Below are 57671 nucleotides of genomic sequence, written 5' to 3'. Positions count from 1 at the left end.
AAACCTAAAGAAAAACTCCATGGAACTCGGTGGTAGTGATGCCTTTATCGTCTTAGCCGATGCAGATATTGACGAAGCCGTTAACCTAGCTTGGCGCGTTCGGTTATACAACGCCGGTCAGGTCTGCACTTCATCTAAGCGTTTCATCGTTGCAGATAGCCTTTACGATCAATTCGTAGCCGCACTAAAAGAAAAATTCCAAGCCATGGTTCCGGGCGATCCGATGGACGATCAAACAACGCTGGCACCGATGAACTCTAAGCGTGCCAAAGAAAAATTACAGGATCAAGTCGACCGAGCCATTGCGGGTGGTGCCACTGTTGCTTACGGTAATGAACCGATCGATTTACCTGGTCAATTTTTCCAACCCACCATTTTGACAGACATCCAACCAGACAATCCACTCTTCTATGAAGAAATGTTTGGCCCGGTGGCACAAGTCTATCGTGTTGCTGACGATCAGGCGGCCATTGATCTGGCAAATAATTCTGAACTGGGTCTGGGCGGCATCGTCTTCTCTGGTGACCCTGTCCACGGAAAACAGGTCGCACAGCAAATCGAAACGGGAATGGTCTTTGTGAATACCTTCCTGAGTTCACTACCAGAATTACCATTTGGCGGTGTAAAAGGGTCCGGCTACGGCCGTGAAATGAGTTCATTAGGTTTGATGGCATTTGTTAATGAAAAGCTTGTGGTGACAGCCCAAAAGCCTGATTACCAAAATGGTGCTGGTGGGTTAGTTATCTTATAGCGTGACATGAAAAGGGGCGTTGGCGTTTATGAAGATTTTTGTTACAGGTGCAACGGGCATCATTGGTCGGGCGGTTGTCCGTGAATTGCTACAGCAGGATCATCAAGTCCTGGGCTTAGCTCGAACCGAACAAAGTGCTCAGGAACTCAGAAATATCGGTGTTTTTCCTATTAGTGGTAGTCTCGGAACACCCGATGTTCTGCTTGCCATGGCCCAACAAGCTGACGCCGTCATTCATCTCGGTTACCCCCGTGATCCAGCGGACTTTCCTCACGCAGATAGCTTAGATGCTTTGGCAGTTTCAGCGTTAGCAAAAGGTATTGGCGATTCCGGCAAGCCGCTGTTACTAACGAGTGGCAATTCCATGTTTAATATGCCATTAACCCCGCACTCTGCCACAAAACAACCACAAGTCCCTGTCCACCTGCCTCATAAAAGTATTCAATTAGCTAATCGCTTAATCGCTCAAGATCAACCGGTCGCGCTGATTCATTTAGCTCCTGTAGTCCTATCTGCCGCGTCTTCACCCCTCCTCCAAAAATTGCGACACATCGCGCTACAAAAAGGAACGGCAGCCTATTTAGGAACCGGTCAAAACATCTGGCGCTCAATCCAAGCCGCCGATGCTGCTCATCTATATGTGTTGGTCCTAAATTATCTGCTACAAAATTCTGATTCTCCCCAGCATCACTTTTTAGCGGCAACCTCAGACGGTGGAAATTTACGGGCAATTACTACCGGTATTGGCCAACAGGTTGGCGTTCCTACCCACGCCCTCCCGGAAAAACAGTCGGATTGGTTTGGCTCCTTACACGATCTGCTCTTGCTGGATACCCCGCGCATCCAGCGCCCGCCCTTTAAATGGCAGCCAACGGTTCCAACCGTTCTGACCGATTTAATTACTGCGGGACGCCAACAAGAATTGGCCGGTTAACCTACACGTAACCATAAAAAAACGGCTATGAACCCGGGAATTTGCCCGATTCATAACCGTTTTTTACATATTTTCTAATTGAGCAAGCCTAGCCGTTTAAAAATCTCATCCACGCGACGCAAGTGATAATGATAATCAAACGCATCATCAATTTGAGCCGGTGTTAGACGGGCCGTAATCTCGGTATTGGCTTCCACCAGTGGCCGGAATTGCCGTTGTTCATCCCACGCTTGAGCTGTCAATGGCTGCACCAAATCATAAGCCGCTTCCCGACTCAATCCGCTTTCAATCAACTTCAATAACAGGCGTTGACTATAAATCAGGCCATAGGTCCGATTCATGTTAGCTTTCATCGTCTCAGGAAAGACATCTAGATTGGTCAAAATCCGATTAAAGCGACTGAGCATGTAATCCAGTAGCGTCGTACTTTCTGGTAAGATCATCCGTTCAGCCGATGAATGCGAAATGTCGCGTTCATGCCAAAGGCTGACATTTTCATACGCCGTCACGACCGTGCCCCGTAAGACCCGCGCCAACCCGGTAACATTTTCCGAGCCAATCGGATTACGTTTATGAGGCATCGCCGATGAGCCCTTTTGTCCGGGATTGAAATGCTCTTCAACTTCATGAATTTCAGAACGCTGAAGGCTACGAATCTCCGTCGCAAATTCTTCAATACTCGTTCCAATTAAGGCTAAGGTTGCCACGTAGTCCGCATGCAAGTCTCGTGGCAGCACTTGACTAGCAATGGGCTGGGCACTGATTCCCAGTTGCTCACAGACCGCCGCTTCAACTTCCGGTGGTACATTCGCAAACGTCCCCACGGCCCCACTGATTTTCCCGGTTTCCACACCAGCGGCTGCCCGATCAAATCGCTCTAAATTCCGTTGCATCTCGGCATACCACCGAGCAATTTTCAAACCAAAAGTCGTGGGTTCCGCTTGAACGCCATGGGTGCGACCAATCATGACCGTCTCTTTATAGGTTAGTGCCAGATTTTTAAGTGTCGCAATTAGCGTCACGATATCTGCTCGTAAAACGGCATTAGCCTGCTTTAAACGATACCCTTGTGCCGTATCAACGACATCCGTACTCGTCACGCCGAAGTGAATCCACTTTCGTTCAGCACCTAAAGATTCAGAAACATTCCGCGTAAAAGCTACCATATCATGGTGCGTTACGGCCTCAATCTCCGCAATCCGTTCAACATCAAACCGCGCATTTGCCCGAATCTTCTGGGCATCGGCAACTGGAACCTCTCCCAACTTTGCCCACGCCTCGTCAATAGCAATCTCAACTGCCAACCAGGACGCGTATTGATTTTCTAATGACCAAATCTGACCCATCTCTGGTCGCGTATACCGTTCCAACATCACGATTTCCTCCTAATTATGCATTAAAAAACGAACATTAATGGTTATTTATCATGATTATCCGGTAAATATCATAACATAGAACATCCCACAATTGCTATTAATATCGGTGTAAGTTTCCGGTTTTATTTGTTTCTATCCGCAATTATCAGAACTTTAAGACGCCTAATTCAAAAAATAGTTCGCTTTTAGGTTGATTTTTAATTCCGAACTTGGTACACTAATTCTTGCTGGGTGTTCGGCTCAGTAATAATAAACGATGAGGTGTTTGCAATGTCATCAACAGTAGTAGTTGGTAGTCAATGGGGCGATGAAGGAAAAGGAAAGATCACGGATTTTCTAAGTGAGAAGGCTGATGTCATTGCCCGCTACCAAGGCGGTGACAACGCGGGCCACACCATTGTCTTCAATGGTCAAACGTTCAAATTACGCTTAATTCCATCCGGTATCTTTTATGCCGACAAAACCAGTGTTATCGGTAACGGGGTCGTCTTGAATCCGCAATCGCTGATTGAAGAACTCACCTACCTCCACGATAATGGCGTTGCCACGGATAATTTACGGATTTCTGACCGTGCTCACGTTATCTTGCCATACCATATCTTATTGGACCAAGCGCAAGAAAAGGCTAAGGCCAGCAAGATTGGCACCACCAATAAAGGAATCGGCCCTGCTTACATGGATAAGGCCGAACGAATTGGCATTCGGGTAGCGGATCTCTTGGACCACGATATCTTTGCGGAAAAGCTACACCAAAACCTGATTGAAAAAAACAAGGTGCTCACCAAACTATATGATGAAGAACCACTAAACTATGACGATATTTTTGAAACTTACTACGCTTTAGGGCAACAGCTCAAGGGCTACGTGACTGATACATCCGTTGTCATCAATGACGCGTTAGATGCCGGCAAAAATGTTCTTTTCGAAGGGGCCCAAGGGGTCATGTTGGATATTGACCACGGAACGTATCCCTTCGTCACGTCCTCAAACCCCGTTGCTGGTGGCGTAACCATTGGTTCTGGCGTCGGACCAACTAAGATCGACCACGTTGTCGGTGTCTGCAAAGCCTATACTTCTCGGGTTGGCGATGGTCCATTCCCAACTGAACTCTTTGACGAAATTGGCGATACTATCCGCGAAACGGGTCACGAATACGGGACGGTTACTAAACGACCACGTCGGATCGGTTGGTTCGATAGCGTGGTTCTCCGGCATGCTAAGCGGGTATCTGGCTTGACGACCCTATCACTCAACTGTTTAGATGTCTTAACCGGCCTCAAAACAGTTAAGATCTGCAAGGCTTACCAGCTAAACGGTGAGACCATTTACCATTACCCTGCTAGCCTAGTGGACCTTGACGCATGTCAGCCCGTTTATGAGGAACTTCCGGGGTGGGACGAAGACATCACCCACTGCCGGTCAGTCGCCGAATTACCAGCTAATGCCCAAACCTACGTTAAGCGGCTGGCAGAATTGGTCGGTGTGGAAATTGCCACCCTATCTGTCGGACCCGACCGTGAACAAACGAATATTTTACAAGATGTCTGGAACGCCTAAACTTTAATGAAAGAGTGATTGCTCATGCACCCTGCTGAAGTATTTGATTATGAAGATATTCAACTCGTTCCCAACAAATGTATCATTGATAGCCGCAGTGAAGCCGATACCAGTATTGAATTCGGCCCCCGGCACTTTAAGATCCCCGTGGTTCCCGCTAACATGGAAACCGTCATCAATGAACCATTAGCGATCTGGTTAGCTGAACACGATTATTTCTACGTTATGCATCGTTTTCAGCCCAAGGATCGCCGGGGCTTCATTGAACGGATGCAAGCCAAGTCACTCTTTGCGTCCATTAGTGTGGGCGTCAAACCCGAAGAAGTTGCCTTCATCGATGAACTGGCTACGGCCGGCTTAACGCCTGAATACATCACGATTGACATTGCCCACGGTCACAGCGACGCCGTAATTCGGATGATTCACCATATTAAGCAGCAATTACCGAATAGCTTTGTAATTGCCGGCAATGTGGGCACACCGGAAGCCGTTCGTGAATTGGAAAATGCCGGCGCCGATGCCACTAAGGTCGGGATTGGCCCCGGTAAAGCTTGCATTACCAAGCTTAAAACTGGATTCGGTACCGGGGGGTGGCAGTTAGCGGCCGTGCGCTTGTGCGCCAAGGCTGCCCGGAAACCGATTGTCGCTGATGGCGGGATTCGCTACAACGGCGACATTGCCAAGTCCATTCGCTTCGGTGCCAACATGGTCATGATTGGCTCCATGTTAGCTGGTCACGAACAGTCACCCGGTAGTCTACTAACGATTGACGGTCGGACTTTCAAACAATACTGGGGGTCCGCTTCTGAAAAACAAAAGGGCGCCTACCGCAACGTTGAAGGTAAGCAAATGTTGGTACCTTACCGTGGGGACATCGACCAGACGCTCACCGCGATGGAAGAGGATTTACAATCTGCCATTTCCTATGCCGGTGGCCGCAATCTGCTGGACATTCGCACGGTGGATTACGTCATTGTTAAAAGCTCCATTCTAAATGGCGATAATTATTGATATCAAAAAGCACAGTCTAACGGAACTAGCCGTTTTGACTGTGCTTTTTGATACTATCAGATTATTCAACCGTGTTTTGTAGCGTCCACGTAACCTCGCCCGTATATTGGCCAGGAGTCGCATCACTTCTCGTTTGCAGTAAGAGTCCCTGATTAGCCGTCCAGTCGCTAGTCACATCTGTCTTGATATTACTTCCCGTATTGACATGGGTAAGAACGGCTTGCCCTGCACTACTCAACGTCAGTGTCTGATTATCACTCACGTAAATTAAGTTGCCTGCCAAATCCTTGCCTGTCTGATCGGTTAGGGGCGTGGTACTAACCAGCAACTGCCACTCCGCTCCCTTACGTCGGGTATCTGAAATCTGAATATCAAGATTACCGTTGCGCTGGTACGCCATTGTTTGTCCCGTGAGTTCGCCACTAAATATGGCATCCCCACTGACCTGAGTAAACTGTAGACTACCAACCGTTAAGATCACAGTTGCTTCATTCGACGTCACCCCATCCGCGTCAGACGCTGATAAGGCCAATGTATTCGCGCCGTTATTTAACTTAGCCGCAGGTACAGTTATGGTGAAGGCCCCATCACTACCATTTCCCGTCAACTTCGTATCCGCTAAGGCTGTACCGTTAAGCGTGGCGTGAACCGTTAACTCATTGTTCACCAACGTCTTATTAGCCGCACTAATGATCCCTGTCACCTTCGCATCCTGCCCACTACTAACACCTTGACTATCACTTGTTGGCGTTAATTTCAGGTCAGCCTGCTTAATCTCAAAGTTATTGGTCGTGGCCTGCACTACTGCTTGGGTGCCCCGAAATTGACTAGTTGCATTATCCACAGAAGTTGTTTCATTATTTGCCGTCCCCGTTAGTGTCAGCACCGCCTGATGGTTTCCTTCATTGAGTGCGTGTCCCAATTTATGAGACAGTTCCTGACCGGATAAACCGGATAGGTCGACCGTTTCACTCGCTCCGGTAGTGTAATCAATCTTCGCCGACTGGTAGGTTAGTCCCGTTGGCAAGTCAAGATCCGCGACAATATCTTCCCAATCGGTGCTACCGCTCTTATAGTCTAATTGATACGCCAATTTTACGTGATCATTACCATTAATGGTGTCTCCCGCATTAATTGGTTTATTTTTCGTTACATCGGTCATGGTCACTGTAGCATCAGCATTCACGAGGTCCGGAATCTTTTCAAAAGCGACCAAGTTAGGTTCCCAGTAATATCCCGTTGAGCTCGTAAATCCCCACCGCAGCTTACCCGTACTTGACTTAAATTTGGTCGGATCTAAGGTAACCGTTGCTGATTGGCCAGTCTGCGACACTCCGGTATCCGGATTTTTATCATTGAAAGTGTACGTCATGGCCTTGGTTGTGTGATTATAATGAATCGTCAAATGATGCCAATTACCATCAGCCAGATAACGGAAATCGGACCCCTGAAGTACCCCCTTATGATTTAACGTCGCATAATATCTAGTTTTCGGAAAAAAGATCGCCCCATTTGATTTCTTTTGCATCGTGTAACTACCAGCGTCCCCCGGATAATTAGAGGCAATATGGGGATTGGCTAACGTGCCACCACTGGTGTCTGCATCAAAAGAACTGGCCTGTCCCGTTCCATCAAAAGTCGTCGTATTATTCAAGTACGTATCAAACTCCAGCGCCCAACTGTTAGGAATTGCCTTGCCCGACACTGTTGCTGGTAGGTTATTGGTTCCAGCTGTATCGACACCCCAAACACCCAGCGTCTCACCGGCACTAACGGTCCCATAATCTGGCGTTACAGACGTACTCCCATTTTGTAAAACAAAGGCCATGCCATCGCCGGCACTATTGGCCGTCGCCGTTGTTCCGCCCTTGGTACCAAAGTATAACCACATTGACGCCGTTTGGTCTGCGTTCAAATTAAAGTCAAAATCATCATTCGACCAAATAGAGGCACTTTGATCACCGCCATCTGTTAGCTTCACGACCTCGGTATTGACGGCCGAACCACCCGTGGGCGCCATCACTTTTACTTGTTTAGCCGAATTAGTTCCTATAGTAAAATACTTGGATAGCGGTAACCCTTGGGGCACCTTAGCCAGTCCCTTAGCTAGACCACCATCTGTATCAACCGCATACGCTGGCTGTGGTTTCAACATCAGCCAACCACTGACCAAGATAACAGTTATCATCATTAACATGTATAAACGTCTTCTGTTTTTCTTAAAAGTCACGTTATTTCCCCTTTTCTAACGCGTAAGTCAATTTTGCTGTTCGGCTGTAGGCCGCGGTATTAAGCCAATCATACGGTGTTTGCTTTCCCCACAGAGTTTGGCTATTTTACTATCTCAACTTTATGCATTCAATATTATAGCAGGGTCGACTAAGACTGTCCATATTTTTAAATCAGTGCAATCATTTTTTAGGATTATTACTTAATCCACCAAATTACCGTCCATCGCTTTCTTACTTAACGACAAAAAGGACTGTCGCCAGCCGCGACAGTCCTTTTGCCTTAATCTTACCTATTTAATTAGTTTTTCCATCAGCTGCGACAGCTTGTGCTAGCCGCCGATTTCCCTTACGTAATTCATAGATCGTCCAGACTAGCAGCGCAATAATCGCTGCATTCAGAACCCAGGCAATCACGTCGGCGGTCATTGTTTCACTAGCCGTGATCCCATCGCCGTAAAAACCTTGAATCGAGGCTGGCATGTTATACAAGTTCAACCCGGTCAAAGTCAAGACGGAAAGCCACCCGAGCCACTTCACCCAAGCCGAATTCTTAAACCGCTCGCCCATTTCCAACTTGCTATCCGTCATCATCAATAACGGTAGCATCGAGAATGGCAACGCGAAGGCTAAGAAGACTTGCGAGTTATTCATCAAATCATTTAACGCGGTATGTTCATCAATCGCACTCTTACCACTGGTCATCATGACACAGATCAAGACGGGAATAACCGAGATTAATCGCGTAACCAACCGCCGTAACCAAAGTGGCATCCGCATGTGAACAAAACCTTCCATGATAACTTGACCCGTCAACGTTCCAGTAATCGTGGAATTTTGACCCGAAGCTAATAGAGCGACCGCAAACAAGGTTGATAAGGCTCCCGTCTTAGCAACGCCGGCCAACACCCCATTACTCATGGTATTGGTATCAGATAGGGCCTGGAATAAGCCGAAGAACGATGGATCTTTAACCGCACCACTCTTGAAGACGGCCACTCCCATGATTAATAGCAAGGCGTTAACAAAGAAGGCCAAAGTCAACTGAATGTTAGAATCCCAGCTGGAGAACCGAACCGTCCGGGCAACGTCTTCCTCATCATCATGATTGATTTGCCGCGTCTGCGAGATTGCCGAATGCAAATATAAATTATGTGGCATTACCGTGGCCCCGATAATCCCAAGTGCCCCAGTAATTGGCGTTTGACCACCGATTTGAGGAGTTGAGGCAATCGTCTTCGGGCTCGGAATCAAGCCGGCAAAAACACCACCCCAATCAGGATTAGACAAAGCAACTTGGTAAGCAAAGACGACCAAAATAACTAAAATCAAGCAGACCACAATGGCTTCAATCTTACGGAAACCAATCTTCGTTAGCAACAATAATAGCAAGACATCAAATACTGTAATGAAAACCGCAATCACTAACGGAATATGGAATAGCAGATACAGCGCAATCGCTGCCCCAATGACTTCGGCAATATCCGTCGCCATAATCGCAAACTCTGTCATAATCCATAACACAATCCCCAATGATTTACTGGTTCGGGCACGGATGGCCTGGGCCAAGTCCATTTGACTCACGATCCCAAGTTTAGCCGCCATGTATTGTAATAACATCGCGATCAAACTTGAAATCAAGATAATGGACATTAGTAAGTACTGGAAATTCTGGCCTCCAGTAATTGACGTGGACCAGTTACCTGGGTCCATATACCCCACCGCTACCAGGGCACCCGGACCGGAATACATAAACAACGCTTTCCAGAAGCTGATATTTTTGGGAACTGCCACACTACCGTTAATCTCCTCCAACGAACGCCCGTTGGCATAGGAGATTAATTTGTGTTTCTTTTGAACATTATCACTCAATTTTAAGACTCCCTTCCTTAAATCCATGACCCATTGTACATTAAAATTTATGATTTTAAAATACTTTTTAGGCATACAAAAGTTTATTTAGCCATTATTTAAGCAAAAAAATTGCTTCCAAAAATTTTTATCATCTGACTATAACTCAGTAATATCAAGGACTTAGGCAGCTAATGAAATTTAAATATTAAAGTTCTGTGTCCCTTAATATTTTTTGCAAAAAATCGAATTTATCCCACTATGGCCGAACAATTTTATTTAAGAAGACGGATTTTGCTTGACTTGTTTCGTTAGGAGTGAGAAATTAAAAAAGAAGACGGTTTAACTTGCAGCGATTGTCTAAACCGCCTGAAGCTTGGTCTGCCAAGTAAGTGCACGTCCCAGCTTCTATACGAAAGGAGTGTCTCCATCTATGACTGAAAAGAAGATTTTTACCAAAATCCTCGTGGGGGTCGATGACTCGGCTGATTCACAGTTGGCCTTCAAGTATGCGATTAAGCGGGCCCGCTTAGAAGACGCGGAACTCTACATTGTTTCCGTTTTGGAAAGCGATGACCGCAGTGTCTATGAAGCCCTGAGTAAGGACTTTATTCACGGTGAACGTGCCCAATTAGTCGAACACGTCAACGAATACGTCCAACAGGCGCATGAAGCAGGCGTTGAGAACGTCTTCCCCGTTATTGCCGAGGGCGATCCTGGTAAGGAGATCGTGAACACGGTCATTCCAAGTATCAAACCCGAAGTCCTCATTGTCGGCTCGCTGGCCAAAAAAGGACCCAAAAAGTATCTGGGAAGTCAGGCCGCTTACATGGCGAAGTACGCGCCAATTTCCGTTCTCGTCGTCCGTTAGGCTAAAAGCCCCACCAAACCAGCGCTCCCGTTAGCGACGGTTTGGTGGGGCTTTTAACATCATTAGCTCTGGGGGGAGTGACCACCATGTTAAATCACCATACATATCTTAAAATCATTGCTGAATGTAATTTTGCCCGACCACGGGTGAGTAACAAACAGATTATAGCCTTCGCTAACGTCTCGCCAGCCACCGTCACCGAGATGACGCGCCAACTTCAAAAGTGTGGCCTGGTTAATCGTCACCGCTACACCGGCGTGACGCTAACCGACCAAGGCCGAGAATTAGCGACGCGCTTGCTTTATAAATACCGCCTCTGTGAGGTCTTCTTAGCCCAGCACTTGCACCTACCTTTAAGCCAAATTCCCGAACAGGCGTGGCAAATGGCTGACACTTTGGAACCACCAACTGTAACCGCCCTAGCGACCTTTCTGGACCATCCTCAGCAAAGTCCTTTTGGCGGGGATATGACGACTGATCTACTCAATGACGCTACCGTCATGCCCCTTAGCCAGCTAAGTGATCGCACCCCAACCAAGCTGGTCAGCTATTTAGAAACGCCCAGTCTGGTGGCTTATTTTCAACACTGTCACCTCACAATTAACCAGCCTCTTTGGTTGCTTCGTCGCGATGAAGACCTGAATTTTCTCTACTTGGAAACCACGGCCCACGAAGAAATAATCGTCAACTTATCAGCAGCCGATTACCTATATGTTCAAAAAAAGCCAACCAATTAATGCGGTTGGCTTTTCTATTACGGCAAATAACCGAACAAATGGCTGATTAAGCCACTGTCCCAAAAAACATAGAGGCCGATCAACACATAACACAGTTTCATCAGCTGCTCACCGCGCTGCGCCATGAGTGTCTCCACCGCTGGAACCTGAGCCACGCCTTTAACCAGCAGGACGGCCCCCACCGTTAATAGACTAATAAATCCCAATGCAAGCATAAAATGTGGCAACGTTTCACCTACCAACACCGGCAAGAAGATTGCTAGATTGCAGCCCGAACAAACGGAAAGGTACGTGACCAGAACGCTCCACACTGGCGACTGACTGGTTTTATGCCCATCTTCATCGTCTTCATCATGGAAGGCCATATAGATCGGCAGGAAACCCAAAATCCCCAGTAACCATTCTGGCAAAACTAGTAGCAGTGCCTTGCCAAGCAGGTAGCTTAAAATCAGCAAGACCCAATTTCCCAGCAGGTACCCCCACATAACTTTGATCACTGGATACCGTCTGAGTAAGAAGATCAGCATGAAAAAGAAATCCAAGTTAACGCTTAAAAACGTTAATAATAAAATACCATAGTGCACCGTTATCACTTCCTTATCAGGTCAATACATATATTATATGTCACATGTGTTATATATAAAAGAAAAACTTCCTAATTGGCAAACATGGTCGTACCGTAACTGGCGATGTATTCAAAATTGGCGTTCAAAAAAGAGGGGGGCAAAAGGTGGCTAATGCTCGCCAGCTGCCTTTTGGCGCACGTTTCGGCACTCAATATTTGGCAACGCAAAAAGAGCCCGAGACTTTTGTCCCCGACCCTTCTCATATTCGTATCAATACTGATTGGGCTTCTTGTAGCTTTAGATACCGCGTCCATTCTCATCCGAGATCTTCGTGACACGGTAGCTGGCCACAATCCCCAGTAAGTCCCGTCGTTGTCGGGTTAACGTTATCTCAATTCCGGAGTTGTCGCCCTTAAGGTTGGCCAAATAAATGTGCTGGTGATTGCTCATGGTTAATTCTTCGCTTATGGAAATAGCCTGACCCCGTTTTAACTCAGCGGACAACCGATCAGATGTGGTTAGTTCCCTTAGCCGGTTACGCTGGATAGCCCGGTTAACTGACTTCTCGGCTGTCTGGGATGGTAAATAGTCCTCAAAATAGGCATTAGCACTTCCCAGCAATAACAACCCAATAATTACCGCGAAATTAACGGACCGTGCTGGTTTAGAGAAAAAATTAACCAGCAATTCATAGCTCGACCGGCGCTGCCAGAGCCAAACGCCGCCAGCTACCAATCCATACACCACAAACGTCATGAAGTAGGCTAGAACAACCACGACTAACGTACTGGCTATGCTGACTTTAGCAATCCCGGTAGCGGTATCGTTCATCGTAGTTTGCGATGTCATGACCGCCTCGCCAACGATGACAACGCCTAAGAAAAACAAGCTCAAACATCGCTGATAGATTATCATTAACATTCGTTTCACACGCTATCCCCCCGCTCCACAAGGCCACACCGGGATGACTTACCGTCGATCCTGCCATAACCGATAGGCCAACACGAATACACCACAGAATAATAAAAAGAGACGCGTAATAAAATCAATTCCCCAGCGGACTAGCCAGCTCTCTTTGCCCTGCGCATCACCGATTCTGGTGACACCAAACATGCCCGTATTGGCATAGCTTGAACCGAGTCGCATCGATTCTTGTTCCGCATTCTTTCGTGGCTGATTGAGCTGTCCCTCAAAATCCCGCGAGTTCTCAATATGGTGCCGCGTCACCAAATAAATGGCCGGAAAGATGACGACATAGCTCACAATCAGGTAAATATTCCACCAACTCAATTGGAACCGTAATGCCTGTTGCGCCACATCATAATTGCTAATTAACATAATCAAAATAAATGGAACCAATCCTTTTAAATACAACTTGGCAATCTGCATGCCATTCATCTCCCTAAGCTTAAAGTTACCTACATGTTATGCATACATCATTTATTTCTCTAAGAGTTTAAGACCCCAGCATGATTGAGCTTATAAGACCTCTACCAAATTACTAAGCCACAGGATAAACCACATGTACCCGATAAAAATTTGATCCCGCTTTAGGCTTATTAACTGCCAATGTATTTATATTGATCTCCCCGTTTGATGCATCAAATGCTGTCTTAACCTTATAATACTGCCAAGCTCTTTTCCCGGAATAGCCATATACGCTACCCCCAGGTACCTTCTTAGGCGTCTCTGTCAATGCAATAATCGGGTGACCATTCTTCAGAATAGCAAAGCGCACAGCCTTTTGCGGTGTGTTGGGCGTCAAAAGACACACGCCCGTTATCCCCAAAATAGTAAAAACTCCAACAATCAAAAATGCTGCAATGAGGACTCTTCTTTTTTTCATAACAGCCTTCTCCCTCCACCGAATCATACTAATTAATGGATACCCGTCTTAATTATTCGATACTTTTTAATTCCGCTACGCCACGTGAAGCGTGTTTTATAATCGTCCTCTGAAATTCATCTATTGCCTATCTTTATTTATGTATAACGCCGAGATATCACGCAATTCGTGATCATCCCGGCGTTGTGTTCTTCACGTTAGAAAACCATTTACTCCTCCAAGAGTTTAAAGGTTCAGCGCTACCGAATTTAGCTACATGAAACTTCTACTAAATAGATGATTAAAACCATTCCCCAATGGTGCTGATCAGCTGCTTACCTATCCATACCTTATGATATACTTATTATTAACAAAATCATACATAAATTATCAATTATTTAGTACGAAGACCTATGTTACAAATAAAGAAAACTGGCTAGCTGATAACAGTTCTCCTAAACTACAACCTATTCCAATTTAATCGCCTGATCCACAAAAAAACACCACGATTGGTTATCATCGTGGTGTTTCTATTTTAGTAATCTCGCTTTTCGCCGGCCTTCACTCGTTGCCAATCCGCCGTGACATTGGCACTCATCACCGGTAGGATTCGCTTTAACGTAGCCACATCATCTGCCGACAAACCTGCTAGGGCCACTTGATTAGAATAATCATTTTCACGTTTCAAGATGGGATAGATGGCCTGCCCCTTTTCAGTCGGGTACAACACCTTACTCTTCTGGTTACCAGGTAGCGGTTCGCGATACACCAAGCCACCGTCAATCAGTCGCTTAACCGCGTGCGCCGTTGTGGTGCGATCAATCCTAATCAGCTCGGCCAACTGGCCCTGAATGATCCCGGGGTGCTCACATATCCGCGCCAGATAAGCGTACTGGCCACGGGTCAGCTGATATTGCTTGAACTCAACGTTAGCAATTGAATCCAACGCCCGCGCAATACTGCCCACTTCCCGTAACACGTCAGTCATGAGTCGCCTCCAAACGCATATCTAAGTGTGGGATATCATCCTCCAAATAAACCGCTGAGACTGGTTTGAACCCAAATCCGGCGTAAAACTTTTGCAAATACGCCTGCGCCTGAATCTGAATAGGCTTGCCCGGAAACCGCTTGGCGATTGCGTCCAACGTTGCCTGCACAACCTGTTGGCCCAACCCAGTGCCCCGATAAGCTTTAACCACCAACACCCGGCCAAAGGTCACCGAATCACCGCGATCCATGATCCGCGTGTACGCCTGCAATTGACCAGCATCGTCCGTTAGCTGGACGTGAAGGTCATCAAAATCATCGGTATCCACTTCTTGATACGGGCAATTCTGCTCCACAACGAAGACGGCAACCCGTTCCTTTAGCACCTGAACCAGTTCCTGACTGGTCAATTCATTGGTCTGCTTGACTGTCAGCATGGCCATCACCCCTTTTAGTTTCTGGGGCTAAGTGTACCACGATATTGTTGCATAAGCAACAATATAATTAACTTTCAACCTATCCCTGTACGATGCCTAAGTCTAACATCGACTGCGCTGTAGCAATGATGGCCGTCTTGGCCGACCGTGGCTGCCATCCCAACAGATTCACCGCTTTAGCATTACTAGTTTCCGCGTATTCACCCACGATAGAAGCAATCATCTTCAAATCTGGTTTTACCAGAGCTGCTGCTTTAATTGTCGCATTAGAAATTGTCTTAGTGGGTAACTTAGATGCAAACTGCGGAAAGGCTACCCGTAAAATATTTGCGACGTCTAACATAGATAACGTTTCTCCGGTAGTCGCTAAGAACCGTTCACCGGCTGCTTGCGGTTGCGTCATGGCTAGCAAGTGGAGACTAGCGACATCCCGCACGTCAACGTATCCCGAATCAACGTTGGGAACGGCCTTCACCTGCCCCTCCAGTAATTGTTGAATCTGGACATTAGAATGGGAGTAATCACTCGCCAAGACAGGCCCCATCACACCAACTGGATTTACAGCCGCTAGCTCCATCCCTTGTCCTGCCGTTTTAATAAATTGCCAAGCCGCTTGTTCAGCCAATGTCTTGGATTTTTGATAAGGGTGAATTTTCTTCGCCGTCACATCCGACCAGTCCGCTTCGGTATAGGGGGTCGTTCGATGATGATGGCCCGCAAAGATCGCCCCATAAGCGGAGGTCAAGACCACCCGCGAAACACCGGCATCACGGGCAGCTGTCAACACCCGCAAGACCCCGTCGATAGCCGGGCGAATCATCTCATCTTCATTCCGGTAAACCCGGTTAGGGGTCGGTGACGCCACATGAATCACGTAAGTCGCTCCCGTCATCGTTGCCGCCCAATGATCGTCACTGGTTAAGTCGGCTTCCGTAATCTCCAAGTCGGTTAGATCAGTCACACCACCGGTTGCTAACATCTCATGAATTAAGGCTGTCCGTTTCAATGACCGGACTGTCGTTCGCACGGCATACCCCTGCTGGAGTAATTGTAAAATAATATGGATAGCAATAAAGCCACTTCCACCGGTTACAACGACTAATTCTTTTTTCATCATTATTCACGCTCGCTTTCGTTTCACTTGTAACGTCTGTGGAAGTAGCATACAATGACCCCAGACCTAATTCAAGGCAATCACGAGCATCTATGACAGAACGGAGTAATTGTAATGGCAGCGACCAAACACGCCCAACAAATTAAACAAGATTCACAAGACTACTTAGCGACCGCCCTCCTCCAATTATTAGCCACCAAAGATTTAGCCGACTTAACGGTCACTCAAGTGGTGAAGCGGGCTGGCGTTAGTCGCATGGCCTTTTATCGTAACTTCAATACCCTTGACGACGTGCTCACAGCTTACTTTGGTCCCATCATTACAGCCCGCTTTGCGGATATCGCCAAGCTACCGACAGCCGACAAGTTGCAGGCACTTGGCGACTTCTTCACCAGTTTCTCAACAACCCTCAAACTCTCCGCAGACCGGGGATTTGAACACATTATCCGTCAGGTCTTCAATGATAATATGCGGACCTTCTATGCGACTAACGTGACTTGGCACGGGATCACATCGACTCAGCAGACCTACTGGATTAGTTTTATGAGTGCTGGTGTCTACGCCATTTGGCGGGATTGGTTGTTGGGCGGACAACAAGAATCATTGACCACCATTCACGATCTCATCGCCACTTTCCAACAAACTACCATGATGGGACTGCTTCAGCAGGATAAATCCTAACTTTGACGTTGGTAACACCCGGCCCTAATCATCAATCTGCTAGACACGAAAAAGGTTCCGCAACCCGACTATATCCGTCGTTGCGGAACCTTTTTCGTCTATTCATTTAATTCAAGTATTTTTCCAACCACTCGACATAGTAGCGCTCACGGCCAATGGCATGATCCAAAATCAAATAATGCCCGTACGCCTGGTCAATGGCCGTTTGATCCGGAAAAACCGTCTGCTGGCGCTCTTGTAGATGGGCCAGTTGCGCCCGGTGTAAAGCCGCTTGCTCCTGCAACATTGGCTGCAAACGGGGATCATCGCTGGTCTTAATGAAGTAAAGCTTTAAAATAAACTCGTCCTTGGTCGCCGTCAACTCTGGCGATGGCTCGCTCACCCACGCAACCAACTTATCATGCCCGGTCGGCGTTAATGAATACTGCTTTTTAGCCAGCTTTTCCCCACTGACGGTGTCCTCATGGGTAATGTCACCAGCGGTTTCTAAGCGTTTAAGCATCGGATAAATCTGGCTGTGTTGCGCCTGCCAAAACTCACCGATCTCATGTTCAAAGGCTTTGGTCAAGTCATAACCCGTCTGCGGCCGCTGATTGAGCAGTCCTAAGATAATATATTGTAATCGATTTCGCTGACCGATAATGGCCGCCTCCTTGCCTGACTGTTGTCTTCATTGAACCAGTTTCATAAAAAAACTGCAAGAAAATTATTGACGTTTCCGAAATTTCGCGTTACAGTAATCACGTAAACAAAAACATGTAATTAATTACATGTTTGCTATTAAAAAGGAGCGCTTTATGATGACTAAAGAATTCAAAACATTAGACGACTTTTTAGGTACCCACTTCATCTACACCTACGACAACGGCTGGGAATACGAATGGTACGCTAAGAATGACCACACCGTTGATTACCGAATCCATGGTGGCATGGTCGCTGGGCGGTGGGTTACTGACCAAGCGGCCAACATTGTGATGCTGGTTCCCGGCATCTACAAAGTTGCCTGGACAGAACCAACGGGAACCGACGTTGCGCTTGATTTCGTTCCCAACGAAAAGAAGCTAAACGGTACCATCTTCTTCCCTAAGTGGGTTGAAGAACATCCCGAAATCACGGTAACTTATCAAAACGAACACATTGATTTAATGGAAGAATCCCGTGAAAAGTATGACACTTATCCTAAGTTAGTCGTACCCGAATTTGCCAACATCACGTACATGGGTGACGCTGGTCAAGACAACGAAGATGTTATTAGCGAAGCCCCATACGCCGGCATGCCCGACGACATCCGGGCTGGCAAGTACTTCGACAGTAACTACAAGCGGATCAAGAAATAAGCTTAACTTTACTTAAAACGCGTGCCCCTTTCTAGTGGAAAAGAGGCACGCGTTTTGCCGTTCAACTGACTAACGTTCATGATTATCGCCTAAATAACGGCTTTTAATCTCGAATTGTCTATCAATAATTGTTCTTTGATTCGGTCCTTGATATGCTAAGAGTAGCTAGTTTTATGGGGGAGATTTAGATGAAAAATTTAAGGAACAATCTTGATTGGTGGGTAAAATTTATTATTTCATTAATTGCCTGCCTCGTTATCGACTGGGTAGCCAGCCAATTTTTAGGAACTGCACTTTGGGCCCTCATTATCGAATTCTTCTTGACGTGCCTGCTACTGCTGATCGCTATCATTTTGGCGGACACCTGGCATCAGCCCCGCTAACCCTACGGCCCAAAATCGGGTATACTGAACCTAACTCTTAGTAGAAAGTAGGTCAGCGTCTATGGCAAATTACATCAAGGAAATTCGCGAACTCGTCGGTCACAAACCCATCATTCTTAATGCCTCTGGTGGTCTGGTGACCAACGAGCGACACGAGGCTTTACTGAATCTACGGACCGATACGCATAACTGGAGCTTGCCCGGTGGTTACTTAGAATACGGCGAGACCTTTGCGACCGCCTGCATCCGCGAAGTCAAAGAAGACAGCGGCTTGGATGTTGAGATTATCCAGTCACTGGGAATCTTCGACCAAGGATTTACGACCTATCCAAACGGTGACGTCACCCAAGTGATCTCCCAACTGTACTGGGTAAAGCCAACTGGCGGGCATCTCCTACCAGCAGCCACGGATGAGACACTGGACCTCCAGTACTTCCCTCTAGATGACCTACCACCCTTGTTAAACCAGCAAACTGCTGACATGTTAGCAGCCGCCCAAACCTACTTTGCTCAACAAAATCACTAATGACCTCTAGCGCGCGATATTTTCGAGCGCTTTTTTTATGCGTTTTCACGACGCACAACTACTCGCTATCCATACTCCAAATAATTAAAAACAACCCCATAGCAACGCCTAACAGCTTAACCGACCAGTTATCAAATGACCATGAGAGCGCCTCGGCTATCCAAAAAGCAATGCCAAACCAAAATAGCCAACGCCGGTAAAAGTGGTGGTTGAATTTTTTCCCCATACGTCACACCTCCGCTGTCAGGATAGCACGGTGGTGTCCGGCAGCAATTGATAATGGCTTACTTTTGCCAGTCAGTTACTAATTGTATCAATCTAATTGTCAGATATTTACCACTATATTTATGGCGACTACAAAAACAAAAGTGGTATGCTAGAAAGTAAATTTCATTATTTCTAGGAGGACATCTCATGAGTTTGATCTATCTAAGACAGGCCACACTAGCTGATTTACCCGCTATTATGCCAATTATTGCCAATGCCAAAGCGCTCTTAAAAGCCGATGGCAGTCCCCAGTGGCAAGATGGTTATCCCGATGAAGCCGCGATTACCGCTGATATCAACAATCAGCAGAGTTGGTTATTAATCGTTGATGGTCAAGTTGCCGGTACCGCTGCCCAAGTGGTCGGTGACAACGCTGACTACCACGAGATTACCGGGACCGGTTGGCAAAATACCACCGACACCTATGCCACGATTCATCGGATTGCCTTAAGTTCGGCCTTTGCTGGTCAACACCTGAGCCACTATTTCTTCTCTAACCTGATCAGTCAGGCCTATCAAACTGGCATCCATAACTTCCGCATTGACACCCACAATATGAACAAGCGAATGCAAGCTATTGCCGCTAGTTTTGACTACCAGTACCGCGGTATCATTCACGTTGCCGAACCCGGCGACAACGCTCGTCGTGCTTACGAATTAAACTTAGACTAATTTGCAGCTTAACAAGCTCTTGGTTAGCACCTATAACAGGTAGTTTCAGTATCATTCTGAAACTACCTGTTTTTGATCACCAATTTACGTCCATGTTTTAAGTTCTCCGCCATAATACGTCCCTTGTTTAACTTTATCCCCTAATCGGTCTAATTTCTTACAACTAGACCCGCTAATTTGTGAATGCGCTTCACGAAACCGTTTTCTCAAAAGTGTTACTATTTTTGCTATCTTATCAAGCCATTATGGGGACACTTTCCCTAATCTGGGGCTATCTAGACCATCGTTCACACATCATTACGGCTATAAATTGATTCCCACATGCTGTATAATGGTCACTATCGTATGTCTCTTTTAAATTACCGTAGAAAGGAGATCTTCAATTCATGTATCGATTCTTTGTTCAGCCACAAGTTGACGCCATCACGCAAAAACTTGCCGGCTATGAACTTCTTCTGCGTTCATATTCGCATGACTACTGGGTAACGCCTAAAGACTTCACGGCACTACCGATGGAACAACAAGTCTCGCTATCCTACCAAGAAATTACTAATATTTTACAAAACCATCCAGATAATCCGGAAATTTCATTAAATCTCAACCGTCAGCAGTTCACTGACAGCCGCACCATTGGCCACTTGATCCACTTAAAAAAGTCGGTTAAGAATTTGAAACTGATTATTGAATTGACTGAGACTCCTTCATTAGACGAGCTACACCGTTATGTGGCACTATACCGATCATTCGGTATTAAACTCAGCTTAGACGATGTCGGCACTGACAACCCGTGGTGTCCCAGTGTTCAAGACGTCTTACCGTTCATGGACAGTATTAAATTTGCCATGCAGAACTTCCGCTTACAACATCGACAGGGGGAACTGATGGGCAGCCTAGACGCTTGGCGCCAAATTGCTGACATCTACCACCTCGGTTTTACCTTAGAAGGCATCGAGGATAAAGCTGATGTTGCACTAGCACAAAAGTACAATGTTAAAATGGCGCAAGGCTATTACTACAGCAAACCCGTTCCTTATTGCGGGTAGCGTTCCGCTTAAACAAAACTCGTTACGTGCATTAGCACCTAGCGAGTTTTTTTATTGGCTCATTTTAAAGCCGAAATTGGCTACGTTGCAGTGTCGGCATCACCTGTTCTTGCATGACCGCCACTAGTTCGGCTGGTGACTCCTGTTTACCAGAATCCAGCCACTCCTGCAAGATACTAAGTACCGCACCAGTCGTCATGGCAATCAGGTAACGTTGTGCTACTGGTGACTGATTTTTAATGCCGTAATATGGCAGAATATTGTCAGCGGCATTCTGCCGTAATTGATTCTTGATTTGATTCTGAATCTCAACTGAACCTTTCCGGGATAGCAGCAATGTAATCAGATCGCCCTGTTCATTAATCAGCGTTAACAGCTCCGTATATAAGGTCTCCAGGCCGTTGCCCCGATTCGCGTAAAATAATCGCATCCCCATTTTGACCAGATCACGACCGTAGCTGTCAACCAGGTCATACTTATCGACAAAATGGAGATAGAACCCACTCCGACTCACCTGCGCGGCCTGACAGAGATCCCTAACCGTAATATCATCAAAAGCCCGTTTCTTTAATAGTGCAATTAAAGCTGTGTAAATCTTGTGTTGTGTTTTGACATAACGATAATCCTCGGTTCGCTCACCCAAAATTATCCCTCCCATAATCACTTTTTCAGATGTGTCCATTATCTATCTAACACCATTGACGCTAGGTTTTAAGCATTTTATACTACTCATTGGGTTGAGAAATACAGCGCTGTGTCCATTATAATAATTAATCAACCTGCACGCAAAAAGAAAGCGGGTTTTTACATTGAAAAAGTGGTTTAAACATCCCTTAGCATACGTTGCCATTATTCTAGCAATGGTCTGTGGTCTCATCTTTGTCTTGGCAGCAGTTCCCGGATTCAACAAGCTCCCCAGTGGGACCCAAAACCTTCGCGTTGTTGTCCTAGATCAGGACCAATCATCTGTCTCCAAGAATATTGCAACGCACTTAGAAAACAAACTGCCCTTTAAAATGGTCACGGCGACCTCATTTGCTAACGCCAAACGCCAGTTAAATACGCGGCAGGCTGCCCTCATTATTCAAATCGATAAGGGCTTCTACCAGCGAGTCACCCGGGGCCAAGCGCCTAAGCTGACGTATACCGTTAATCAGTCGAACGGCTTGCTACAAAACATGGTGACCAAAAACGTCACTACTCAAGTCACTACTCAAGTTGCCTCCCAATTAACTACGGCCAAGGTCACCCAGATGCTCGCACAATCGGCTGGCAAGGCCCTCATGCAAAAGCAACAAGCCGTGGCTAAACAGCAAGTTAAACAACAACTCCAGGCTGCCTTGGCAAAATCACCTCAGCTAGCACAACAACCGGCACAATTGAAAAAACTACAACAACAAGCAATTGCTCGGGTAAAGCACCAGCAACAACAACGCTTAATGCCCCAAGTTAAAAAGCAAGCAGCCGCAACCGCAGCGACCTTAACGGGTCAAGTTGCCACGACCACAACTAAACTGCACGCGTTACCAACCAATTATCAATATCAATTTGCTCCTATGTTTCTGAACTTAGGTGCCTATCTAGGAATCATGCTGATGAGTCTCGTCTTAACCCTGATGTTCATGAGTGCTCGCCACGTTATCGGTAAATGGTCTGCCTTACTTGCCGTCCAGCTTAACGGATTCATCGGCGTTCTAGTCGCCCCACTCGTTACGCTAGGAACGCTCCGCTGCCTAATTAGCTTCTCCAGTTCGGCTTTCTGGCAACTATTCGGCGTTCAGGTACTCTTTGGCTTAGCGGTCTTTGAATTTACCTTAGCCATTGCCTTTCTGTGCGGTGGTCTCCCTTCCATGATTCTTCAACTGCCACTGCTAGTAAGTCAGGTGGTAGCAAGTGGTGCGATCATCCCACGGCCAGCATTAAACGGCTTTTATCGCTGGTTGAGTACCCACACACCGATGTCTCAAGGTGTATACTCAACATTTAATGCGCTCTATGGCGGGGCTAACAGCGGCTATACCAGTGCGTTATGGTGGCTGATTAGCCTGAGCTTACTTGCCGTCATCCTGATTGGGTGGCTGGGTTATCGTTCGACCAAAACGAATCCGTTATCCCGGTTGGTTCCCTTTACGGCCGGCAACTAATAGCCATTATAAAAATGGACCTGCTAGAAGTTAAGTCTTCTGACAGGTCCATTTTGGTTCGTTCATGTTAAGTACGGTTGAATCAGCCGCTCACTAGTTGGCACAACTTGAAAGGTGGTCAACGGCCGGCCACTGCTCTGATAAACAATCGCTGAGGTCAGATAGCCCATAGCTACCAAAAAATCCACGTATTTCTTGGTGGAGACCCGGGATAACCCCGTTTGATCTGCCACATCTTGATTAGAAAACCCCGGCTTTAAGGTTGCCAGCGCCGTGACGATTCGCTGTAGTGATAACTTGGTTAGCCCCTTGGGTAATTCGGCAGTGGTCGTTGTTGAAACCGGCACCGTTACCCCCAAGAACAAGCTATCCAGGTCGGTCTGTGACACCGTGTGCTTATCATCCACTGCCAATAACCGCGTGAATTTAGCCATTGCTTGTTGAAACCGGTCGAACGTAAAGGGCTTAATTAAGAAATCCAACACACCATAGTTCACGGCTTCCTTTAACGTTTGTTGGTCGTTAGCCGCCGTCATCATAATTACTTGCGGATGCAGCTGACGGCCTAAGAGCTCAGCCAAAAATTCTGTCCCACTTAATTGGGGGAGATACATATCTAATAGAATTAACGTATATTCTGCTAAATCCGGTCGTGCCAATGCTACCACTGCACTCGGACATTCCACAATCGTTGCCGCCTGTAATTGGGGAATGCGTTCTAAGAAGCGGTGGTTAATCAACCGCACCATCGGGTCATCTTCAATAATTAATATTTTCATTTTGGCGCTCCCGTCTCCACTTGAATCGTCACCACTGTCCCTTGGGGAGAATTGGCCGTTATGGCTAAAGTCCCCTTCAGCGTGGTTACAGCAGCCATAATCAAGCTCATCCCATATCCCCGCTGTGGCCCCTTAGTTGAGAAGCCTTGGGTAAACATCTGGGTGCGCACCGCTGGACTAATCCCACTGCCCGTATCCGTCACGACAATTGTTAATGTGCCAGTTGCCGTTAGTACTAACCGCAGCGTCACCTGATCGGTCGACTTGGGTGCTGTAATTGCCGCAATCGCATTATCTAATAGATTACTGACAATCCGTAAAGCGAGAACTTCCACCCGATTTTCGAAAGTCACCTGAGTCACCGCCGATTGGGCATCGATAGTCAATGAAAACCCTTGTTCCTTAGCCTCTTTGCGTTTACCCAATATGAGCCCCACCATGGCCGGCCACTTAATTTTGTCCGTGACTGCTCCGACGTCTTGGTGATAGGAATTGTTAATTTCCTGCATAAACTGCAACGCACGGGGATACTCAGCCAGCTCCAGTAAGCCATTGATGACTTGTAGCTGATTCATAAACTCATGCGTTTGGGCCCGGAGCGACGAGATGTAATGCTCCGTTCCGGCTAACTTATCAATCAAGTCCGTAATGGCTGACATATCACGAATAAGCGAGACTTGTCCGATTACCCGTCCCCGCACTCGGAGATCATTGGTCGTCACCAATAGCCGTTTATCTTGAAACGCCACTTCACTCCCACTGGTCTGCCGGGTCGCCGGCGCAAATAAGAGTGCCCGAAGTGTTGCCGGCAAGGGGGCATTCAGTGATAACGGCTGACCAAACAGGTGCTGTGCCGTTTGATTCGCAGAAATAATGCTCCCATTGCGGTTAATTGCAACGATTCCTTCCGGCAATGAATCATCAATTAACTTTTGCCGCGCAATCCGTTCGGAAATCTCGCTAGGTTCCATGCCTAATAACAGATAGCGGAGATACATGCCCAATAAAATGGCCAAAATGCAGCCAATCAGAAAGCCCAGTAACCCGCCCAGCAAGATAGGCCGAGTCTTATGCTGTAACTGCTGATCCAAATTCTGTTGGGTTAGGCCGACACAGACGACCCCAATAACGCGGCCACGGTCATAAACTGGCAGGAATACCCGATACTCTGGTCCCAGTACGCCAGGCTTTTGGGAATAGTGAATCTGACCACGTAATGCTGGGGCTGGGTCCTTAACTGAACTAAAATGATGGCCCACACTCTTCGCTCGTGGATGTGATAAACGAATTAACTGGTGGTTCATCACCACAATAAAATCTACGTCATCGCGACTGACCAACGGTTTAATCACTGTTTGTAAATTCGTATCAGCTCCCGCATTGGAGGCACGAATGACCCGTTTAACTGCCGGCATCTTAGCGGTCGAACGGGCCACCCGCAGAATTCGCCGCTGAATCGTTTGCTTATTCTCCGCTACCGTATCCCGGTGGATCAGGACCACCGTTGTTGCCACTGATACCCCAATTGCTAGTGCCATGACGGCAATCACAATGGCCCAAAACGGGAGTTGTTTCTTCAATTTCTGCACATCCGCCACCTCATTTGCCAATATACCTGACCAGGCCGGTTTGTCGCAACTGAAACGCCCGCGGCAAAAAAGAGTCCGAGACAAAAGTCCCGAGCTCTTGTTGTCTCACGCTCACTTGATTAGGCGTGGATGGCGTTAGCTGTCTTCCCCGTCGTTAAGATATCATGAAAATTATCGTAACTAATGCGAATCATATCTTGTAAGGCCGGTTCCGTATACGATCCCACGTGCGGTGTAATCAACACTTTAGGATTAGCTCGTAGTAAGTCTTGAACCCCTTGGTTAGGCACTTCATTGACACTGGCGAATTGCTTACCAATGATTGCCACTTCGTCAGCAACCACGTCAGTCCCGTAGCCACTAAGGTGACCATCCTCAAGACCTTTAAGGATGGCTGGCACGTTAGCCAGTTCCCCCCGGGCCGTATTAATGAGAACGGCACCGGACTTCATTTGCTGAATAAAGTCAGTATTGACTAAATCTTCATTCTTACCTGGGAAATATGGCACATGAATCGAAACAATGTCACTTTGGGCTAATAACGTTGGTAAATCCACTAATTCAGCCAGCTCTTTAGCGGCATCAGATGGATACGGATCATATGCCACAACTTTGGCACCCAAAGCCTTGTACAGCTTGGCTTCCGTATAGCCCAAGCGACCAATCCCGACAATTCCGACCGTTGCCGTGTGGATTTCCTTGCTAAACATCGCATTGGAGATCGTGAAATCTGCCTGACGGGTTTGGCTGATCGCTAAGTTCACGTGGCGGAACAGTGTCATGCCGAGTGTGAAGGCCAATTCAGCCACAGCGTATGGCGAGTAACCCGGCACACGGGCCATTTCAATGCCCAGATCAGCTGCGGCCTGTAGGTCCATATGGTTAAACCCAACGGAACGCGTGAAGACGTATTTAATCCCCCAACCCGCAAAGGCCTCGAGGTTTTGCCGGTCAACGACACAGTTACCCCGTACTAATACGGCATCAGCGCCTTGAGCCGCTGTCACGTTGTCGTGAGTCAGGAGTTCCTCAACATAAGTCATGTCAAAATCATATTTATTTAGCTTATCGAAATACGGTTGCTCGATCGGTCGGACGCCGTAAGATGTAATTTTTACCATACTAGGAAACTTCCTTTCTTTAATGGAACACGCCGAGTCCACTCACCACTTGGAGAATGGCAATCCAAACTGGCATCATCACTACCGCACAGATGGTCGAGATAAAGGATGCATTGGAAGACAAGACTGCTTCTCGGTCAAAGCTAATGGCGTACGCAGAAGCTACAGAGGCCGTTGGCGTTGCCATCATAACAACTACCGTGGCAACAGCGACAAAACTCAACGGTAAAATACCGGTGATATCCAAGAGCCAGAGGATCACGAGATTTAATAGCGGTACCAAGATAACTTTGTTTAAAGCGTAATACCAGGGTGTCTTGTCCTTAGCCGCATCGGCAAAGGAAATGGACCCCAGCGTTACCCCGATTGCCAACCAAGCCAGTGGTGAAGATAAGTTCGCTAAGTAAGTCAGAGGTTTGTAAAGCCACAGTGCAGTCTGATCGATCCGATAAAAGGCAACGGTCGTCATCCCAGTGGTTTGTACGCCGTTAATCGCGGCATGCACCGTCACCTGTGGAACGAGGTGTTGGGCTAACCAGAAGAAGAGCCCCAAGAAAGTTGCGATAACAATGGGATTGGCAAACATTTTCTTGATATTCTTGGCTTCCATCTTCAACCCGGACATCTTGATGTAGGCGTATGAATAGAGGAAGATCCGGTACCCGATGTTAAAAATGGAACTATACATGACCCCTTTGGCCCCATAAACGGCGCCGACAATCGGAATCCCAAAGAAAGTCGTGGAACCAAACGTGGTTAAGATTGCTAAAACTTCACGTTGTCCCTTAACATAACGTTGATACATGAAGGGCGTGATAAAAATCAAAAGAATATAAATCACAATTCCCCAAACTAAAACACCCATACCTTGCTTAAAAGCGTCGCCATCCATGGGTTGCATGAAGGAGTTAAACGCTAAAGCTGGAATTGCCACAGTCAGGGCAACCTTGGTTAACACTTTACCAAAGTTCTCGCCAAAAGTCCCCCGGCGCCGTAGGAAGAAGCCGAGAAGAATAATAAAGATGGTCGATGTGATGGAACTAATAATTGCTGCATTTGTGAACGTTGATTCAACTGCTTTGAGCACGCTCATGGTTGTCGCCTCCGAATTAATTTATCTGATGGCTTAATCATATATCGAGTTTGCTCACTTTTATACATATCGAAAGTTATGTAAGTAATGTAAGTTTTGTAAGTGGTTATGAATATTGCTGAATCCGTCACAAGACCAGTATATTTTGTCCCTCACTATCCTTAATTGGCTAGCATACTGAATCCATAAGAAAAGGCCGTGCCCAAAGGCCCGACCCTAACTGATTCTATTCTACTGATACTCACTTTCCAATCTATCGACCATTAGCCGCGATGGATGCTGCTGTCGCACTGCGATCATCTTTAGATGGTAGCCGTTTAAGGCCAACACCGGTGAACCCGCTGAGAATGGAGAACACAGGTGACAACAGACTGAAGAAACAGAATGGCAGGTAAGCCAGTGTAGAGACGCCTAACGTGTTAGCCGCGAAGACGGCCGCCACGCCCCAAGGAACCAAGTAGTTGATAACCGTGCCCCCATCTTCAAGCACCCGGCTCAGTGCCAAGTTATCTAAACCACGCGCGTTGAAGGTTTCCTTAAAGGCTTTCCCTGGTAAGATAACGGAAAGGTATTGTTCCCCAACAAAGATGTTGACGCCGATCCCGGCTAGAATGGCGGCCGTCACTAATGAACCGGTTCCGTGTAGGCGTTTAGCCAATGGGACCATGACCGTCTGAATCACATTGAACTTCATCAGCAATCCGCCAAGGGTGAGTGTCAGAATAATCAGTGACACCGTCGACATCATGGCACTAATTCCACCCCGGGTCAGTAAGGCATCCACACTGCCATTACCCGTCTTGGACACAAATCCGGATTCAATCATCGTCGCAATACTGCTCAATGATGTCGTGGGCTTTTCAATAAAAATCATCACAATAGCTAACCCAATATTTAACAGCAACGTGGGAATGGCCGGAATCTTCCGCCAAGCACAGGCAAACATAACTAAAATTGGAAGAACTGCCCACCAAGTGATCGAGAAGTGGGTATTCAACGTGGTCAACGTCGCATTAATCTTGCCCATGGCATTCGCATCAGATGCCCCGTTTCCCATGAAGAAGTAGAGCACCAAAGAAACTAAGAATGCTGGAATCGTGGACCACATCAAGTTTTTAATATGCGCAAATAATTCAGATTCAGCAATGGCTGAGGCCAAGTTCGTTGAATCAGATAGCGGCGACGTCTTATCGCCGAAGATCGCGCCGGAAATGATTGCCCCAGCTACTAATGCTGGATTGAAGCCCATCGTCGTCCCCATCCCGAACAGGGCAATCCCGATAGTTGAAATGATCGTAAACGCACTCCCAATGGAAGTACCAATGATGGCACAAACTAGGAAAACAGATGGCACGAACCATTGCGCCGAAATCATATGGAAACCAAAGACCATCATGGATGGAATAATCCCGGCGGCAATCCAGACACTAATCAAGGCCCCAATCAGTAAAAAGATAAAAATGGGAATAATCCCAGTTTTAATCCCGTCAATAATGCCATCATGAATGGTATCCCAATTGGCACCGCGGACCTTCGCCCATAGAATCACCAAGGAAATAACCAATAAAACTGGGGTGGTTGGTGATAATCCAAACTTGATAACCCCTAACCCCATCACTACTAGCATGGCTAGCAAAATCATCAAAGCCTCTGTAAAACTAATTGGTTTACCCGTTTTCGTTGAATTTTCTTTCATGTTAATCGCTCCTCTTAGCTCAAGTTATGTACAAAAAAATCGCCCCTGCTGCATCTTCTGCAACAGGGACGATTTTAGACTAAACCGTGGTACCACCCAACTTGAGCCACTGGTTCTAGACCCAGTCACTCCACTCACTAGAAGGTAACGGCTCTAGTTATTTTCCGCCTGGCGGACCAGGACATTCCACTGTATTTCGTCGTAATCACCCTGATCGGTTCGCAGCAACCACCGACTTTCTGACACCCAGATGACACGCTACTTGGTAATGGAAATTAGCGTTCGTTATTTGATTGACTTTGATAATAGCACGATGAGAAATGCCCGTCAACCTCTAATTTTATTTTTATCTTTAACCCATCAACCTAGTCCCGAAATGGCGCCGGGTATTCCAGCATGCCGCCAACATGGGCTAAGGCCCCGGCCGTCAGGGGTTTGATGAGGTGACTGCCCATTGGGACGGGCAAGCTATTATGAATCGCAAAGTCTTCAGCCATCACGTATCCGCGGCCGCCATAATAGGTCATATCACCCACGACGCTCACTGCCGCAAAGCCAGCCATTCTAGCCCGCGTCTCTAATTCGCTGAGCAATTCACTCCCCACACCTTGACCTTGCCAATCAAGGGCCACCGCTAATGGGGCCAGCGCCACAATTGTCGTTGTATGCCGATTCCCACGAATCATCACCGGACTTAATAGCCCATGGCCCACTATCGTGTCAATGGACGGCTTGGCCACAACTTCCAAACTAGCTTGATAATCATAAGTCTTACGTAATTGATGAATCAGGTCAACCTCATTACCTTGACTATCTTCTACGGGTTCAAAGGCTGCTTGCACCAATTGGTCTACCTGCTGGTAATCAGTTGGTTGGATGGTCTCGAAACTTAAACTCACGTCGTCTACCTCTCATTTCTTAAAGCGATTGGTAACAATACTGTGTTATTATACACGTCTGTTAAGCAATAACGAAATGATCGGCAATGATTTTATAAAATCGCTTGAATTCTGACCCGTTTACCCCGTACACTGGATACAATACTATTATGGAAATGAGGCCGTTATTTTGACACAAAAACAGCGCTGGGCTGGCGTTTCAGTGGTACTCTATGTCCTTTTTGTCATCGCTGCCATCTGGCTGAACTTTTTGGACCCTGCTAAGATTGGTCTAGAGTGGACCATCTTCTGGTACTTTACCGCAGCGGGTGGATGTTTTTACTTCTATTTCAAAAACTTTACTTACCGTGAGACCGTCTACTACGCCAAAAAACTAGGTCTCCACAAAGAAGACCTAGTCCCATTAATTCCTAAATTAAAAGCTAATCAGGATGTCCCCGATCCAGATCATCCCGGATTTCTGAGTCCCTTCGCTAAAGTTCCCTTTTCAGTTCTAAATGCCCTAACTGAACAATTAGAGCCAAAAGCCAAGGCTCAAGGGATTCCACCCTTTCGGTAACTTACTTGCGACCAGAATAGGTCTGTGACTTCTTTAACCAGGCGGTATCGTCTGGGTCTGGACCCACTCGTTTGCCGGTATCGAGGTCACTAATCGCCTTCATTTCATCTTCATCCAGGCCAAAAGCAAAAATGTCTCGATTTTGTTGGATACGAGCTTCGTGAATTGACTTAGGAATCACAACTTCTTCACGTTGAACATGCCACCGTAAGATAATCTGGGCGGCACTCACGTCATGAGCAGCGGCCAATTCATTAATCACGGGATCGGTCAATGCGTTGTTGTTTCCCCCGCCTAGTGGACTCCACGCTTCATGCAAAATCCCTTGGCTTTCCAAGTAAGCGTGCATGTCGGTTTGTTGGAAATAAGGATGCGTTTCAATTTGATCGACAACCGGCTTGACCGTGCCGTGAGCCAAGATATCAGCCATCTGCGTCTGGTTAAAGTTCGACACACCGATATTCTTGATCTTCCCGGCCTTATACAGGTCTTCCATCGCCCGCCAGCTGTCTAAATAACCTGGGGCTGGCCAGTGAATGAGGTACAGATCCAAATAGTCTAAGCCCAGCTTATCTAGGGTTTCTTGGAAGGCGGCCTGCGTTTCATCGTAGCCGCGCACGCTGTTCCATAATTTTGAGGTCACAAAAATCTGATCGCGTGGCACATCACTTTCGCGGATGGCTTCGCCCACCCATTGCTCGTTGCCATAGTAAGCAGCTGTATCAATATGCCGATAGCCAGCTGCTAGCGCCCACTTAATGGCATTCTTAGTATCCTCAGCATTATCAACTTGGAAAACACCCAAGCCCAACTGGGGAATATGATGACCGTTATTCATGGGTAAGTCTGGAATATCATTATGCAAAATAAAACCACCTTTCAAACTTCGTTTCCTTTCCATCATACAATACCCCGTCTCATTCTGGGGAAATTTGACCGAAAAAAGCGGAAAAATGAGGGTATCATTTTATTCTAACGCCCTTTTGCGGTATCATGAGGAGTGTGATAGTTTGTCGTTAAAACGACAAACTTGTTTTTTCACACCGTTCTGGACATGGAGGTTTTTCAGTTGAACAACCAAGAACCAAAATCACGCGTACAACGGTATAACTTTAATCAAGGGTCAGATCAACCGCCCCGGCGACGGCAACGCAAGCCCCGCCGTTGGTGGCCGTGGATTATGACGTTATTAACGCTGGCTATAGCTATTTTATTGGTCTTGGCCATCAATCATCACAATACAACGGGCTCGTCCACATCGTCGTCAACGAGTGCCAGCTCATCAGTGGCCGCAGCCAGTTCGTCAGCATCCGAGCAAACGGCCTACGAAAGTTTCCGCTCAACGTACAGTAGCTACAACGACAACGGGTTAACCGTCACGCAAAAACAAAAACTACAAAGCATCATTAACGATGAATCTAATGATGCGATCCAAACCCGCGAACAAAATCTATTAGATCAAGCTAAGACGAAGAAAAGCTCAGCTAATACGACCAGTTCATCATCAGCACCGCAACAATCTTCATCTGCTTCTTCGGATTCAACATTCGATAGTACCCACACGTTCTCATCGGTCAATGACGCCCAAAACTGGGCCCAGGCCTCTAAGCAGCAGTGGTTACAAGCCGGATACTCTACCTACACCATTACGTCTGATGGTCAGGGTAACTATAACTTAAAGTTTGTCCGTTAATTGATAACAGCGGCCCCGTAGCATGACGATGCTACCAGGGCCGCTGTTATTTTTTATTTAGATTGATGCAGTCGCTCGATCTGTTGCTGTAATCGGTCAACTTTAGTGGTCAGCGTGTCGATCTTACTCAGCAATAACACAATGTCAGCTTGTTCCTTAGTCTTTTGGGCCGCGGCATTTTTTGATGCCCGCTCCGTCACAAAATCGGTAATGGTACTGGTTAACAAACCAATAAATCCGATACCACCAAACATCAGAAAACTGGCAATGATTTTTCCAAAAGCCGTGTGCGGCGTCTCATCCCCATACCCAACGGTAGTTGCCGTCGTAATCGCCCACCATAATGAATTAGCCAGACTTTGCTTTTCAGTTAACGAAAAGAGAAAGGCACTTAGAACAATGATGGCGACACTGATCGAAAATAAATAGATGAAGCCGGTCTTATAGATAAACCGATGATAAGCCTTCGTCCATTTTCCCGCGATTCCCAGCCGCCAGAAGAGATGGTGGTAGCGAATCAGCCGGCCTAATCGCGCCAACCGGAAGAACGCAAACACCGGGTGTAACGGGATAATGCCCAACAAGTCAAACGCTGATTGGATCAAGAAGACCTTGCGATTTTTTGTCACGATAAAGCGGAACAGGTAATCGACCGCGAATACCACCAAAAGACCATTGGCAATCGTAAATTCTGTTGCGTAATCGCCCCACTTCAAAAACATCAAGGTCACATTGACCACCGACCACAAGGTGAGTACTGTCACGCCTACATGATAGGCGATTAACCATGGGCGTTGTTGCTTTGCCATGTGCTATCCTTCTTCCCCCATTTACGAATTACCTTCTAATATACCTAGATTTCAGGAAATTACCAGTCACATTGGGAGAATTTTAAAGAATTACTGACGTTTGCTCGATTGCCCGATTTGCGCAAAGAAGGCCGGGACCAACGTTTCATAAAAAGTAATGGCCTGTAAATAATCATCCAATTCAATATATTCATCAACTTGGTGGGAGGTATCGCTTCCCGGGCCAATTTCAATACTAGTGAAATCCGCTTTGGCCCGTAAAAATTCGGCCCCATCGTTAGCCCCACCGGAACCCACAATCTGCGTCTCATGCTGACAAATGTCATCACTAATCTGCTTGGCCAGCTGGACCAATGGTGCTTGAGGGTCGCCCGGAATGGCTTCTTCCGGATAACTATAACTCAGCTCCAGTTGAACCCCTGGTTCTTGATTTAACCGATCAATTAAGGCTTCCAGTTCGTCATAGAGGATTTGATTAGGATACGCTGGAATGGTCCGCATATTAGCCATTAATTCCGCGTGGGCGGGAATTGAATTGACCTGCTCCCCACCCGAAATCAGATCAACGTTATGGAGCAACCCGCCGAGTACGGGGTCCGTTTTCGTATATTTAGCCATCAGTGGTCCCACCGCATTATAAAACTTCATGAGGTTATCAATCGCATTCACCCCATTTTCCGGTTGAGCACTGTGACTCGCCACACCCGTTGAGACCACTTTGTAATCAATCACCCCACGAGCGGTATAAACCACCTGGTCCAACCCACTGGGCTCCGCAATGACCAGGCCCGCCAGGTGATCGGCGTACCCCGCATCCGTGAGCGTTGCTGCTCCATATTCGCCCGTCTCTTCACCAACCGTTGCCAGCAAGCGTAGGCTTCCCGCGAGTGGCGTACCCTGCTCTAGAAACTCTAGCATGGTAATCACAATGGCAGCCAGTCCACTCTTCATGTCCGATGCACCGCGCCCAAAAAGCCGGCCATCCACAATTTCGCCACCAAATGGCGGATGCGTCCAAGCGGTCTCATCGCCGGCCGCAACAACATCCATGTGGCCAGATAAACCAAGCTGAGGCCCAGCGGGATTACCGATCGTCACCACTAAGTTATCTCGTCCTGGCGCAAACGGTACCTTTTCAATCTGCGCTTGGGGATATGGCGCAAAGAGGCTTGCCAAATAATCAGCGACATCGGTCTCATGAGCATTAACGGATTTAATATGAATTAACGTTTGTAGAATTTCAATTTTTTGTTGGGGCGTCATCTCAGTCATCCTTCCTGAACTGCTAGTAATTGGTACTTATCATACACGAGTTCAGGGGAAAAACAATATATTTCTGAAATTATATTCGATATTTTTATTATATTCGGTTTTTTATACATAAATTATGAATATTCGCGAATAACTCTCCTCCTGCGGTATAATAGGAGTAAGTACCAATCATTAGGAGGGGTTTTATGCGAATCTTTGTGCCAACCGAAAATGGCTATCTAGCCGATGAATACAGTAAGCACGCCACAGGTGACGACGTCTATGCCGGTCAACCTGTAAAATCATTTCCGATCAGCTTATCCAAATTGCCTAAAAAAACGCAAACCATTGCGCTGAACCTCATTGATTTCGATGCCGTTCCCGTTAGCGGATTTCCCTGGATTCACTGGGTTGCCGCGAACTTTCCTGGAACCACGCGTGAAATTACAGCCGACGTTTCGCGCACCAATGCAATTCCACACACGCATGGCCGCAATAGCAATGCCGGTTCCCTAGTAGGCAACACTGATCCGGCCATTTTTCAAAACTACACCGGCCCATTTCCGCCGGATCAAGACCACGACTACAGCCTAACCGTCTATGCATTGAACACCAAATTAGACTTAGCGGAAGGCTTTTGGCTCAACGATCTCTTACATCAAATTAACGGTCACGTTTTGGATACCGCTACAATTACGTTAAAAGGTCGCGTCTAATTCACTAAAGAAGGCTAACTATGGCACAACAACATTACACAAATATCTTGGTTCCCGTCGATGGTTCCGTCCAAGCAGAATTGGCGTTAAAAAAGGCTGTGGCCTTAGCACAACAGAGTGAGCACGCCCACGTTGACCTGCTAAACGTCTTACGAATCAACCATTATGGTTTTTACGCCAGTGGATCAATGCCTGGTGATGTTATTCATGACCTCGCACAAGATGCGACGGCCTACTTAACGTCTCTGGTCGAAACCACGCGTGCGGCGACTGGGTTCAAAGAGCTGGCCATTCACGTGCGTTTCGGCAATCCCAAGACGGTCATCGCACATGAATTTGTCGCCGACCACCACAATGATTTAATCGTTCTGGGCGCGACTGGGATGAGCGCTGTTGCCCGCATGGTAGAAGGCTCCGTCACAGCCTATGTCAGTCGGATGGCAAACATTGATGTGTTTGTCGTTCGCACCGATACGACTGGTGCACCAATCGACACAAAACAAGTGGTTGCCAAGAATCGCGAGCAACCCAAGTTACCTTAACAATCTAGCATACTAAAAAGACCACAACTGATAGAATTCACATTCTACTAGTTGTGGTCTTTACTTTGCTATTTAATTGCGGCGACGCCATTCTAAAACCACATAGCCCCCCAGACTGAGTAGACCTAAAAGTACCCCTAGCCGGCCACCAGCCACATGATAGTGAATCACCACATGATTGTCACCGCTATGAATCGGGACGGCAATTAATCCGTGCAAGGCCGTTCGGGGAGTCACGCGTTGGTCATTAACGGTAATTTGCCAACCGTCTTCGGCCGGTAAACTCAATAACGCCCAACGTTTTTGCGCCGTTCCCGTCAGGTTCCCCACATAACTCGTCCGTAAGTGTCCACGGTACTGATGCAAGGTCAAGGCATGCTGAGCAACCTGGTGCCGCACGGCAGTCATTTTTTCAGCCGGCAAAGTTGCCACGTGCATCCCGGTGACGGTCGCCTGCTGACTCGCAAAAGTTAACTGAAGTCGCTGACCTCGGCGATACTGCCCCAGATTTACCATCATCGTTTGGTGATCAGCAAACCATTTGGGCTTAACCAAGTGGCCATTAACCCGCATCGTCGAATACTTACTGGTACCGCTCGGATCATAAAAGTACAGGCGACCCGTTGCAGTCGGTGTAATCCACCAGCGATGATTATACGGAAAGGTCGTATCTGCGCCGTTAATCTGCCACTTGGTATACACCGCATCATGCCCCGAAGTAACCGTCCGAAAATACGGCGTTGTTTGTGGCCGTAACGCCTGTAGGATAGCCTCCTGGTTGGTAATTGCATCCGCGGATAAGTGGACCCGCAATAGTTGGGGTGATACGGCCATCCCCATACCAACATAACTCCCCACTCGTTGCGTCCCGGTGGTCGTTAATTTTTCCTTCACGCCCCAAATCAGCTCGGTCACTGGAGTAAATCCCTGTGGACTGAGACGGCGAACATTTCGAGTAAAAATCCCTAACTGCTGACTCATCTGAATGGTCGCGGCTGAAATGGTGGAACTATACGCGCCCGTTCCGTTATAACCTAACCACATACTGTCGTTATACGGATTATAATGCCCAGCAAACCCGGCGGCCACGGTTGGTACGTTATTCCGAATTCGATATACCGTCGTGGCTGTGGTTTGGGGCCGTAAACGTTTGACTGCCTGCGTATAAGCTGCCGCATACTGCCGTTGATTACCGAAATCTGCGCCCGTGAGCGCCACATTAAAGTTCCCCAGTAATTCTAAGCCGACCAGGACCCCCAGTAATCCCGTCCACTGCGGCCGATACCATAACACCCCAGCCGCCAACACGAGTATCAACACACTCAGCGTCAAATTTCCCCAATTAACTGGCTGGAGACTGGTATAGTAAGCCGATTGTGTCCAGCTCGTCATGGGGCCAATCATTACTGTGCCCAAAATCATCAGGCCACCCAAGATGGTTGGTAATCCCCATCGCCAACGACGAGACAGCTGCTGGATACCAGCATGCCAAGCATCGGCTGCTAGTAGAATTAACACAAAACTAAAGAAGAAGCTGTTGCGAAACGGGTACCCGGCCGGAGCGGATAGCATGTGCCACACGGTATTAAATCCCCGCAACCACATCCCTAAGAAGACCACTAACAAAAGACTGGCCGAGCGCACTTTAGCGCCGCGTTTAACTTGAGGCAACGCGAAGTAAACGAGCACCAACAGGGCCACGAGAGTTGACACAAAAATACCCGGCGCATGATTTAACCGTTGCAGATACGTCGTGGTCCCCATTCCCAGCTGACTAAAAAATTCCAATCCAAACGTTGGTACCAAGAAAAAGTTCGATAATCCAGCACTCGCCTTGGGCGTTTTTAGCATACTCAAAACGGTTGGTAGTAAGATGGCTAGCGTGGTCCCCACACTCAATAATGATGTGACGATAAACCGCCAAATTAAGCCGCGTTGCTGATGCCACCATGCGCGTACTGATTGCCCCTTCGGCCACTCTGCCGTGATGACGTAGCCAAAGTAGGCCACGATAAACAAACACGTCATGTATCCCAGATAGTAATCTGTCACCACACTGACGAACAGCCAGCCGAAATAAGCGACCGTCCGTCCAGTTCGAACCAATTGATCCACGCCCCACGTAACCAGCGGTAACCAAATCAAGGCGTCGAGCCACATCACATTGAAAAAATTTAAGGCCACGAACCCACTAAACGCAAACGCCAGCCCAAATACCAACACAAATCGACTCGTCGTACGCCAGTGTTCTTGTAAATAAAAGGTCATGGTTCCGGCAATCGTCGCTACTTTAAGCATAATAATGACGGCAATCATCACCGGAATCTGACTCGCCCGCCCCACGAACAAAAGCAGGTTAAACGGACTCAATATGTAATAGCTGATAACCGGCATCCAATTGCCGCCAAGTGCTTGGTGCAAATTCATAAATGACCAAGTATGCTGCCTAACCAGGCGAACAAAATCTGTAAAGAACGGGGTATATTGCACCCCTAAATCGCCGATTAACAGATTATGGTTCCCAAATGGCGTTATTCCCCGTAACGCAAAGAGGGTCACCATCATCATTAACGCCAATAGGGTGGCCGTTAATGGCTGCTGCCACCGTCCCCGCTGGAACTGTTGTCGTTGCATCTCTATTTCTCCCCTTAAAAATCCCTACCGCCGCCAGAATGTCGTGCAGTCGATCTTGTCGTCAATGTTGTACTGGATAATTTGTTTCAACAAATCATAGTCAACGTCTTGCGTCCATTTAATGCGGCCAAACTTTTTCCCCGGATTATACCCAGCCGCCGCGATTTGCTCGGCAAAGTGCACCATCCCCTGACCTTCTGGCGCAAATGCCATGTGCGGCTTGGCTACACTGAACCCAATAATAAACGTCCCGTGATCAGTAAACATCGGCTGATTCCAAGCGTACCGCTGCTCCAATTGGGGAAAAGTTTCTTGAACCCAAGTTAAGACTGTCCGTAATCGATCGCGATTTGCCGCATTGTCAACTCGATTAATATAACCTTCAAAATCTGCAATCATCGTTCTCACCTCAACTGATAAAGTTAGTTGACATCATTGTACCATTTAATAACCATTATCGTGGTCATTCACCATTTATAATTACTGTTATGACAAGCTTTACCGGATTCATACCATTCCGCGACACATTTTACACATGACTTTGCTATCTTGTTAGTAAGGGCTGATAACATGACCCCCCTTCCGTTATTAGCGCGAGTATCACCATTTGCTTCAATTCTTCCAACCAGAAAATGGTCGTCGTTACTGTCGACCATTTTTTGTATCCTATATTTCAGCTAAAAGGGCCTATCCACTAGTAGCGGATAGGCCCTTCATTGTGTTTAATTATGAAAGTTTAGTGGAACTGCATCCCACCATCAACTTCAAGTGTTTGACCCGTAATGTAGTTAGAATCGGGACCGGCTAAGAAAGCCACCCCGTTAGCCACATCTTCTGGTTCTGACAATCGACCTAAAGCGATGTCCTTTGAGAAGGTTTGCATCCCCCATTCGTCGTCTTTACCAGCATTTTGACCAACCTTGTGAGCGATGTCAAACATCATTGGTGTCTTAACAATCCCGGGTGCATAAGCATTGACCGTGATGCCTTCAGCGGCTAAGTCACGCGCCGCAACTTGGGTCACACCACGAATGGCAAACTTAGTTCCACTATACAGAGCTAAGTTCGGGTTACCAACAACCCCGGCTTGAGACGTCGCGGAAATGATCTTCCCACCATGACCCAATTCCTTGAACTTCGCATGGGCTGCTTGAATGCCCCAAAGAACCCCACCCACGTTAACGTGATAAACCGTATCAAACTGTTCTTGGGTGATGGTGTCAATTGGCGTGGTTGGGCCAAGGCCGGCGTTATTAACGATAACGTCAAAGCCGCCCAGCTTGTCGGCCGCTTCATTAACCGCAGCAAACACGCTATCACGATCAGAGACATCGGTCTTGACCGCAATGGCCTTGCCACCAGCAGCTTCAATATCAGAAACGACCTTGTTGGCATTGTCCAAGTTCAAATCAGCAATTGCCACAGCAAAGCCGTCGTTAGCTAACCGTTTCGAGATGGCTTCACCAATTCCTTGTCCGCCACCGGTAACCATTGCTACTTTTCCATTTGATGCCATGTGCCATTCACTCCTTTAGATAAGTAAATTTTCCAGGTACAACCTCATGATAGCGAATAAAACGGGAAAAAGAAAGCGATTGCGTCGGGAAGTTTCCACTAATCCATGACAACTAAAAATGGTCAGACCCGTTTTACCTGATCCCACCATTTTCGTAATCGTTTACATTATTTTGTCGTACTTAATTCAGCAGCATCTTCGCCTGTCTTAGCACGTAAGGTGGCTTCGATATCTTCCAAAGACCGATTCCGCGTTTCGAACACTTTCTTTTGGACGAACCAGATGGAAGCAAAGCAGAGAATCCCGTAACCAATGAACAAGCTCCCGGTTCCGAAGAAGTCCAACAGAGATGGGAACGTCAAGGAAACAATCATGTTCGCTGTCCAGTTGATCACACTAGCAAAGGAGTTACCTAAGCCCCGAATGTTCAATGGGAAGACTTCCCCAATCATGACCCACATTACGGGACCCCAAGTTGCGGAGAAGAAGGCGATGTAAACTGTCAAAGCAATCACAGAGATGATTGCCGCGGTCTGTGACCCACCTGAGAACTTCATCCCGATGCTCATGATAAACAGGGAGATCCCCATTCCAACGGCACCGATATTTAGCATCTTTTTCCGGTCAATCTTATCCATGATGGCTACCGCAATCGCAGTCACAATCACGTTAAAGATCCCAATTCCAATATGCGCTAACAGTGCAGCTGAAACCCCGAAGCCAACATCCGTGAAGATGGTTGGTGCGTAGTACAGTACCGTGTTGCAGCCCATCACCTGTTGGAAAATGGCTAAACCAATCCCGATGATCAGTGAAGGCCGAACCATTTTACCAAATAACTCTGACCAACCACCACTCACGATTTTAGCGGATTCTTGAATATCATTAATTTCTTTATTGACCGCCACTTGGTCATGCTTGTTCATGGTGTCTAGCACGTGTCGGGCTTCATCCAAATGCCCGCTTTTAACCAAGAACCGGGGACTCTCGGGGAGAATCAGCCCACCCAAGAACAACAAAGCAGCAGGAATTGCCGCAAAGCCTAACATCCACCGCCAGCCGGTATAAATGCCTGAGAAGCTGTAGTTCGTGATGTAAGCCAAGAGAATCCCGGTCATAACCATTAACTGGAATAGACTAGAAACTGTCCCCCGCTTATCAGCAGGTGCCAATTCAGCCAAATACGTTGGAATTAACGCCGAGGCGGCCCCAACGGCCATCCCCAGGATAATCCGGGAAATAATTAACGTCCAAAACTCTGGTGAAAAGGCGGAGCCTAACGCCCCAACGAAGAAAATAATAGCAGAAAGCAGTAATAATTTCCGCCGACCAAACCGGTCAGACGAAGGCCCAATGATGGCAGCACCTAAGATTGCGCCTAACAAAACCGCACTAACCACCCAACCTTGTTGCCAAGACCCTAAATTCATTTGCTTCTGAATAAACAGAATGGCTCCAGAAATAACCCCGGTGTCATACCCGAAGAGTAACCCACCAAGGGCGCCGAAGAAATAAACAAATCCGGTCGAAACTTTTCGCATAAATCTCGCTCCTTATTACGACGTTCACCGTCGTTTCCATAACTAGCAACTATCCAATATGTGTGTAAGTTAGTCTCGCAAGCCGTTGGTTGATTGCCGCAACCAACCATGAGCTTATCATAACACTTTCACAAGCTTTTTGAAACCGTTTTCTTTTTAGGCAATCAAAAAATCACCAACAATCCCCCTTGGGGTTGCCGGTGATTTAGTCTAAAGCTCCGCTCGCCGATAGTCTAACAACTGTTCACTAATCGTTTTAGTCTGTTGATAAACCTGTTTATAAATGGCATGCATCTTTTCATACTTTTTAACGTTATCGGGATTGGGTTCATAGGCCTTGCCAAAGTGGACAAAGGTTTCAGCACAGTCCTGCAAGGAATCAAACCAGCCTAGACCGGTGGCCGCGATCATCGCTGCCCCCATTCCAGGCCCTTGTTCGTTGGTTAGGCTGACCACTTTACGGTTAAAGATATCGGCCTGAATTTGGAGCCACAAAGGGCTCTTAGCGCCACCACCGATGGAAACGACCGTATCAAAGTCACCGCCATTTTCTTCATAGATGTCAAAGAGATCGCGGAAAGAGAAGATAATCCCCTCTAACACGGCGCGGACAAAGTCATAGCGTTGGTGCGTTCCATCAACACCGGTAAAACTCCCACGAATGTCAGCATCGGCATAGGGCGCCCGTTCACCAACAATGTAGGGCGTGTAGAGTAGCCCATTGGCCCCAACCGTGGACTTGGCAGCACTAGCAACGACATCCGTAAAGTCTTCGGCGGGTGCAAAGGTCTTCTTAAACCAACTCAAAGAGTAGCCGGCGGCCAGCGTCACACCCATTGAGTAGAACTTATCTGGGATAGCATGATCTTCAAACTGAAGAACGCCATGGTAGTTAACATCCGCATTATCTTCGTACTTCAAGACCACGCCAGACGTTCCAATGCTGGACAGGACCATATTGGGGTGCAAGATACCGGCACCAACGGCTCCCGCTGCATTATCGGCCGCCCCACCAAAGACTTTCGTGTCAGTGGTCAAGCCAGAGAATTCGGCATATGCCGGTGTAACAGTACCCGCCAGGTCGATTGACTTAATCAACGGTGGGCACATGCTCATTGGAATATCAAAGGCCGCACAGATTTTTTGACTCCATTCGCCCTTCGCAACATCTAATAAAACAGTCCCGGTTGCATCCGAATAGTCCATCGCTAGATTCCCGGTCATCCGGTATCGCACGTAGTCCTTGGGTAAAACAAAGTATTTAGCTTTAGCCCAAATATCGGGTTCATTTTCTTTCACCCAAAGTAACTTCGTTAGCGTGAACCCTTCCAATGGCTGATTACGCGTAATATCAACGAATTCATCACCTAATTTGGCTTCAATTTCTTCTCGTTGTGGCGTGCTCCGCGTATCGTTCCACAGGATCGCTGGTCGTAAGACTTTTTTGTTCTCATCCAATAGAACCAGCCCGTGCATTTGCCCGGAGTAACTTAAGCCTTCAATATCGCTGGCGTCCAAGTGGTCATTTAAAATCAAGCGGACAATGGCAACGGTCGTACCAGAAACCCAGTCCTCTGGATTTTGCTCATTGTACCCTGGTTGTTTTTGAATCAAATCATAATCAAAGCTTTCTTGGGCAACAATCTGTCCGCTGTGGTCTAGGGCCGACACCTTGACGGCACTAGTTCCCAGGTCAACGCCAAGTACATATTTCCCCATCGGTCATTCCTCCTAGTCGTTTTTGGTTTAAAAAAGGCGGACGAACACACCGTCCGTCCGCCAATTCCATGGTTAATTAGTTATATCTTAACACGCTCAAAGATTACTTGCTCAACGTATCGATGATGTAATGGTTGATCGTATCCTTAATTTCTTCTAAGTGATCAGAATGCGTTGCCGCGATCAATTCTGATTGTGGCTTGTCGATAGCGTAAGCTTCAAGGGACTTCAAGTCAGCCTTACCACTTTCGATATCAGCACCAACACCAGACTTGTATGAGCTGTAACGGTCGGCCTTCAAGCTATCTAAGAAGCCATCTTGCTTCATTGCAGCAGCAACCCGGAGTCCAGCAGCAAAGCTATCCATCCCAACAATGTGGCCTAAGAAGAGGTCTTCTGGGGCAAATGAGGAACGACGAGGCTTAGCATCAAAGTTCAACCCACCGCGAGGGCCAATGCTGCCGTTTTCGACAACTTCGTACATTGCAGCGGTCGTTTCGTATAAGTTTGATGGGTATTCATCGATATCCCAGCCAATTAACTTATCACCTTGGTTAGCATCCAATGAACCTAACAAACCAGCTTCACGAGCAACCCGGATTTCGTGTTGGTAAGTGTGACCTGCCAAGTTAGCGTGGTTACCTTCCAAGTTCAACTTGAAGTCTTTATCCAAGGCGTATTCCTTCATGAAGGCAATCGTCGTAGCGGCATCAAAGTCATATTGGTGAGTCGTTGGTTCCTTAGGCTTTGGTTCCAGCAACATTTGAGCATCGAAGCCGATTTCGTTAGCGTAGTCCTTAGCCATATGGAAAATCTTAGCTGCGTGTTCTTGTTCTTGCTTCATGTTGGTGTTCCAGAGTGATTCGTAACCTTCACGGCCACCCCAGAAGACATAGTTTTCAGAACCAACCCGCTTACCAATTTCCAAACTGTGCTTCAATTGTGCGGCACTGTAAGCAAAGACATCGGCGTATGGTGAGGTTGCAGCCCCTTCAACGAACCGAGGGTTAGTGAACATGTTTGACGTGTTCCAAAGAACCTTCATACCAGAAGTCTTTTGGTATTCAACGATCTTGTCAACAACTTTGTCCAAGTTGGCGTTCGTTTCGCGTAACGTATCACCTTCTGGAGCTAAGTCACGATCGTGGAAGCAAAGGTAATCTACCCCTAATTTTTGATAAAATTCAAAGGCAGCATCAACCTTGGCTAAAGCCAAGTCCATTGGATCAGTATACTTGTCATAAGGACGTTGAGCGGTCCCATCACCGAATGGGTCAACTAGGCGTTGGTCAAAGGTGTGCCAGTAAGCAACGGCAAACCGTAACCAATCCTTCATTTTCTTACCCATAATTTCTTCTTCTGGGTTGTAGTATTGGAATCCTAAACCAGATTTCTTATCTTGATGGCCGACGTATTGAATCTTGTCGACGCCTTTCCAGTATTCTTCAGTCATAATTATAAAAGCCCTCCTAGTTAGTTCGTTGCGACAACCAACTTACAAATACAAGTATACAAGGATTTATTTTGAATGCAAGCGTTTTCGCAAAAAAATTCAAAAAAACCACTTCAAAAAAGAAGTAGTCACACCATAGAACCGAACTAGACTTGCGAACGTGTGATGGCCGGGGCAACGGCCATCACCTTTTATATGAATACTATATCGCGCTTGCCTGAGGGTTCAACAAATAAATATGGAAAAGGAAATACTAGAATTAACCGATCTGCTTAGTATGAAAAAAGTTGCCATTCTAAAATTCTTGGTCAGTCCTGCTTATCGCTAAGGGGTTGTCCTAATTGGAAAGCTATTATCGCATTGGCTAAATCATTATTAGTGAAGGGAATATGTTGCCACACCCATGTATATAAGCGTAAAAATACCCCCGACTACTCCACATAGCCAAGGGGATTGATGTCGTAATGCACTAAATTACATTATGTGTGTTTGTCTTACTTACGTAAAACTAACCAATCTGGGTAACGAACTTTTTGCCACCGACCGTATAACGACTATAAAAGAGTTGATTAGGATCTTCTGAACCGCCATTATACTCGAATGGTTGGTGCTGATTGACGATCGTTAGTCGGTACTTCAATTTACCGGTCTGCTTAATTTTCTTCATCCCCAACCCAGGAATTTCCTTAGCAAAATATAGTTGCCGGGTATTGCCCTTATTCGTAGACTTCTGAACTTTTTGTCGGAATTGTGGACGTTGCGAACCATTGATTGCGCCAGGATTCTTAAAACGAGAAAATTCAGCGAACCCGTTACTGGTGATTCTAAGTTGTGAATAAATTTTGATGTCAGAAGTCAAATCAGTTCTAAATTTGACCTGCTTAAAATCACCAAGACTCAGAGCCGGTAGATAAGTTGGTCTTGCGATTCGTTGGTAATCTTGTGGTCGAGATGAGCTAATCGTGCCACTGATTGATAGTAATTCTAGATGCTTAGGACGCTCCTTATTTAAAAAGTCGTAATCAAGTTGGCTTAAGTAAATTGAGATTGATGGTTTTTCCACGGAAGACCCCTTATACTTATGACCGATGATAATGGTTCCCTTAGGTACAGTTCTTTCTTTGGTCATGTTGTTAGAGTAAAGGAACCTTAGGGACGTCGCACGTTTGACTTTATAGTATTGAAAATCGTTCAAAATGTAATCGTGTACTTCGTGGCCACTAATCATATAGCTTTTTGCCTGTGCTTTAGTCAAGTATGTCAAACCTCCTAGGGTCATGACTAGAACTGCTAAAGCAGCCATCTTAAAAAAATTCATCTACGGATCTCCTTAATTCTAATCATCTAAACACACTGTCATCATTCTATCTTGACATTCATAACGCAGGCGGAAAAAATCAAAATTAAACTATTTCAATTCCAAATTTGAACTTGATGACAAACCGTCATAGTTAAGTTCGATTCATCTTTTATATGGTATGCGGTATATAAGGTAATTGCTGTTTATTTTAAATGTGTAGTGCTACTGTATAGACGTTTTTAAGTAACTCTATCTTGATGAGGGAAAAATTAAAATGGCTGAATTTCATGATAATGACGATGAAGAGGAATCCACTCCCATTCGCAAGTGAACGCCGTTCCACATAAATTCTCCATCAACATCTGTTGAAAACGTGCCAAAAGTTGCGTTTAATTTAACAACCCGTCACGCAAAAAAAGCGCCCAACCAGTCAAAGACTGATTGGACGCTTCATACAGCACTCGCTTGCACGAGTGGATCTATCTCGGAATCCACATTCCCTCAAGATCAGACACGTCACAATACGGTGACATATGTGCCCTGTTGAAAAATTCACCTAGCCGCTTGCGCGGACGACCCGAAAGTCGCGTGATTTTCTCGACTCATCGCATAGATAAGATATTAGCACAATCTCAGCTAAAGTACAAGGCGTCACTGAATACACGACCTACTTTTTAACGTCAGTGGCTTCCTTGTTGGTCGCTGCTGCTTGTAGTTTTTCAATCTGCAAGTTTAGCCAATCATGAAGACTCTCGTCGGCCACTTTAGCTTGTTCAACATAGGTGGTAGCTGGTGCTAAGGCATCAATCCGCAACCCAGAAACATTAATATCAGGCGATTCAATCACGGCATACACGTTTAAATCGGCTTCCTCAGAAGTTTCCATAATCTTGCCAATCGTCTTCGTACCTTGCAATGGCAAATTAATCACACTTAACTCCAACCGAACTGACATCTCAGCATCGGTCACCTTGAGTTCAGCCTGGGCCAGTTTGTCAGCCCCAATTTGTTCACGAATAAATGCCGCCAGTGGCGCCATCGTTTGGTCCGGCTTGTCATAAAAATCAGCCAGCGTTGTCTCCGCCGTAAAGTGTTGCACATCATCCTCAGCGACTGCGTCAATAAATGCTTGTACTTCTCGTTTCATTTTTCCACCTCGTTTTAACGACCGAATCGTTTCCGGTCATGCCTATCTTGTTCCTTCTTACGCAACCGTAATGCCAAGACCAGCCAATACCCGTTCCCCACTATGAGAGCTAAGCTGAACGCCGACATGAGTAATTTGACCATCATGGTATTCTGCGTTCCCCCGGTCCACATGTTCAGTAACACACTGATTAGCGCCAGCGTGTACATCGCGATGACCAGCCCCATGACATAAAAGGATGGGCGCCAATCAATGGCCGCCAGCACTACCGGAATCGCATATAAAATAACTGCCGTCAGCGTTGAACGCCAAAAATCAGTCATGACTTTTGCGGTATTGGCCCCTTGACCAAAGAACCGTGACATTAAAAAACTAATAGCGATGAATCCAACTAGGGACACAATCGCCCAGGCAATAACGTTACGATCTTTCATTTTAACCTAAACCCCTCAATAATTTCTAAAATAAAAGACGTGGTCAAACCGACCACGTCTTAGTCAATTTCCTCTTCTATTCTAACGTATTCCCCGGTGAAAATCAGCTAATCACTAAAAACTAACGCCAGCTAATCAACTAATAAATCAAGAACTTCTGCCGTAGGAATGCCATTGAAGTATTGCTGGGTATCGACACTATCCAAAATGGCGCCCACGTGTTCTCGGTCATACCGCACACCGGTTAGCTTATCCGCTAATTCAGTCGCATCAGCTGGGCCGAAGAAATCGCCGTAGAACTTCAGGTTCTTAATCTTGCCACCCTCCACTAATAACCGTGCATCAATTGTACCGGCCGTAAAGTGTTGGCGCTTTTTCACCGTAAATTCAGGTGAATTACCGTAGACCCAGTCCCAGTTATTGTAATAGTCATTGTAGATCTTATCGATTGCCACTTTTTCATCATCATTGATGGTGACTTCCTTATCGGCAATCGCTTTGAGATCCTTAACCTGGAAGAGTTCCTTTAACAAGGTATCCCGGAACTCCGGCACCGTTAAGTTTTGATATTCGGGAGCTAAATAGGGTTTCAAGTTCGTAACCCGGGACCGCACCGACTTAATCCCCTTAGACTTCATCTTATCTTCCGGGACATTTAAAGCGTGCGCGATCACATCTTGGTCGACATCAAGCATCAACGTTCCGTGAGAGAAGGTCTTGCCACTATGTGAGTACATCGCATTTCCAGAGAACTTCTTGCCGTCCACCAGAATGTCGTTACGACCAGAGACTTCAGCCGTCGTTGCGCCCATCGCATGCAACGCATCCACCACCGGTTGGACGAAAGACTTAAAATCACCGAATTCTTCGCTATCGCTATCAACCACGAAGCTAAAGCAAAGGTTGCCGAGATCTTGATAGACCGCGCCACCACCCGATAACCGACGGGTGACGGTGATGTTATGTTCTTCCACGTATTTTTGATTGATTTCTTCTAATGTATTTTGGTTCCGACCGACAATGATGCAGGGCCCTTCATAGTAAAACAATACCAATGGTTCATCGAACTTTTTGTTGTTCATTAAGTACTGTTCCGTTGCTAAATTGTGTCGAATATCATGTGACTTCATCGCATACCAATACATAACCCAAAACCCCTTTCAAATTAACCACGCCACGGCCCCGACTCCTAACTGTCGGTGTCTTGGTTACTTTAAATCATAGCACGAGTTGTAATCGATTACAATTCAGCTTTCATCTGGGTTTTCATTACCTTATTTATAGAAGATTATTGCTACTTTATCGCTGGTTATTGATCGAAAAAAGCCGTCCAGGTTCACCCCGGGCGGCTTCCAACGACATTAATGGTGACCGTAATCACCATTCCTCATCTACACCATAATTATAATCGGTTTGCTAACTAAAAAATAGCGTTTAGCTCACGTCTTTGCCAATAACTCCCAGCGGTCTATTTGGGGTTAATTAACTGACGGAAAAAACCATGTGCATGTAAGTCACGTTTTAAATCCGTCATCGTGAATTGGTGGTAGAACTTGCGATAGTCCTCATCGGCAAGGGTAAATAAATCCGTCAACGTTTGCGAGATGTTTGCCGAAATATCCGTCTCGTCAGTCGTCTGCGTTCCCTTAGAATCACCGGTGATAAACCGGGCATAGCTAATGGTCGGTGGAATTGTCAGGTCATAAAGCTCACCCACATTGATCTCCGCTAAATCCTTAATGAGTTGATAACCGCCATTTTTACCCACGGACCCCTCGATATAGCCCTGCTTATGCAGGACGGAAAGAATATTGCGAATCATGACCGCATTCAGTTGTAAGGAAGTCGCCAGCTCCCGACTTGCAATCTTACGTGGACGGTTCTCATCCAAGTAAAGCAAGCTGTGAACGGCAACTGAAAAGTCTAATCTCATCGTTCAGCCATCGCTTTCGAAAAATCTGTCATTACTGGTATCATACCACACTCTGCGATCTCGATAATAGTCACAAATTGGTAATCACAGGATTCCCTCATTCAAAATATACATGCATATTTGCGTGATCATTTGCATAGGATTATTCCATTACCGGGTAGTTTGATAACCCGATTATCCAACTTGGTGGATTTAAGTGAATTTTTTTATCATTTTTCAAAGCATCTGCGATGATTGCCATATCAAAGGATTTGAAGAATTTGTGAAAAATAAATGGCAAATTATTTAAAAAATGGTCTTGAAAATTAGAATTTGATTAACTATAATCAAACGCAATTATTGTTTAGGGCCAACTTGAATAGGTCCGAGCCTTTATTCATAAAGGTTTATTCAAAAATGAGAGATATATTAGAGAAAAATACATTGGGAGGGATTTCCGTGGACACTGCAGCAAACTTTTTGACCATTAAAGATGTCAGCACCGCCTTTAAAATTAACGGACAATTCTACGATGCCATCTCCCACGTTAACCTTCAGGTTCATCACGATGAGATTCTCGCAATTGTGGGTGAATCCGGATGTGGCAAGAGTACGTTAGCCACGACCATCATGGGTCTTCATGATGCGGCAGAGACTAAGATTACCGGTGAGATTGACTTCGAGGGAACCGATCTTTTACAGCTTGACGAGGATGGTTACAACCAATACCGGGGCGATAAGATTGGCATGATCTTCCAAGACCCCTTATCCGCATTGAATCCACTCAAACGAATTGAAGATCAAATCAGTGAAGTTATGGATTACCACACCGACCTATCCAAGGATGCCAAGCATGCGCGGGTCCTAGAATTACTGGATCAAGTTGGCATTGTGAATCCGCAACGAACAGCGCGTCAATTTCCCCATGAGCTTTCTGGGGGGATGCGGCAACGGGTGATCATTGCCATTGCGATTGCCTGCAAGCCGGACCTCATTATTGCTGACGAGCCAACCACCGCATTGGATGTCACCATTCAGGCCCAGATTCTCGATGTGCTCCGTGATATTCAAAAAGAAAATCATGCCGGCATTATCCTGATTACCCATGACCTAGGGGTTGTGGCCGAAACGGCCGACCGAGTAGCTGTCATGTATGCGGGCCAAATTGTGGAACTGGGATCGGCTGAACAAGTCTTCAACACCCCAGAGCACCCGTATACCCGTTCTCTACTCCGGTCAATGCCCCAGCGGGAAAACGAGAATGATGACCTCTATGTCATTAAGGGGAACGTCCCATCACTGCAAAAGATGCCCAGTCAGGGTGATCGGTTTGCGCCACGGATTCCGTGGGTTCCCGCCAGTGCTCATGAAGAACATCCCAGTATGCACGAAGTAGCGCCGGGCCATGAGGTTCGCTGCACCTGCTACAAGAACTTTCAATTTCCAGATCAACAAGGGGGCGTGACGGCATGAGCTTAGTTGAAATCAAAGATCTCAAAGTCCACTACCCCATCCGCTCCGGTTTCTGGAACCGGGTCACCGACTCGGTCAAGGCAGTCGATGGCATTACCTTTAACATCGAGGCCGGCGAAACTTACGGTTTGGTTGGCGAATCCGGTTCCGGCAAATCAACAACCGGTAAGTCCGTTGTGGGACTGGAAAAGGTCACTAGTGGCTCCATTATGTATGACGGTAAAGATATTACCGAATGGGCCAACCGCCGCAAGCTCGATTACAACCGCGACGTGCAAATGATTTTCCAAGATTCCTTATCGAGTTTGAATCCTCGTAAGCGGATTGAAGACATCATCGCTGAACCACTCCGTAACTTTGAACATCTGAGTAAAGAAGATGAGAAGCTCCGAGTATTACAGCTCCTTGATATCGTGGGACTAGATGCTGATGCCCTTTACAAGTATCCCCACCAATTCTCTGGTGGTCAACGACAACGAATCGGGGTTGCTCGCGCCGTTGCTACCAACCCCAAGCTCATCATCGCTGATGAACCTGTCTCGGCTCTGGACTTATCTGTGCAAGCACAGGTGCTGAACTTTATGAAGAAAATCCAACGTCAATTTGGTATTTCCTATCTCTTCATCTCACATGACCTCGGCGTGGTTCGCCACATGTGTAATAACATTGCCATCATGAACCGCGGTCGGTTAGTTGAGATCGGTACGCGTGAGGATATCTACAACCATCCGCTACATATTTATACGAAGCGCCTGCTTGCAGCCATCCCCGAAACCAACGTCAACCAACGGGCCGCTCACCGAGCTTCCCGGTTGGCCGTGGAAAAGATCTACGACGAACAACAGAGTAAATACTACGATGAAAACGGTGAAGCTTATCCGTTGGTACAAGTAAGTCCCACCCATTCGGTGGCCTTACCAGAAGAAATCGCTCACCAGCTAGCTAATCAAGAAGGGGAGGTGCAGGCCTAATGTGGAAAACCATTCTCCGTCGTTTCTTAATCATGATTCCCGAAGTTATTATTCTCAGTATTCTGGTCTTCCTCTTGGCCAAGGCGATGCCTGGTGATCCATTTACCGGTTCAATTAATCCCAAGGCCGACCCGGCTCAAATCAAACACTTGATGCGGATTAACGGTCTGTATGACCCCTGGTACCAACAATATTGGAATTGGGTCGTGCATTTATTCCATGGGAATTTGGGGAACAGTTATCAGTACCAGGAACCCGTTACACGGCTAATCGCCGGACGTGCGGGTAACACGTTATGGTTGGCATTATTCACCATGATTTTAACTTATGCTTTCGCCTTACCAATGGGTGTTTATGCCGGCCGGCATGAAGGTAAACTACCAGATACTATTATCCGGGTCTACACTTACGTGACCTACTGTATTCCATTCTTTGTCATCTTAGTTCTAGGCATTTGGATCTTCGGGTATGTCTTTGGTTGGTTCCCAACGACCGGGTCAATATCGTCCGATGCCAGCAGTTGGTTATCCACCATTGGATCTCGGTTCTATCACATTCTGTTACCTGGTTTATTGGGAGCGTTGTTCGGGACTGTCAATATCGTTCAGTACTTACGTTCAGAAGTGATTGACGCCAAGCATTCTGACTACGTCCGTACAGCGCGGTCCAAAGGGGTGCCCAACAAGGACATCTACCGGCATCATATTTTCCGGAATTCACTGTTGCCAATTGCCGCTTTTGCGGGTTACTCCATTACCGGGTTACTGAACGGGTCCATCTTTACCGAAACGGTCTTCTCTTATCCCGGTATGGGCCTCCTATTCGTGAACTCTATTAGTTATCGTGATTACACGGTTATTACCGCATTAGTGTTAATTTACGGGATTTTGAACCTCATTGGTACATTGCTTTCCGATATCATCTTAAGCATTGTTGATCCCCGGATTCGGATTCAATAAAGGAGGCTAAACCACATGGCAGAAAATTTTGAACAACACTCAGACGTTTCCGCAGCTGATTTAGCCCGGCTAACGCAAGAAGCACAAGCAGAAGCTACCCCTTCGACCGCCAAAATTATTTGGAGTGAATTCAAGGCCGACAAACCGGCGATGGCCGCTTTAATTATTATTGTTAGCTTTATTGTATTCGTCATGATTGGTGCGTTATTTATCAACACGCCCAAAATGATGGAAACTAATATTATGGCTTACTTCAATCAACCATTTACCAGTGATTTCTGGTTAGGGGCCGATTCCGGTGGTCGTTCAGTTGCCAAGCAGCTGATTGTCGGCTCACGAAATTCAATCGGGATCGCAATTGGCTTGACCGCAATTTCTTCGACATTTGGGATTTGCTGGGGGCTGATTTCTGGCTACTTTAATGGCTATATTGATTGGGGGATGCAACGGATCTATGACTTCATGATGATGTTACCCATGACCATGATGATCATTGTCCTCGTTACTATCATCCCACACTACAATTCAGTTACCTTAACGTTAATCTTTTCTATCTTCTACTGGGAAGGAACGTCTCGTTTAATTCGGTCACGAACCCTCGCTGAGTCGGAAAAAGATTACGTTGCTGCCTCACGAACTTCAGGAACAAATCACTGGAAGATTATCTTCAGAGAAATTATGCCTAATATTTCCTCATTGATTATCGTTGACTGTACCCTATCATTTGCCGAAAACATTGGGGTTGAAACGGGTCTTTCTTACTTGGGATTCGGGCTACCTAGCCAAACCCCTTCGCTGGGGACCATGATTGCCAATGCCAATGATCCCAACAACATTACCCAATACTGGTGGACTTGGTTACCAGCCGCACTAGAAATCATCATTTTATGTTTATCAATTAGTTACGTTGGTCAGGTTCTACGACGGTCCGCAGATGCTTCGCAACGTCAAGGATCAATTAACTAGTCCAATTCACGACTTTTAAGGAGATGGTGCCACCCTGACATCCCGCGCCCTAGTCTTATCGTATCATTCTGAGGGGAATGACACGCTTGTACCTAACTATTAATTAAGGGGGAAACATAAATGGATAAGAAAAAGCTCGCATTATCAGCGATGGCTGTTCTAGCAACCGTTAGTCTCGCTGCTTGTTCCAGCAAGAATTCATCTAGTTCTGAAAATGGTACCACTGCTTCTTTGAAATTATCACCGACTTTTAACAATAAGAAAGCCACCAATGCCTCAGCCACCAAGAATAGTACACTGAAGCTGGCTGAACCTAATGATTCACCCTTCCAAGGGATCTCTGATCAAGTTCTATCCACCAACCAAGAAGACGCTGATGTCTTTGCTCCTGGTGGTGGCGGCTCCCTATTCAATGTAGATAAAAATTACAAAATCATCGACGGTGGATTAGCTAACCAACGGATTAATCGGAAGGCTAAAACCGTAACCATCACTTTACAAAAAGACGCCAAGTGGTCGAACGGCTCTAAAGTTACTGCTAAGGATATCGAATACCCTTATGAAGTTATCGCTAACAAAAACACCACTTCACAACAATACTCAGCTGATTTTAATACCATTAAAGGAATGGCGGCCTACCATACTGGAAAAGCTAAGACCATTTCAGGAATTACTTTCCCAGATGGTGAAAAGGGACGCACTGCGGTTATCCATTTAACCAAAGTCACGCCTGCCATGAAGTACTCTGGTAACTCTTTCATTTGGGGAACTGTTGAACCATATGAATACATCAAGAATGTTCCGATTGCAAAATTGGCTTCGTCTAAACAAGTTCGGAAAAACCCCATCTTCACGGGTGCTTACAAGCTAGATAAGGTCGTTGAAGGTGAATCAACCACTTGGTCACCAAACAAGTACTACTACGGCAAAACCCCTCAAATCAAGCATATCAGTATCAATGTCGTTTCTTCTAACAATATTGATAAAGCCATTCAATCTGGTAAGTATGATTTCACGGTCCCTGGTAGCGTCTTGCATGGAACCGACTACAAAGAACTTAAAAATGTGAAGAACTACAAGATTACTGGTCAACCGGCGCTCGCCTATGATTACTTTGGCTTCAACGTTGGTCACTACGACACTAAGACTCAAAAGAATGTCATGGATAAGAATAGCAAGATGGCCAATAAGAATCTACGTCAGGCGATGATGTATGCCTTAAATCTTGACGCCGTCAATAAAAAGTTTGGTAATGGGATCACTTGGCGTGCCAATACCCTAATTCCACCAATCTTCTCGAAGTACTACGACTCATCTTCTAAAGGCTACCCACTCAACATCAAAAAGGCTGACAAGTTGTTAACCGATGCGGGCTACAAGAAGCGTAACGGTAGCAAATGGCGTTCTGATCCCAGTGGTAAGAAGTTAACCATCTACTTTGGCGCAATGACTGGGACTTCCGCACAAGCAGCCGAATACCAAGACTATCTACAGCAATGGCACAAGGTCGGCTTAAACGTTCAGTTCACTGGTGGCAAGACGATGGAAATGAACAGTTTCTACTCAACTCTGCAAAAGCCAAAACAAAGCTCCATTGATGTTTATGCTGCCGCTTGGGGCGTGTCATCTGAACCAACACCTACCCAACTTTATGGTGAAGATGCGACCTACAACATGGGCCACTTCGTCTCTAAGAAAAATACGCAATTGATGAATGAAATGAACAGTGATAAGGCTTGGAATGACACTTATCGGACTAAGGCCTTCAAACAATGGCAGAAATACATGAATGAACAAGCTGCCGTTGCTCCCGGCTCATTCAGTTACAACTGGGTTCCAGTTAATACTCGAGTTAAGGGCTTTGATATGGGTCCCGCTAACAATAGCTTCTGGTCTAACCTTTCGTTGACCTCATCAAGTCTCAAATAAGCCATACCAAGAACACCGAATCCCGTGAGGCTCGGTGTTTTTTTGCGTTCTCAATCCACTCAACTCACGTCCGCAGCAAAAACCGACTCGCCTTTTGTCCCATCAGTCTTGGGGACTCCGGCATCCCCCGCTCTAGCCACGTGACAGACAGATTAATCACGGCCCCCGCAAAGAACTCGATGTAGTAATCTTCCACAGTTAGCGGGGCCTTAGCCAAAATTCGGCTCTCCGCTAACAACCGGCGGTAGACCTGTTGGAAGGTTGTTATCAACACCCGAATTTTGCCATTTTTCACCAATAATAATTGATTGTCCGCCTCTCGTTGGGCCAATTCAAAGTAACGCGTCATCAGTCCCGTTAAATCAACCTGCTGGAAATTAGGTAATGCTCGCAAATAGCGACTGATCCCTTGTTCCTGGGCCGCCAAAATAATTTCGTCAAAGTTCCCAAAACGATTATAAAAGTACGTCCGCGATACCCCCGCTTGTTGGCACAACTCCGTAACTGAAATATCCGGCATTGGCTTGCGCGCCAGCAGTAACAGTAAGGCGCGGTAGCTCGTCTGCAGCTTTTGGTCTTTCAATTCCTGAGGACTCATGGTTGACAAATACCCCCTTTTTGTCATGTAACTATTTTCTTCCAGTGTACCATCTTATACACTGGTCCACACATAAAGGGAGGTCTTTCATATGACTCATTCACGCAAAATCTTACTCACGATGACCATTGGAATTTTTATCTGTATTCTGGACACCACCGTTATGAGTATCGCTTTACCCGCAATGCAAAGCGGCCTACACACCGATCTAGCCCATCTCTCCTGGGCGCTAAATATTTACACGATTCTCTTCGCTTGCCTCACGATCCCATTGGGGCGAATTGCCGATATTTATGGCCGTGAACGCCTCTACTTAGTCGGCTTAAGTCTATTTTTCCTCGGCTCCATTGCCTCTGGTCTAGCCCCTACCGTCAGTTTTCTAATCGCCGGACGTGGCCTGCAAAGTATCGGCGCCGCAATCGTTTTCCCGGCCAGTATGACCATTGGCATTCAAAGCACGTCGCTGGCAGGCCGCACGCAGGCCATCGCCCTTTTAGGGGTCACCCAAGGATTGGCTGCCGCTTTTGGTCCCACTATTGGCGGGGTGTTAACTCAATACTTCGGCTGGCGAACCATCTTTTTAATCAACCTACCGTTAGCCCTGACAGCGCTCGGGCTGTGCCTACACCTCCTCGACTGGCATCACACCGGCAGTCAGCACGAAACGCTGGATATCCCCGGCACCCTCACCTCAATGCTAACGCTCTTTAGCCTGTCGCTATTATTAATCAAAGGCAATGATTGGGGCTGGACCAGCTGGCGAATCATCGGCCTGATGAGCACCTGTGGATTGGCCTTAGGTCTCTTCCTTGTGATTGAAAGTCGAGTTGCTCAACCGATGATGCCACTCGCATTATTTAAGGATCAGCAGTTTAATGGGGCTGCAATCGTTACTGTGGCTGCAGGCATTTTCTTTATTGCCTTAATGGTCATCTTGCCCAGCTTCTTCACTAAGATTCAGGGGGCGACGGAACTACAGGCGGCATTGATGGTTACCCCCGCTTCCCTCATGCTCTTCATCTGCTCACCAATTAGCGGCTTTTTATTAAATAAGGTCGGGCCACGAACCGTCAT

At 46.6% G+C, this 57671-nt stretch carries 57 protein-coding genes (1 of these 57 only partly in view); 23 read left to right on the top strand and 34 right to left on the bottom strand.

Annotated elements, in window-relative coordinates:
• Window positions 1-751: the 3' portion of an NAD-dependent succinate-semialdehyde dehydrogenase gene (locus FC61_RS08725; protein WP_021740825.1), read on the top strand. 662 nt of this gene lie to the left of the window's left edge; 751 of the gene's 1413 nt are visible here — the last part of the coding sequence; its start codon lies off the left edge, out of view; it ends in the stop codon at window positions 749-751.
• A 28-nt stretch (window positions 752-779) separates the two neighbouring features.
• Complete coding sequence (locus FC61_RS08720) at window positions 780-1685, top strand: NAD-dependent epimerase/dehydratase family protein (RefSeq protein WP_042516682.1); 906 nt, start codon at window positions 780-782, stop codon at window positions 1683-1685.
• A 74-nt stretch (window positions 1686-1759) separates the two neighbouring features.
• Here FC61_RS08720 and purB read toward each other — a convergent pair whose 3' ends face one another.
• The gene (gene purB, locus FC61_RS08715) at window positions 1760-3058 is read right to left on the bottom strand and encodes an adenylosuccinate lyase (protein WP_021742037.1); all 1299 of its coding nucleotides are present in this window, start codon (window positions 3056-3058) and stop codon (window positions 1760-1762) included.
• A 273-nt stretch (window positions 3059-3331) separates the two neighbouring features.
• Here purB and FC61_RS08710 point away from each other — a divergent pair, with 273 nt between their 5' ends.
• Window positions 3332-4618, top strand: a complete 1287-nt coding sequence (locus FC61_RS08710) for an adenylosuccinate synthase (protein ID WP_011667021.1) — start codon at window positions 3332-3334, stop codon at window positions 4616-4618.
• Between the two features lie 24 nt (window positions 4619-4642).
• Window positions 4643-5629, top strand: coding sequence for a GMP reductase (locus FC61_RS08705; RefSeq protein WP_021742036.1), 987 nt, complete (start codon window positions 4643-4645; stop codon window positions 5627-5629).
• A gap of 61 nt (window positions 5630-5690) precedes the next feature.
• On the opposite strand, the gene FC61_RS08700 is transcribed toward FC61_RS08705, so the two are convergent.
• A complete protein-coding gene (locus FC61_RS08700; protein WP_021742035.1) occupies window positions 5691-7826 on the bottom strand; it encodes a lectin-like domain-containing protein in 2136 nt (711 codons plus the stop codon).
• A 328-nt stretch (window positions 7827-8154) separates the two neighbouring features.
• The gene (locus tag FC61_RS08695; RefSeq protein WP_096109580.1) at window positions 8155-9756 is read right to left on the bottom strand and encodes an Nramp family divalent metal transporter; all 1602 of its coding nucleotides are present in this window, start codon (window positions 9754-9756) and stop codon (window positions 8155-8157) included.
• Between the two features lie 385 nt (window positions 9757-10141).
• Here FC61_RS08695 and FC61_RS08690 point away from each other — a divergent pair, with 385 nt between their 5' ends.
• Together FC61_RS08690 and FC61_RS08685 are read left to right on the top strand one after the other, a co-directional pair.
• A complete protein-coding gene (locus tag FC61_RS08690) occupies window positions 10142-10579 on the top strand; it encodes a universal stress protein (protein ID WP_021742033.1) in 438 nt (145 codons plus the stop codon).
• Window positions 10580-10665: 86 nt separating this feature from the next.
• Complete coding sequence (locus FC61_RS08685; RefSeq protein WP_011667017.1) at window positions 10666-11316, top strand: metal-dependent transcriptional regulator; 651 nt, start codon at window positions 10666-10668, stop codon at window positions 11314-11316.
• 17 nt (window positions 11317-11333) lie between these two features.
• Here the strand turns inward: FC61_RS08685 and FC61_RS08680 are convergent, their stop codons facing one another.
• From FC61_RS08680 to FC61_RS08650, 7 genes are all read right to left on the bottom strand, one after another.
• Complete coding sequence (locus tag FC61_RS08680) at window positions 11334-11900, bottom strand: cadmium resistance transporter (protein WP_024525882.1); 567 nt, start codon at window positions 11898-11900, stop codon at window positions 11334-11336.
• Between the two features lie 279 nt (window positions 11901-12179).
• Window positions 12180-12803, bottom strand: a complete 624-nt coding sequence (locus tag FC61_RS08675; protein ID WP_021742031.1) for a hypothetical protein — start codon at window positions 12801-12803, stop codon at window positions 12180-12182.
• Window positions 12804-12851: 48 nt separating this feature from the next.
• Window positions 12852-13271 carry a hypothetical protein gene (locus tag FC61_RS08670; protein ID WP_035464751.1) on the bottom strand — a complete coding sequence of 140 codons (420 nt, stop codon included), beginning with the start codon at window positions 13269-13271 and terminating at the stop codon, window positions 12852-12854.
• A gap of 112 nt (window positions 13272-13383) precedes the next feature.
• Window positions 13384-13728: a hypothetical protein gene (locus FC61_RS08665; RefSeq protein ID WP_024525885.1), complete on the bottom strand. Its 345-nt coding sequence runs from the start codon at window positions 13726-13728 to the stop codon at window positions 13384-13386.
• Between the two features lie 514 nt (window positions 13729-14242).
• Window positions 14243-14695, bottom strand: coding sequence for a MarR family winged helix-turn-helix transcriptional regulator (locus FC61_RS08660; RefSeq protein ID WP_011667013.1), 453 nt, complete (start codon window positions 14693-14695; stop codon window positions 14243-14245).
• Window positions 14688-15131: a GNAT family N-acetyltransferase gene (locus tag FC61_RS08655; protein ID WP_035464750.1), complete on the bottom strand. Its 444-nt coding sequence runs from the start codon at window positions 15129-15131 to the stop codon at window positions 14688-14690. The genes FC61_RS08660 and FC61_RS08655 overlap by 8 nt, the downstream gene beginning before the upstream one ends.
• A 79-nt stretch (window positions 15132-15210) precedes the next feature.
• The gene (locus FC61_RS08650; RefSeq protein ID WP_042516754.1) at window positions 15211-16245 is read right to left on the bottom strand and encodes an SDR family oxidoreductase; all 1035 of its coding nucleotides are present in this window, start codon (window positions 16243-16245) and stop codon (window positions 15211-15213) included.
• A gap of 114 nt (window positions 16246-16359) precedes the next feature.
• Here FC61_RS08650 and FC61_RS08645 point away from each other — a divergent pair, with 114 nt between their 5' ends.
• The gene (locus FC61_RS08645; protein WP_021740911.1) at window positions 16360-16926 is read left to right on the top strand and encodes a TetR/AcrR family transcriptional regulator; all 567 of its coding nucleotides are present in this window, start codon (window positions 16360-16362) and stop codon (window positions 16924-16926) included.
• Window positions 16927-17032: 106 nt separating this feature from the next.
• Here the strand turns inward: FC61_RS08645 and FC61_RS08640 are convergent, their stop codons facing one another.
• Complete coding sequence (locus FC61_RS08640; RefSeq protein ID WP_024525888.1) at window positions 17033-17566, bottom strand: PadR family transcriptional regulator; 534 nt, start codon at window positions 17564-17566, stop codon at window positions 17033-17035.
• Between the two features lie 160 nt (window positions 17567-17726).
• Here FC61_RS08640 and FC61_RS08635 point away from each other — a divergent pair, with 160 nt between their 5' ends.
• The 3 genes from FC61_RS08635 to FC61_RS08625 all read left to right on the top strand — a co-directional run bounded on the left by FC61_RS08635 (window position 17727) and on the right by FC61_RS08625 (window position 19172).
• Window positions 17727-18263, top strand: a complete 537-nt coding sequence (locus FC61_RS08635) for a phenolic acid decarboxylase (RefSeq protein ID WP_024855243.1) — start codon at window positions 17727-17729, stop codon at window positions 18261-18263.
• A 188-nt stretch (window positions 18264-18451) separates the two neighbouring features.
• The gene (locus tag FC61_RS08630) at window positions 18452-18646 is read left to right on the top strand and encodes a hypothetical protein (protein ID WP_021740914.1); all 195 of its coding nucleotides are present in this window, start codon (window positions 18452-18454) and stop codon (window positions 18644-18646) included.
• Between the two features lie 61 nt (window positions 18647-18707).
• On the top strand, window positions 18708-19172 hold the full coding sequence (locus tag FC61_RS08625) for an NUDIX hydrolase (RefSeq protein WP_021740915.1): 465 nt from the start codon (window positions 18708-18710) through the stop codon (window positions 19170-19172).
• A gap of 58 nt (window positions 19173-19230) precedes the next feature.
• Here the strand turns inward: FC61_RS08625 and FC61_RS12485 are convergent, their stop codons facing one another.
• On the bottom strand, window positions 19231-19398 hold the full coding sequence (locus FC61_RS12485; RefSeq protein WP_021740916.1) for a hypothetical protein: 168 nt from the start codon (window positions 19396-19398) through the stop codon (window positions 19231-19233).
• A 188-nt stretch (window positions 19399-19586) separates the two neighbouring features.
• Here FC61_RS12485 and FC61_RS08620 point away from each other — a divergent pair, with 188 nt between their 5' ends.
• The gene (locus FC61_RS08620; RefSeq protein ID WP_021740917.1) at window positions 19587-20111 is read left to right on the top strand and encodes a GNAT family N-acetyltransferase; all 525 of its coding nucleotides are present in this window, start codon (window positions 19587-19589) and stop codon (window positions 20109-20111) included.
• Window positions 20112-20497: 386 nt separating this feature from the next.
• Window positions 20498-21154, top strand: a complete 657-nt coding sequence (locus tag FC61_RS08615; RefSeq protein ID WP_021740918.1) for an EAL domain-containing protein — start codon at window positions 20498-20500, stop codon at window positions 21152-21154.
• A gap of 64 nt (window positions 21155-21218) precedes the next feature.
• On the opposite strand, the gene FC61_RS08610 is transcribed toward FC61_RS08615, so the two are convergent.
• The gene (locus FC61_RS08610) at window positions 21219-21797 is read right to left on the bottom strand and encodes a TetR/AcrR family transcriptional regulator (RefSeq protein WP_011667006.1); all 579 of its coding nucleotides are present in this window, start codon (window positions 21795-21797) and stop codon (window positions 21219-21221) included.
• A 166-nt stretch (window positions 21798-21963) separates the two neighbouring features.
• Here FC61_RS08610 and FC61_RS08605 point away from each other — a divergent pair, with 166 nt between their 5' ends.
• On the top strand, window positions 21964-23298 hold the full coding sequence (locus FC61_RS08605) for an ABC transporter permease (RefSeq protein ID WP_021740919.1): 1335 nt from the start codon (window positions 21964-21966) through the stop codon (window positions 23296-23298).
• A gap of 62 nt (window positions 23299-23360) precedes the next feature.
• Here FC61_RS08605 and FC61_RS08600 read toward each other — a convergent pair whose 3' ends face one another.
• The 6 genes from FC61_RS08600 to FC61_RS08575 form a co-directional block, all read right to left on the bottom strand.
• The gene (locus FC61_RS08600) at window positions 23361-24077 is read right to left on the bottom strand and encodes a response regulator (protein WP_021740920.1); all 717 of its coding nucleotides are present in this window, start codon (window positions 24075-24077) and stop codon (window positions 23361-23363) included.
• Window positions 24074-25666, bottom strand: a complete 1593-nt coding sequence (locus FC61_RS08595) for an ATP-binding protein (RefSeq protein ID WP_035464029.1) — start codon at window positions 25664-25666, stop codon at window positions 24074-24076. Before FC61_RS08595 ends, FC61_RS08600 begins: the two co-directional genes overlap by 4 nt.
• Before the next feature lie 119 nt (window positions 25667-25785).
• Entirely contained in the window at window positions 25786-26787 is a 1002-nt protein-coding gene (locus tag FC61_RS08590; RefSeq protein WP_011667002.1) for a 2-hydroxyacid dehydrogenase, read from the bottom strand.
• Between the two features lie 19 nt (window positions 26788-26806).
• Window positions 26807-27880 (bottom strand): AEC family transporter, encoded by a 1074-nt coding sequence (locus tag FC61_RS08585; protein ID WP_011667001.1) that lies wholly within the window; start codon window positions 27878-27880, stop codon window positions 26807-26809.
• Between the two features lie 253 nt (window positions 27881-28133).
• Window positions 28134-29576 (bottom strand): Na+/H+ antiporter NhaC, encoded by a 1443-nt coding sequence (gene nhaC / locus FC61_RS08580; RefSeq protein WP_021740924.1) that lies wholly within the window; start codon window positions 29574-29576, stop codon window positions 28134-28136.
• 365 nt (window positions 29577-29941) lie between these two features.
• Window positions 29942-30475, bottom strand: coding sequence for a GNAT family N-acetyltransferase (locus FC61_RS08575; RefSeq protein ID WP_021740925.1), 534 nt, complete (start codon window positions 30473-30475; stop codon window positions 29942-29944).
• A 169-nt stretch (window positions 30476-30644) separates the two neighbouring features.
• Between FC61_RS08575 and FC61_RS08570 the strand changes: the two genes are divergently transcribed.
• Complete coding sequence (locus tag FC61_RS08570; RefSeq protein ID WP_011666998.1) at window positions 30645-31034, top strand: hypothetical protein; 390 nt, start codon at window positions 30645-30647, stop codon at window positions 31032-31034.
• A gap of 1 nt (window position 31035) precedes the next feature.
• Here the strand turns inward: FC61_RS08570 and FC61_RS08565 are convergent, their stop codons facing one another.
• Complete coding sequence (locus FC61_RS08565) at window positions 31036-31899, bottom strand: aldo/keto reductase (protein ID WP_275452876.1); 864 nt, start codon at window positions 31897-31899, stop codon at window positions 31036-31038.
• A gap of 204 nt (window positions 31900-32103) precedes the next feature.
• On the opposite strand from FC61_RS08565, the gene FC61_RS08560 reads away from it, so the two are divergent.
• Window positions 32104-32727 (top strand): hypothetical protein, encoded by a 624-nt coding sequence (locus FC61_RS08560; protein WP_024855251.1) that lies wholly within the window; start codon window positions 32104-32106, stop codon window positions 32725-32727.
• A gap of 53 nt (window positions 32728-32780) precedes the next feature.
• Here the strand turns inward: FC61_RS08560 and FC61_RS08555 are convergent, their stop codons facing one another.
• Window positions 32781-33536 (bottom strand): potassium channel family protein, encoded by a 756-nt coding sequence (locus FC61_RS08555; RefSeq protein WP_021740928.1) that lies wholly within the window; start codon window positions 33534-33536, stop codon window positions 32781-32783.
• Window positions 33537-33626: 90 nt separating this feature from the next.
• Window positions 33627-34799 (bottom strand): ArgE/DapE family deacylase, encoded by a 1173-nt coding sequence (locus tag FC61_RS08550; RefSeq protein ID WP_042516684.1) that lies wholly within the window; start codon window positions 34797-34799, stop codon window positions 33627-33629.
• Window positions 34800-34993: 194 nt separating this feature from the next.
• Between FC61_RS08550 and FC61_RS08545 the strand changes: the two genes are divergently transcribed.
• Both FC61_RS08545 and FC61_RS08540 read left to right on the top strand, forming a co-directional pair.
• Window positions 34994-35503, top strand: a complete 510-nt coding sequence (locus tag FC61_RS08545; protein ID WP_011666992.1) for a YbhB/YbcL family Raf kinase inhibitor-like protein — start codon at window positions 34994-34996, stop codon at window positions 35501-35503.
• A gap of 20 nt (window positions 35504-35523) precedes the next feature.
• Window positions 35524-36045, top strand: a complete 522-nt coding sequence (locus tag FC61_RS08540; RefSeq protein ID WP_011666991.1) for a universal stress protein — start codon at window positions 35524-35526, stop codon at window positions 36043-36045.
• Between the two features lie 72 nt (window positions 36046-36117).
• On the opposite strand, the gene FC61_RS08535 is transcribed toward FC61_RS08540, so the two are convergent.
• From FC61_RS08535 to FC61_RS08485, 11 genes are all read right to left on the bottom strand, one after another.
• Complete coding sequence (locus FC61_RS08535) at window positions 36118-38679, bottom strand: YfhO family protein (RefSeq protein WP_042516685.1); 2562 nt, start codon at window positions 38677-38679, stop codon at window positions 36118-36120.
• Between the two features lie 24 nt (window positions 38680-38703).
• Window positions 38704-39078 (bottom strand): iron chaperone, encoded by a 375-nt coding sequence (locus FC61_RS08530; RefSeq protein WP_021742418.1) that lies wholly within the window; start codon window positions 39076-39078, stop codon window positions 38704-38706.
• Between the two features lie 337 nt (window positions 39079-39415).
• Window positions 39416-40195: a (S)-acetoin forming diacetyl reductase gene (locus tag FC61_RS08525; protein WP_015473105.1), complete on the bottom strand. Its 780-nt coding sequence runs from the start codon at window positions 40193-40195 to the stop codon at window positions 39416-39418.
• Between the two features lie 167 nt (window positions 40196-40362).
• Window positions 40363-41736 carry a sugar porter family MFS transporter gene (locus tag FC61_RS08520; protein ID WP_021742415.1) on the bottom strand — a complete coding sequence of 458 codons (1374 nt, stop codon included), beginning with the start codon at window positions 41734-41736 and terminating at the stop codon, window positions 40363-40365.
• A gap of 210 nt (window positions 41737-41946) precedes the next feature.
• The gene (gene xylB, locus FC61_RS08515; RefSeq protein WP_021742414.1) at window positions 41947-43455 is read right to left on the bottom strand and encodes a xylulokinase; all 1509 of its coding nucleotides are present in this window, start codon (window positions 43453-43455) and stop codon (window positions 41947-41949) included.
• A 103-nt stretch (window positions 43456-43558) separates the two neighbouring features.
• Entirely contained in the window at window positions 43559-44908 is a 1350-nt protein-coding gene (gene xylA, locus FC61_RS08510; protein WP_021742413.1) for a xylose isomerase, read from the bottom strand.
• A gap of 508 nt (window positions 44909-45416) precedes the next feature.
• Complete coding sequence (locus FC61_RS08505; RefSeq protein ID WP_021742412.1) at window positions 45417-46226, bottom strand: hypothetical protein; 810 nt, start codon at window positions 46224-46226, stop codon at window positions 45417-45419.
• A 649-nt stretch (window positions 46227-46875) separates the two neighbouring features.
• Complete coding sequence (locus tag FC61_RS08500) at window positions 46876-47355, bottom strand: hypothetical protein (RefSeq protein ID WP_021742410.1); 480 nt, start codon at window positions 47353-47355, stop codon at window positions 46876-46878.
• Between the two features lie 14 nt (window positions 47356-47369).
• The gene (locus tag FC61_RS08495) at window positions 47370-47789 is read right to left on the bottom strand and encodes a hypothetical protein (RefSeq protein WP_021742409.1); all 420 of its coding nucleotides are present in this window, start codon (window positions 47787-47789) and stop codon (window positions 47370-47372) included.
• 131 nt (window positions 47790-47920) lie between these two features.
• Window positions 47921-48934, bottom strand: coding sequence for a lipoate--protein ligase (locus tag FC61_RS08490; RefSeq protein ID WP_011666981.1), 1014 nt, complete (start codon window positions 48932-48934; stop codon window positions 47921-47923).
• 323 nt (window positions 48935-49257) lie between these two features.
• Window positions 49258-49722 carry an Rrf2 family transcriptional regulator gene (locus tag FC61_RS08485; protein WP_021742408.1) on the bottom strand — a complete coding sequence of 155 codons (465 nt, stop codon included), beginning with the start codon at window positions 49720-49722 and terminating at the stop codon, window positions 49258-49260.
• 438 nt (window positions 49723-50160) lie between these two features.
• Between FC61_RS08485 and FC61_RS08480 the strand changes: the two genes are divergently transcribed.
• The 5 genes from FC61_RS08480 to FC61_RS08460 all read left to right on the top strand — a co-directional run bounded on the left by FC61_RS08480 (window position 50161) and on the right by FC61_RS08460 (window position 55999).
• Window positions 50161-51174, top strand: coding sequence for an ABC transporter ATP-binding protein (locus tag FC61_RS08480; protein WP_011666979.1), 1014 nt, complete (start codon window positions 50161-50163; stop codon window positions 51172-51174).
• Complete coding sequence (locus FC61_RS08475) at window positions 51171-52145, top strand: ATP-binding cassette domain-containing protein (RefSeq protein WP_021742406.1); 975 nt, start codon at window positions 51171-51173, stop codon at window positions 52143-52145. The genes FC61_RS08480 and FC61_RS08475 overlap by 4 nt, the downstream gene beginning before the upstream one ends.
• Window positions 52145-53104 carry an ABC transporter permease gene (locus FC61_RS08470; RefSeq protein WP_011666977.1) on the top strand — a complete coding sequence of 320 codons (960 nt, stop codon included), beginning with the start codon at window positions 52145-52147 and terminating at the stop codon, window positions 53102-53104. Before FC61_RS08475 ends, FC61_RS08470 begins: the two co-directional genes overlap by 1 nt.
• Before the next feature lie 15 nt (window positions 53105-53119).
• Complete coding sequence (locus FC61_RS08465; RefSeq protein WP_021742405.1) at window positions 53120-54070, top strand: ABC transporter permease; 951 nt, start codon at window positions 53120-53122, stop codon at window positions 54068-54070.
• Window positions 54071-54190: 120 nt separating this feature from the next.
• Window positions 54191-55999 (top strand): oligopeptide ABC transporter substrate-binding protein, encoded by a 1809-nt coding sequence (locus FC61_RS08460; RefSeq protein ID WP_021742404.1) that lies wholly within the window; start codon window positions 54191-54193, stop codon window positions 55997-55999.
• A gap of 64 nt (window positions 56000-56063) precedes the next feature.
• Here FC61_RS08460 and FC61_RS12545 read toward each other — a convergent pair whose 3' ends face one another.
• A complete protein-coding gene (locus FC61_RS12545) occupies window positions 56064-56597 on the bottom strand; it encodes a TetR/AcrR family transcriptional regulator (RefSeq protein WP_021742403.1) in 534 nt (177 codons plus the stop codon).
• Window positions 56598-56688: 91 nt separating this feature from the next.
• On the opposite strand from FC61_RS12545, the gene FC61_RS08450 reads away from it, so the two are divergent.
• The coding region (locus tag FC61_RS08450) for an MFS transporter (protein WP_155516309.1) at window positions 56689-57671 on the top strand (983 nt) is incomplete at its 3' end.

Source organism: Levilactobacillus brevis ATCC 14869 = DSM 20054 (assembly GCF_001433855.1).
GTDB lineage: Bacteria > Bacillota > Bacilli > Lactobacillales > Lactobacillaceae > Levilactobacillus > Levilactobacillus brevis.
Note: the sequence above shows the minus strand (reverse complement) of the source record. Positions and strands in the feature narration are given on the sequence as shown.

Excerpts from the sequence above, each read along its gene's own strand:
- FC61_RS08660 (WP_011667013.1), bottom strand. The coding sequence starts at position 14,695 with ATGACTGACGTGTTACGGGAAGTGGGCAGTATTGCGCGGGCGTTGGAT.
- FC61_RS08615 (WP_021740918.1), top strand. The coding sequence starts at position 20,498 with ATGTATCGATTCTTTGTTCAGCCACAAGTTGACGCCATCACGCAAAAA.
- purB (WP_021742037.1), bottom strand. The coding sequence starts at position 3,058 with ATGTTGGAACGGTATACGCGACCAGAGATGGGTCAGATTTGGTCATTA.
- FC61_RS08535 (WP_042516685.1), bottom strand. The coding sequence starts at position 38,679 with ATGCAACGACAACAGTTCCAGCGGGGACGGTGGCAGCAGCCATTAACG.
- FC61_RS08525 (WP_015473105.1), bottom strand. The coding sequence starts at position 40,195 with ATGGCATCAAATGGAAAAGTAGCAATGGTTACCGGTGGCGGACAAGGA.
- FC61_RS08505 (WP_021742412.1), bottom strand. The coding sequence starts at position 46,226 with ATGAATTTTTTTAAGATGGCTGCTTTAGCAGTTCTAGTCATGACCCTA.
- FC61_RS08625 (WP_021740915.1), top strand. The coding sequence starts at position 18,708 with ATGGCAAATTACATCAAGGAAATTCGCGAACTCGTCGGTCACAAACCC.
- FC61_RS08670 (WP_035464751.1), bottom strand. The coding sequence starts at position 13,271 with ATGCAGATTGCCAAGTTGTATTTAAAAGGATTGGTTCCATTTATTTTG.
- FC61_RS08710 (WP_011667021.1), top strand. The coding sequence starts at position 3,332 with ATGTCATCAACAGTAGTAGTTGGTAGTCAATGGGGCGATGAAGGAAAA.
- FC61_RS08460 (WP_021742404.1), top strand. The coding sequence starts at position 54,191 with ATGGATAAGAAAAAGCTCGCATTATCAGCGATGGCTGTTCTAGCAACC.
- FC61_RS08545 (WP_011666992.1), top strand. The coding sequence starts at position 34,994 with ATGCGAATCTTTGTGCCAACCGAAAATGGCTATCTAGCCGATGAATAC.
- FC61_RS08695 (WP_096109580.1), bottom strand. The coding sequence starts at position 9,756 with ATGGATTTAAGGAAGGGAGTCTTAAAATTGAGTGATAATGTTCAAAAG.
- FC61_RS08645 (WP_021740911.1), top strand. The coding sequence starts at position 16,360 with ATGGCAGCGACCAAACACGCCCAACAAATTAAACAAGATTCACAAGAC.
- FC61_RS08550 (WP_042516684.1), bottom strand. The coding sequence starts at position 34,799 with ATGACGCCCCAACAAAAAATTGAAATTCTACAAACGTTAATTCATATT.
- nhaC (WP_021740924.1), bottom strand. The coding sequence starts at position 29,576 with ATGAAAGAAAATTCAACGAAAACGGGTAAACCAATTAGTTTTACAGAG.
- FC61_RS08630 (WP_021740914.1), top strand. The coding sequence starts at position 18,452 with ATGAAAAATTTAAGGAACAATCTTGATTGGTGGGTAAAATTTATTATT.
- FC61_RS08650 (WP_042516754.1), bottom strand. The coding sequence starts at position 16,245 with ATGAAAAAAGAATTAGTCGTTGTAACCGGTGGAAGTGGCTTTATTGCT.
- FC61_RS08490 (WP_011666981.1), bottom strand. The coding sequence starts at position 48,934 with ATGTATTGGTATGCGATGAAGTCACATGATATTCGACACAATTTAGCA.
- FC61_RS08465 (WP_021742405.1), top strand. The coding sequence starts at position 53,120 with ATGGCAGAAAATTTTGAACAACACTCAGACGTTTCCGCAGCTGATTTA.
- FC61_RS08675 (WP_021742031.1), bottom strand. The coding sequence starts at position 12,803 with ATGTTAATGATAATCTATCAGCGATGTTTGAGCTTGTTTTTCTTAGGC.
- FC61_RS08530 (WP_021742418.1), bottom strand. The coding sequence starts at position 39,078 with ATGATTGCAGATTTTGAAGGTTATATTAATCGAGTTGACAATGCGGCA.
- FC61_RS08520 (WP_021742415.1), bottom strand. The coding sequence starts at position 41,736 with ATGCGAAAAGTTTCGACCGGATTTGTTTATTTCTTCGGCGCCCTTGGT.
- FC61_RS08485 (WP_021742408.1), bottom strand. The coding sequence starts at position 49,722 with ATGAGATTAGACTTTTCAGTTGCCGTTCACAGCTTGCTTTACTTGGAT.
- FC61_RS08600 (WP_021740920.1), bottom strand. The coding sequence starts at position 24,077 with ATGAAAATATTAATTATTGAAGATGACCCGATGGTGCGGTTGATTAAC.
- FC61_RS08470 (WP_011666977.1), top strand. The coding sequence starts at position 52,145 with ATGTGGAAAACCATTCTCCGTCGTTTCTTAATCATGATTCCCGAAGTT.
- xylB (WP_021742414.1), bottom strand. The coding sequence starts at position 43,455 with ATGGGGAAATATGTACTTGGCGTTGACCTGGGAACTAGTGCCGTCAAG.
- FC61_RS08540 (WP_011666991.1), top strand. The coding sequence starts at position 35,524 with ATGGCACAACAACATTACACAAATATCTTGGTTCCCGTCGATGGTTCC.
- FC61_RS08690 (WP_021742033.1), top strand. The coding sequence starts at position 10,142 with ATGACTGAAAAGAAGATTTTTACCAAAATCCTCGTGGGGGTCGATGAC.
- FC61_RS08700 (WP_021742035.1), bottom strand. The coding sequence starts at position 7,826 with ATGTTAATGATGATAACTGTTATCTTGGTCAGTGGTTGGCTGATGTTG.
- FC61_RS08635 (WP_024855243.1), top strand. The coding sequence starts at position 17,727 with ATGACTAAAGAATTCAAAACATTAGACGACTTTTTAGGTACCCACTTC.
- FC61_RS08620 (WP_021740917.1), top strand. The coding sequence starts at position 19,587 with ATGAGTTTGATCTATCTAAGACAGGCCACACTAGCTGATTTACCCGCT.
- FC61_RS08685 (WP_011667017.1), top strand. The coding sequence starts at position 10,666 with ATGTTAAATCACCATACATATCTTAAAATCATTGCTGAATGTAATTTT.
- FC61_RS08495 (WP_021742409.1), bottom strand. The coding sequence starts at position 47,789 with ATGAAAGATCGTAACGTTATTGCCTGGGCGATTGTGTCCCTAGTTGGA.
- FC61_RS08555 (WP_021740928.1), bottom strand. The coding sequence starts at position 33,536 with ATGGCAAAGCAACAACGCCCATGGTTAATCGCCTATCATGTAGGCGTG.
- FC61_RS08705 (WP_021742036.1), top strand. The coding sequence starts at position 4,643 with ATGCACCCTGCTGAAGTATTTGATTATGAAGATATTCAACTCGTTCCC.
- FC61_RS08585 (WP_011667001.1), bottom strand. The coding sequence starts at position 27,880 with ATGAGCGTGCTCAAAGCAGTTGAATCAACGTTCACAAATGCAGCAATT.
- xylA (WP_021742413.1), bottom strand. The coding sequence starts at position 44,908 with ATGACTGAAGAATACTGGAAAGGCGTCGACAAGATTCAATACGTCGGC.
- FC61_RS12545 (WP_021742403.1), bottom strand. The coding sequence starts at position 56,597 with ATGAGTCCTCAGGAATTGAAAGACCAAAAGCTGCAGACGAGCTACCGC.
- FC61_RS08590 (WP_011667002.1), bottom strand. The coding sequence starts at position 26,787 with ATGGTAAAAATTACATCTTACGGCGTCCGACCGATCGAGCAACCGTAT.
- FC61_RS08665 (WP_024525885.1), bottom strand. The coding sequence starts at position 13,728 with ATGAAAAAAAGAAGAGTCCTCATTGCAGCATTTTTGATTGTTGGAGTT.
- FC61_RS08655 (WP_035464750.1), bottom strand. The coding sequence starts at position 15,131 with ATGCTGACAGTCAAGCAGACCAATGAATTGACCAGTCAGGAACTGGTT.
- FC61_RS08475 (WP_021742406.1), top strand. The coding sequence starts at position 51,171 with ATGAGCTTAGTTGAAATCAAAGATCTCAAAGTCCACTACCCCATCCGC.
- FC61_RS08500 (WP_021742410.1), bottom strand. The coding sequence starts at position 47,355 with ATGAAACGAGAAGTACAAGCATTTATTGACGCAGTCGCTGAGGATGAT.
- FC61_RS08720 (WP_042516682.1), top strand. The coding sequence starts at position 780 with ATGAAGATTTTTGTTACAGGTGCAACGGGCATCATTGGTCGGGCGGTT.
- FC61_RS12485 (WP_021740916.1), bottom strand. The coding sequence starts at position 19,398 with ATGGGGAAAAAATTCAACCACCACTTTTACCGGCGTTGGCTATTTTGG.